Raw genomic sequence first — 57,671 nt, forward strand, 5'->3', positions numbered from 1 at the left:
CCAGATCGGCTTTGATCGGCTCTACGAGTACTGCGGTGATGACACGGTCATCCTGTTCCGAATGCACCACTTCATTCACGAGGAAATCCCGATTCCTGGGCAGTACAGGGACAAGTTCCTCAATTTCACGCACTTTGCTGACGGACTGAACCTGCTGCACGTCACTGACATTATGATCACTGACTACTCATCAATCATTTATGAGTTCTCGATGCTAGACCGCCCAATGCTCTTCTTCTCATATGACCGTGAAGTATACGAGGCTACCCGCGGCTTCCACAGGAACTACATCGAATCGGCCCCAGGCAAGGTCTGCGACACTTTTGATGACCTGATGACCGCACTCGAAACTCACGACTATGAGATTGAACGCGTCGAAAAGTTCCGCAAGGAGAACTTTGACAACATCGACCGTGGGTCAAGTGACAGGTTCATTGACTGGATCCTCCTCAAGCACCTAAAGCCACTCAACTAGTAGTAGATCCAACAGGGCGCTGCCGCCGCAACCACATAGCGAGGATGTCTCGAGATTCTCGTGGTGAGCGGCTGAAAACTTCATGTATTTGAGGCGTGATTGGGTAGCTCAGTACCCATCAGTACAACTGTCGTAGCGCGCTATGATGTACTGCAAACCAACCGCGGGCCGAGCCGGCGTGTCGATTTCGAATGTGAGACGTGAATAAGTGACCGCTTACAACATCCTGCTTTTGACCAACCGTGACTCTGACAACGTCGGTGATCAGCTTATTGAAGCCACCGTCATGTCATTGATTTCGGCTGCTATGGCGAATATTGGTGTCCGACCACGTGACTTCAAGATCAACTCCCGGGCCGCGGGGATCATTTCGAAGAAGTACATGAGCACTGGCGACGAGGCTCTGCTGGCAGATGCTCGCGATGCGATCCTTAAAGCTGACCTCATCATCTTTGGTGGCGCACCACTGTTCAACTACTCGTACCAGAACTTTTATCTCCGGACGATCCGCACGTTGGAACTCGCTCAGGAGTACGGCGTTCCCGTGATCTTCTCGAGCATTGGAGTTGAACCGTATTCCGACTCGAATCCAAAGAGTCAACGCCTCAAGCAGGCGTTGCACCTTCCAGTTGTCCGCCAGATTACAACGCGCGATGACATCGAAGCGGTCGAGCAGTACCTTGCCGGTACCCGGGTCCCACGATCTCTCGTCTCGGACCCTGCAGTCTTCACCGAGCAAGTGTTCGACGGTGTCGTGTCTGCTCGTAAAGAGAAGACCAACGGCGGTGGAAAGAAGACGATTGGCCTCGTGGTAACGAGGGCCGGGATCTTTGCGGACAACGGAATTGATTTTCCTGAGGCAAAGCAGCGTGAGTTCTGGCTCGATGTGATCGCGGAGCTCGAAGCCCGTGGAGATGACTACAGGTTGTTCACTACCGGTCACTTCACTGACGAAGTCTTCCTAGATTCACTTGTACGCGATCATGGAATCCCTACGAAGAAAGTCAAGTTTGCGGTTAACTCTCCAGAGGAGATGCTGAAGCAGTTGAATGACTGCGACGGCGTTATTGCATATCGCCTGCATGCAAGCATTGCTGCCTTCTCCTACAAGATTCCGGCTATCGGACTTTCTTGGAACTTTAAGGTGCCATACTTCTACGAAACTATGGGTTACGGTCAGCGCGCGCTCCCCGCCGAAAAGTGGAACGCAGCAACAGTGCTCGCTGCCCTCGACATCGCGATGGAAGAGGGAGTTGTCCACAATGATGAGTTCACCTTCTCTGTGTACGAAACCCTGTTCAATGGAATAAAGAGCGTGTTTGCGCCGCGGTCCAAGGCAAAGGTCTACACGATTGAGCAGCTCCGCGCGGAGATTCCGCGCTACCAGGGCACTACATATGCTCAATACACCGAAAAGATGCACCGAAAGTTGCGTCGCACCTACGAGTCGTACCAAAAGATTGCTCGTAAGGCGGCGGCACAGCCAGCACCCGCTGTGAAGAAGGATGCGAGCGCTAGCTCGGTGAAGCCACAAGCCAGTGAAGGCGCCGTGGCTAACGCTGTTACGGGAGCCCCCAAGGACGCGACTTCTGCATTGGATGTGAGGCTAGCGTCGGTTGAAAAGAGGCTTGTCGCAGCGGAACTACGAAACGCTTCGCTCGAAAAGCGCCAGGCATCGTTTGAACTGCGCCAAGAAGACACGGACAGGGCCATCAGGAAGTTGAAGAACATCCTGCCGATCCGGTTGTGGCACAAACTGCGTGGACACAAGTAAGTCGTCACCAGCACACTGTAACTAGTACCTCGCAGGAGATAGGTCTACTTGGAGACAATAAGCACCCTTCAGGAATATTCAGATGAGCGTGGCAACACGATTGAAGTTCATGGAGAAATATCGGACTTTCCCGTAAAAATTCAATTTCGAGGATCCAACAATCGTTTGATTGTTCAAGATACTTCGATGCTTCGTCGTCTGCACGTTTTCTTCCTCGGAGACAACAGCGTGGCAACGGTCGGAAAATTCACTCGCAATACCAACGCGAGTTGGACATTCACGTTGGGATACGATTCGGAAATTCGAATTGGAACGAACGTGAGCACCGCGAGCACATGTTCTGTGTTCGCTGCTGAGGGCGCGCAGGTGCGAATCGGAAATGACTGTATGATTGCTGCGGATTGTCGGATTCGAGCCGACGATGCGCACCCCATCTACGATATTGAGTCCGGTGCGAGGCTCAACCCCTCCCAGAACATTGTCCTGCGTGAACACGTGTGGCTCGCATATGGCGTCATGGTCATGCCCGGCGTAACGATTGGCCAAGGGACCGTAGTGGGGACATTGTCTGTTGTTACGAAGAGCCTGCCAAACAACGTTGTCGCAGTTGGGACCCCTGCTCGGGTAGTCCGACAGAACGTTGCGTGGGAGAGGACCGACATCAAGAAGACCAGGATTGAGCTCGACGAAGACGGCTTACCGCCTCGTCGGGAGAAGTACTGGAATCCGACCGTGGACAAGAATGGCCGTGCCGCCAAGTACGCTCGTAGCTCCAACTCGGCGCTAGACCGCCGAGTTGGCGAGCTTGAGCAAGATCTCGACCGTGCGTTGCGTGCGTTGGGGAAGTTGGAATCGCTGTGGCCGATTCGAGCGTGGGTTCGCTTGCGCAAGCGTTCCTGATTCGCCGCCAGTTCGCGTTCACTTTCGTATGCTGTACCGAAGCGGTTTCAATGTAGTGTCAATGGGCACTAGTTGAGTGGCGTCGTTGAAATGATGTTGCTGGAGCTTGCTTGGTTACAGAGTAGTATCGCTGTCGAACAGATACCTCCCAGCTTCATCACCGATAGGCGCACGCATGGTTTCGATAACCCATATCAGCATCAACAAGGATGTCGATGAGACCGTCGTCTCTGCTCTAATCAAGTTGCCGGGGTTCGAGGACCGCGCGTGGTTTCGAATTCCAGCAGGTCAGTTCCCGGATCACGAGGCAGCAGCCGACGCATTCTTCGTGCTTGGTTTGGTACTGGCTATGGGGACCGACGGCCGTCTCAGCATGGACGTCCGGGTCTCCAAACGCTTGATCTACAACGCGGACGCAATTCAGAGCATTATCGTAGGTTGGTACCCCAAACGGGTACGCAGAATCGATCACGTTGACGTCGCGGCACGGGACGTAGACAAACCCCTCATCCAAGGTAAGAAGATCTCGTGCTTCACGGGTGGAGTCGATTCCTTCGATACTTTGGTCCGCAACAGACACGACATTGATGCACTTCTCTACGTGCATGGATACGATGTGCCTTTGCACCGAACTGAGATTCGTGAAGCGACCTCGAAGCACCTGAAAGAGGTTGCCCAAGAAACGGGGATCGAGCTCCTTGAAGTATCTACGAATATTCGCGTTTTCCTCAACAGGGCCGCGACGTGGTCTGTCATTGCCCACGGGCCGGCGCTGGCTGCAGTAGGCCATTTGCTTTCAACTCGATTTGGAACGCTTGTCATTCCAGCGTCGCACACATTCGCTGATAAGTACGCGTGGGGCTCGCACCCCTTGCTTGACCATTTGTGGTCGAGTTATCGCTTGTCGGTCGTTCACGATGGAGCTGGATCAACACGTGTGCAAAAGACCCGCAGACTGGCGCAGGAGCCAACTGCTCGTGATCACCTGCGTGTTTGTTGGCAAAACACAGGAAAATACAACTGTGGAAGGTGCTCCAAGTGCGTGCGCACCATGATTGCGTTGGAACTCGCTGGTGTGCTTGCTGATTTCAAGACGTTTGATTCGCACATCAATCTTGACGATGTCCGCGAGCTCAAACTAACCAACATGAGCGGTCGCTCGTTTGTGAAGGAGAACCTTGACTTTGCGACGGAGCAAGGGCACCTGGAGATCAAAGAAGTTCTTCAGGCGGTCATCGATGAGTTCGATCAAAGCCGAGGTGCGGTTGCGCCACAGAATGTGGCCAACGGAGGGGCATCGGTCGCAACTGAGCAGTCTCAACTACGAGCGGTCGAAAAGCGCATCGCCGGACTCGAACGCAAGGTAGACAAACTAGAGCGCCTATGGCCAGTTCGAGCGTGGCGAAAACTCAGAGGGCGCAGTTAGGCCTACTCCGAGTGCTGGGCACCTAGAGAAGCCACGTCGCACGTCATGGGCAGCCTGCGCGCGTGGAGGGCTGTATGCCCAAGCCTAATGTGTCACCACATGGGTAGATCTGGTGGGAGATTACTTCCATTGCATGGACTTTTGTTGAATTTCAGGGAAGAAACCTAACGTACACTTGGGGTTGGTTTCTTGTTCACTTCAACCTGATATGTCCGCCTCAAATCGAAGGAAAGTCATGCAAGTTGTTATTCTCGCTGCTGGTCTTGGTACTCGACTTGGCAACCCCTTCCCAAAGGCACTGACGCCTTTAGTTGATGGTCGCACGATCATGGGGCAGCAACTCGAGAACATTCACTCGCGTCACAAAGATGCCCAAGTCTACATCGTGGTCGGGTTCAAGCTCGACATGATCCTTGAGGCGTTCCCGCACAATCTCTTTGTGTACAACGAGATGTTTGACTCGACGAACACGTCGAAGTCGCTGTTGAGGGCGCTTCGTTCGTCAGGTCCTGGAGGCGTGCTCTGGCTCAACGGTGACGTTGTGTTTGACCCACGTGTGCTCGACCGTGTCCAGGAATTCATCGAAAGTGACCAGTCGTTCGTCTGCGTGAACACAGCTTCAGTTGGTGACGAAGAGGTCAAGTACACGACGAACGAGGCCGGGCACATCAACGCTCTTTCCAAGCAGGTCACCGGAGCTTTTGGCGAAGCGGTGGGCATCAACTTTGTTGCGGGTAAGGACAAGGAAGCGCTCATCACTCGCCTCGCAGAGGTGGAGGATCAAGACTACTTTGAGCGTGGTATCGAAGTGTCAATCGAGAAGGACGGGCTAGTCGTCGTTCCCGTCGATATTTCAGATCTCTATGCGGTTGAAGTGGATTTCGCAGAGGACTTGGCTGCCGCCAACAGCAAACTCTTTGTCGGATAGTACTTTGGGCTAGAGCCTCCTTTGGAGAACGCGAAGCTCTGCCCCTCAAGTCGTAAGGATGCGTGAGAATGATTCAGTCCGAGAACTTGTTGGACGACCTGCTCTTGTCAGAGGGGCTCTCGACCTCTGAAGAGATTGAGGACTTCTGGCGAAAATCAGTCGGCGATAACCTTGCAGTCACGCGACTCTTTGACCGGTACTCTCAAAACGTTCCGGTTAATCCGCGGGTAATCTTCTACGAAGCTATGGCGGGTTCTCGAATGGGAGATAACCCGTACGCGATCTTTGAGTATCTTCGTAGTCACCCGGAGTACGGCGAGTTCGTACACGTCTGGTCCTTTGACAAGCACAGCACCATTCCGGAGAAGTACCGTGGGCTAAAGGACGTCGCATTCGCTGCCAAGGGAAGCGCGGCCTTTTCCTATTTTCTTGCGACCGCTGGTTACGTTGTGTGCAACGCCAACCTTCCGGGGTTTTACGCACCGCGCCCTGAGCAGAAGTACTTGAACACCTGGCACGGGATTCCGTACAAGAAGCTTGGGCGCGACTCGCCCAAGGCTAGATGGGGAGCTCCACGTAGCACCGCGAGCTTCTTGAAAGCAACGCACGTCATTACGACCTGCGAGTTCATGACTCAATCTGTCATTTCCGCGTACTCAATGGCTGGAACCTCGAACGCCATCATCGCTGAAACCGGCTACCCGCGAGTAGACATCACTGTGAACAAGGATGCCGACCGGATGCAGGAAATCCGGGAAACGGTGGGGCTTGCGGTGGCTGGTGCGGAAGCAGCCAAGCCAGTGGTGCTTTACGCCCCTACGTGGCGGGCAGAGGAAGGTGAAGATGTCGTCGACACAGATCAACTCGTCTCAGACTTGCGCGCGCTAGCTGCGCTCGACATCGTGGTTCTGTATCGAGGCCACCACCGGATGGACCGTATCATTCAGGACCAGACGGTTGGCGATGAACTGAGTGGGGTACTTATCCCGTCACATGACATCAGTTCTAACGAACTGTTGACAGTCGTCGACGTGCTCATCACAGACTACTCGAGTATCTTCTTTGACTTCTTGCCAACGGGCCGTCCGATCGTTCAGTATCTTTACGACTTCGATGAGTATGCAAGGACTAGGGGGCTGAACCTCACGATTGACGAGTTGCCCGGCTCGGTCGCCTTCACACGAGAAGACTTTGTTTCGGCTGTTGAAGAGGCTGCATCCCTCGTGCGTAACGCGGGTCCTGACTCTGACTGGAGCTCGAACCCACTGCAGGGGAGCAAGTACGCGATTGCTCAGCAGCGGTTCTGCTCGCATGAAGACGGCCATGCCTCGAAGAGGGCAGCGGACTTTCTGTTTGGGCGGACAGCACAGGAAGTTCCTGTGCGGGTCACTCGTGATGCGCGCCCGACAATTGTCTTTTGGGGTGGATGCCCCGGTGAAGAGACCCCCGCAGACGAGTTCTTCCACGAAGTGATCGCGTCGGGGAAGCATAAAGCTACCCAGACCACAATGCTGAGTGACCGCAGTGCCCACATGCCACGGGGCGCTGTAAAAGCAATCAAGGCGTTGCGTGGCGGGGTATCGACCATCGCGTACACGCCGGTTTCTCCTGCACTCCAGCCATCGGAGACCGAAGCCTACGCACAGTTTGTTGCGTGTGAGGACTTGGCTCCGGAACAAGTGATCGCGATGGTCCGAGCGGATGCAGATCTGCACCGGATCTTTGAGCGCGAGTACCGACGCAGGCTTGGCAGGAACTACTTCGATACAGTCGTTCTGGATAGTGGCCTCTCGAACTACGAGGTCGCTCTCGCATCGATGGCGGGGAAGTGTATCCCGCTGTCTGAGTTCACCAGGGCTAGGATTGCTCGTGAACCCAGATTCCGTCGATCCGCTGCGTTCAAGTGGGGTGCACCGCGAGTTCGACGCATTGCACGAAAACTTGCCCGTGCGCTGCCCGCGGGCATGCAGGACGTGCTCCGCGGCAGGAGATAGCCGGAGAGCTCAATGCAGACGAGGGGTGGCTCCCAGTTCAATGAACTGGGAGCCACCCCTCGTCTGCATTGAGTTGACTAACTAGCCGTTGTACAGGGCGATGGTTTCACGCATGCCGTCTAGGACCGAGTATTTGGCTTCCCAGCCGAGCTCGCGTAGACGAGTGCATTCAGGAACTAAGCCGCCCCGGTTCGAGCTCCACATAGCTTGACCATCAGGAATATCGAAAACGAGGTTTCCTGGCTCTTGACCTGCAGCCTCGAGCGTAAACTCTGCCAGTTGGCGGATGGAAATCATGTTTTGCTCAGCGGCAATGTTGTAGGTTCCGAGAACTTCAGTGTTTGGACGAGCCATGATCGTTAGCAGTGCGCTGGCAACATCGAGGCTATAGGTGTAGGTACGACGCATGGACCCGTCAGACTGCAGCACAATCTCTTGACCCGCGGCGGCCTTGCGAATGAACTGGTTTTGCACACGATCATCGGTAGCTGCGAACCCTGGGCCAAATGTGTGAGAGATTCGAGCGATGCTGGCTCGTCCACCATTCATACCTGTGTGGATCGCGCAGAGGTTTTCTGCCAGTCGCTTGGTTTCCGGGTAGATGGACCGCGGATTGAGGTTGTCGATCTTGCCTTGCATCTCCTCAGTTACGTGCAGGTCGGTTCCCTCGTCCTCGAGCGGGATATTCCCGTAGATCTCAAGGGTAGAGGCCATAACGAAGTGAGCATTCGCTGCTGAAGCAACCTCGAGAAGCTTGTTTGTTTGATTGACGTTTGCCTCTAGGACATCCATTATGTGGAGGTTGAAGTCATGTGGAGTCGCTGGGCTGGCCATATGTACGATGTGCGAGAACGATGTGCCTTGAACGACCAGTGGCTCGACATCATCAAAACTGATGAAGTGAATGGCTTTGGTTCTCAGGTCTTTGAAGGTCGCCTGCGCGCGTTCCTTGTTGCGCACAACCAAGTAGATTGCGCCTCCGCTGGCGGAGGTCAGCGCGTCAAGCGCCCACACGAAAGCCTGACCAACCAGACCCGTCCCCCCTGTGACGAGTACCGAGGTGCCCGAATCGAACTGCTCCCGGAGGGAGTCGGGGAGCGAATCTACGTGAGCTTGTGCGTAGTCGCGGAAGTTACTCAATTTCATTGCGGTAGTTCCCGTTTGGGTGCTTCGAGACAAGGTACTCGAACTGTTGGATGTCATTCTTTACTGTCAGCTTGATGTTGCCACGGATGCCAGCCACCAGGTGCAGGTCGTGTCCGTATGTGCGCGCCATGTGGGCGTGGTCGATAAATGTGCCCATTTCGCCTCGCTCAATGGACTGGCGGTGCAGTGCGAGTGCGGTATCCAGATTGAAGCACTGGGGGGCTTGCAGCACATACATTAGGTTACGGTCTGGAACATCGGCGACCATCTTGCCGTCCGGAGTGGTGATAGCTACGGTTTCGAACGCAGGGATAGATGTAATTGCGTTTCCGTGCTCGACCACGCCAGCTAGGCAGCGCTCGATCAGAGCGTCTGGGATGACTGGGCGAACTCCATCGGAGATCAAAGCGATCGTCTCACCGGTGTTTACACCAGCGGCCTCCGCAGCGACGAGCGCGCGGTAGGCAGACTCTTGGGCGCTCGCGCCACCTTCAGTGACCGTCTTGACCTTGGTATATCCGTATTGCTCAACGAGGTCCTCAGTGGCTTCGATCCAGTCCGGGTGGGTAGCCAAGTAGATCTCGTCGATGTGGGGATTCTGTTCAAAGCAGTCAAGGGTGTATGCAAGGATCTCCTTGCCGTTGACCTTGATGAACTGCTTGGGAATCTTGTCTGCGCGGCGCATCCTGCTCCCGACACCCCCGGCAAAGAGGGCGACGATTACGTGCTTTCCGGAAAACATGGGTCTCCTGAGAATCGGGAAATTAAAGCCTATTGGTTCACTGATGTCTAAGTGCGACAAGGGAGCAAGACAAAGTGACTTGCTCGTGCACGGTTGTTACTAGTATGTACGGTCAGGGTTGTTCTTGACGTCGATGACGGCGCCAGTCAGATCGGAGGCAAGGACCTCTAGTGAGGTCTCGGCTACTTGCTCCGCGGAGAGCAGAGTTCCGGGTGGTTCCTCACCGAAGGCTTTGCTACGCATTGGTGTCGCGGTGCGTTCTGGGTTGATGACATTGACCTTGATGTCGTGCGCGGACCATTCCTCAGAAAGCGCCTGGGTAAGGTTCACGACAGCGGCCTTTGTGGACGAGTAAAGCGAGTAGTTCTCTCGGCCACGGGTATAGCTTGACGAGGTGAAGAACAGTAGGTGACCCTTTGACTCTCGAAGGTAAGGGTATGCGGCTTTTGCAACGTTGATCGGAGCGAGGTAGTTCACTTCGATGGTTTCCATGACCTCGTCGTGGCTGGTCTCGCTCAAGCGGTTCATACGGAGCACACCGGCAGTCAGAACAATAGCGTCAATCGATCCAAATTCCTGGGCCGTCTTGCTCAGGGCCATGCCGATTGATTCGGCGTCCTGAACATGTAGTCCCGTGGTCGATCGGCCATGCGATGCAACGTTTGCTCCCGCGGCAGTGGCAAGCCTGCAAATCTCGGCGCCGATCCCGTATGAACCACCCAGCACGACTATTGTCTTACCGGTCAGGTCGGGTGCGGATTCTGAAGCGCCGTCGTCGTCCGAGAGAGAGACGGACGCTAGTTGGAAGAGCTTGTCAGCAATGTAAAGATCAACCGGATGGGTAACCTTGATGTTGTGCTCTGCGCCCTCCACGGTCTTGATTGGGACGTGTGGAAGGTACTTAAGCACAACTCCGCAGTCATCTGTTGCGGCGAAGCCAGGATCTGATTCCGCAAGCGCGTACGCCTCGCGGAGGACAGAGAGCTTAAAGGCCTGAGGGGTTTGCCCCCTGCGCAGGGTGGCTCGGTTGGGGATCGAACGGATTATTCCATCGTCATCGACCTCGACGATAGTGTCAGATGAAGGAATGACAACGTCGACCGCAGCGTAGGTTTCGAGTGCATCGACGCATGACTTGATGATCCGGTCCTCGAGGAGAGGACGGACGGCGTCGTGCAGGACGACATTGAGGTCATCCGGTCCGAGCGAGTCCAGAACGCGGCGAGTGGTTTCGTTCCTAGTTGCCCCACCCTCAAGGATCTTGGTGAGTTTGGAGAACTTGTTTCCCAGAAGGGTGTCCACGTGCTCTGACCAACCCGGCGTGATCATCACGACGACCTCGTCAATGTATGAGCTATTTTCGAAGATTGAGACAGTGTGTTCGAGGATGGTCTTGCCGGCAACCTTTACCATTTGCTTTGGCACGCTCAGGCCCAACCGGGCACCGACGCCCCCAGCGAGAATGACACCTACGGTTCGCAATTACATGGCCTTTCCACCGGGCGTTTAGCCTTGGAGCAAGTATTTTTCCAAAGTACACTCTACCGTTACCGGCCGGTCAACTTGTGCCGAAGGCAAGTGAAGTTGCAGGTACAAGCGGCGAGTTTGTGCTGATGGCGTGCTCGTTGTGGAGCGTTTGTGTGGGCGAGTTCGCCGTACAGTTTCGCGCAAATGCACGGAGGGGCGGGCACCATGAGTGGCGTCCGCCCCTCCGACGCGTGAAGGCGCTAGTCCTGAGACTATCCGTTAAGGGTTATGGAGTTGATCCAAGTACCCGGAATCGAACTCGAAGAACTCGACGAGGAGATCTTGCTGTTCTTCCCCTTGAGAATTGTTCGCCAGCCCATTACTGAACTGGTTCCAGAATCGCTACGTGTGACACTCTGGGTGGCTCCGCTAGCGGACTTGGCACGCAGCGTCTTGATCTGCCCGGACTCGTAACGGCTGATGATCTCAACCGATTCGATGTCGCTCAACGAGGAGAATGTCTTGCGTAGTTGGGCCTCGCTGACAACGTGCGTCCACGTGCCCGGAACTCCAGGTGCCTTTGCCGAGTATGGGTCAGCGACACTCTGCTCATAACTCAATACCCCTCCGGGGGTCACCCCGTTGGTCCACACGTCCTGAGAGTTGGCAGTGCGGCCACCGGAGTACGAGTAGTAGTGAGCGGACTTGACCACGGCGGAGCCGTTGTACAGGACCTGAGCCGATGTGTTGCTGCTCTTCGTTGCATTGACCGCGTTGACCCAGTACTCGCCATATGCGCCGTTCTCCTTGGTCCAGCCGCTGAAGTACTGGTCGGTGGTGGTGTCCACGACGTTGCAGTTGCATGAGGTCGACTTGGTGGTGCCCTTGCCGATCACGTAGGAGCGCGCGGCGATGGCCTGTGCCTGAAGGGCAGCGTTGCCGGAAACACCCCACGATGAAGGCATCTCCCCGAGACCGTACAGGTACTCTGTGTTGAGCCGCAGGTCATTGACTACGTTGATTTTGCCGCCCACAACGGTAACCGTGATTCGGCCGTGGCGGTACTTGCCCTGTGCGCCCGTCAGCGAAAGCACAGCGTCCGTTCCAGACGGGTCGTAGTAGGTGGTTCCACTCCAGTGCATGCGAATGGTGGAATCCGTTGCCGTAGTGATGGTGGTTCCAGCCGAGTTCTTCACTGTGGCCTTAACCAGCCCATTGCTTACGGTAAACGTGACCTTGTTTCCCGCTGCCAGACCATCAGTCTTGGCGATGGTCGCGCCCGCCGAGTTACGTAGCCGGAACTTTCCAGCAGAAATGCCGGCTGTGGTGCCGCTTGAGGTTGAAGCACCAGTGAGCTTGACCGAGACCACCTCCGGGGTAGTTGTCGTCTTCACGGTTGTGCCGGTGTAGTAGTAACTCAGAATCTTGGACGCGGAGTTGCCCTCACGTGCCATTTGGTATGCACCGTACTGCGGCATTCCCACACCGTGTCCAAAGCCCGAGCCTGTGAAAGTGAAACTACGCGTTGCGGGGATGACGGGTGGCGGCGTGGTCGACAGGTAGGCAGTGGTCACCCATCCGGTCTTTCCAGATGGGGCCTTGATGTTTACCCAGGTGAGGCCCCCGACTTCCTTCTTCACGCTAGAGATCGTGGTGACCTTGGTGCCATACGGCAGCTTCTCGACCACGGCATACGTGGTGCCCGCATCACTGCGCATGTTGAGCGCGGAGTCCTCGGACGTCACGTAGTAGGTAACAGGTGTGAACGTGCCGATCGGGTTAGTAGTGGAGAGGTAGCTATTGGCTACCCAACCGGTTTTACCCGAAGGTGCCTTGATGTTTACCCAGGTGAGGCCCCCGACTTCCTTTTTCACGCTAGAGATCGTGGTGACCTTGGTGCCGTGTGGCAGCTTCTCGACCACGGCATACGCGGTGCCCGCACCGCTGCGCATGTTGAGGGCGGAGCTTGCTGAGTCAACGTAGAAGGTCTGGGGAGTGAAGACGTTGACTGGGTTGGTCTTGGTCAGGTACTTGTTCACTACCCACCCGGTCTTTCCAGATGGCGCCTTGATGTTTACCCAGGTGTAACCGCCAGAGGACTTTGTTGTGGCGGAAACTGTGGTGACCTTGGTGCCGTGTGGCAGCTTCTCCACCACGGCATACGTGGTGCCCGCACCGCTACGCATGTTGAGCGGGGTGCTTGCCGAGTCTACGTAGTACGTGACAGGGGTGAACGACGGAGTTGAGGCTTGGATGCTCACCTTGACGGTGGGACTGACCTTGCCTGAGGAGGTGTGGCGCCAGCGCCACTCGCGCGTGTTCTTGGGCTTAACTGTGGCTGAAGCAGCACCGCTCTTGAGAGTCTTGGTTGTGTAGTTCTTCCACTTAGTCCCTGACTTGTACTGGAGCGCAACGCTTCCAGTCTTAGCTACTCCGGCGGAGAAGTAACTGGTCTTGAACGTGACGGAACTGCCCGGCTTGATTACCTTGCTCGACACCGTGTTGGTGAAGCCCGACTTCAGCTTCACACTGATGGAGGGGCTTTTGACCTTCATGTCTGTTGTGGCGAATCGGTAGACGCGATTCTTTGGTGGCCATACCGTGCTCTTGGTCGTTCCCGTGGAACTGATCGACACAGTTCGAGCTGTAGACCACTTGGTCCCATTCTTGTACTGGAGATAGAGCTTTCCAGACTTCTGCAGCTTCCCCGACTTGTAGTACTTGGTTGTGAGGGTGGAGGACTGGCCTTTGAGTACGGTTGTCTTGGATGCGCTTATAGAAACGGAGGTTGTGCCGGCTGCTTGTGCTTGCTCAGGCGCGCCAATTACTACCCCCACCGCGACCAGAGCAGATGCAAGAAAAACCGTCAATAGTTTCATGTATCGCATGCTCTCAGTATCTCAGGGTTGAACTCCCCATGATCTCGAATCTAGAAATATTGTTCGAGTTGTAATGAAAACAGGGGTGGTTTAGGAGGATTCCTCCTTGCGGGTCCAGAAAAGCCCAAGACCAGCAACGATGTGTGGCAATTCGGCCCGAATGGGGGTAAGAACTGCCAGCGGAATCACCTAGTTTTCAGGGTTGCTAATCCCCACGGGCAGTCGCTCGAGGCGCTCCCGGACATGGCTCGCACGGTCCAAGCGTTGCGATTCTAAAGAGGCCTCACGTCGTGCTCGTTCCGCTATGACACTCACAATGTAGTCTTCCGGGTGCACCGGGACAGGCGGGGCGGGCGCAACGTACTGCGACAGTTGCCGCATGTATTCTTCCCCTGTGCTCTGGCGCGACCCCGGGTGCATGGTTGCGGACCGAGCCAAAAACTGCCGCGCGGAGAGCGCGAGACCGTCGGGAAGTTTGCCGATCTCAGCGTTCGTAATCCAGTTCACGAGGTGGCTTGGAGGCGCGAGGTTAACCGGGGGCGTCTTGGGCACCCGCACGCGCACGGCGTAGGTGCCCGCAAGAAAGTCCCCGAGGCGCTTGCCCTTGTTGTTCAGGACTGCGGATCCAATCGCTACTACGCCAGAGGTCAGCCAGAGCTCGCCCACGCCAACGAGCGCACGGATAAAGGCTTGCCTCGAACCGACCGGGCCACCATCATCGCGAATGATTTGGATGCCCATGGCGTACTTGCCCAGCGAACGTCCCCGAGTCAGGGTCTCCACTGTGGCGGGCAGGATCACCAGGGCAAACACGACCGCCAGAATCGCGAACGCATCGCTGAACTGACTGAGAAAGATCGAATCGATAGGCAGATTTGCCACGATGATGAAGAGGACGACCAAGACGAGCACATCGATTGTGAATGCGAGGCCACGAGTCAGGAAAGACGCTGGTCGGGTGTCGAGGACAACGCCCTCACCAATGACGTGCTGTTCTTCCATGCTCATCCGTTCGTCCAGTGCGTGTCGCTGAATTCTTGCCCGCGGTCCTTCGGTCCCGCGGTCCTTCGGTCCCGCGGTCCTTCGGTCCCGCGGTCCTTCGGTCCCGCGGTCCTTCGGTCCCGCGGTCCTTCGGTCCCGCGGTCCTCCGGTCCCGCTATCCCATGAACCCGCGGTCTTTACCACGATCGATACCAACGAGTCCTGATCGCGAAACGCGCTCGCGACCCAGACCGCGAGCAGTTCCCGCAGTGCAAGTATGCATTCCCTTTGCCGTGTCTTGCCCCAAGCGTAGCGCGATGTGGGAAGGTAGGTGAGTGGATTTCGACGCGTTCTCCAAGGCCCACCGCGAAGAGTGGGACCGGCTCAACCAGCTCACGCGCACGCGCCGGCTAACCGGTGCCCAAGCGGATGAGCTGATTCGCCTCTACCACTCAACGGCAACGCACCTGTCGATGTTGCGCTCGAGCGCGCCAGATCCAGCATTGATCTCGGAGCTATCGCTCCTGTTGGTGCGGGCGCGGGCCAAGATCGTGGGTTCGCCCGATCCTCAGTGGTCAGTGGTGGGGAAGTTCTTCACAGTCTCGCTGCCGGCCGCCCTGTATCGGTGCCGCTGGTGGACCCACGGCGTGACCGCCGTGTGCCTGATCTTCGCCATTGCCATGGGCGTTTGGGTCGCCACGACCCCCGAGGGTATTGCGTCCATGGGGTCTGAGGCGGAGCGACTCGAGTATGTCAATAACGCCTTCGCCGAGTACTACGAGCCAGGCGCGGGGTTTGCCTCGATGGTGTGGACCAATAATGCGTGGATTGCGGCACAGTGCGTCGCCTTCGGGATAACCGGGATCTGGCCGGCTTTTGTCCTGACCAACAACGCGATCAGCGTGGGTGCGATCGGCGGGATGATGGAGTACCACGACGCACTCGGGACGTTCTTCGCGCTCATCCTGCCCCATGGATTCCTCGAGTTGACCTCAATCTTCGTGGCAGGTGGCGCGGGCCTCAAGCTGTTCTGGACCGTGGTCTCTCCTGGTCGTCGCCCGCGTTCCGTCGCGATCGCTCAGGAGGGCCGCGCATTGATGACCGTTGCGCTCGGTCTCGTTTTTGCCCTCGCCCTGTCCGGAGTGATCGAGGGGTTTGTGACTGGTTCACACATGTACTGGTGGCTCAAGATTGTGATCGGGGCGCTCGCGCTCGCAGCGTTCTGGACATACGTATATGTGCTCGGCCGCCGTGCAGTCGCCGCTGGCGAAACCGGTGACTTGTCCGCCGATCGCGCCGGCTACGGCCAGATTTACGCCTAGTTCCTAGGCTTCTTAACTACCTGATTAACGACGATACCCGCCACTTCCAGCACCACATTGAGTGGGCTGGAGGGCGGGTATTTCCGTGTGCCGGAGTCGAGCGCCGAGGACGCGAGTCACCGTACCCGCGCCGGGAAGTCTTCAGTGTGATCGAGCCACAACGTACCTAGCCGGACGGCGGGAACCTAGGACGTGGGTGAGCTTCTGAACTGCTGAAGACCTCGAAGTGTGACCCTAGAAAAGACTGACGAGCGCAGGAAGGAACAGCGTGCCCACGAGTGCACCGATCAGCACGATGGCAACGTTGCGTGCGAAACGCGCGTTGCGCTCGCCCGGGGTTGGGCCCTCGTCGGTAACTGCCGGACGCTTCGCCTTGGAAGGGACCATGCCTGGGGTGGTCGATGGGGAAGTGTTCTTCTTGGTGCTCACAATTGCCCTGCCGCTTTGAGGTCTAGATACTTATCGCTGAGTCGAGGTGCCAGGTCTGCCGGGAGTGCGCTCAAGACGACCACGCCGGAACCGGACAGCATAGCGGACGCAGCGTGATCGTCGAGAATTGCACGTTCTGCAGCAGCGGCGTCATACACGGACGTGGATGAATCGCGCTGCAGCGCGAGCTCAGCCACTTCCGGGTCGGCCACTGACGCAAGCACAACGAGGTGCGACTTGGTTAACGAACCAATAGACGTCAAGATTCCCACATCCGCAGAGGTGATATCAGAGTTAGTGAGGAACACAACCAGCGAGCGGCCGGAGATCTGGGTTCGAATGAGGGACGTGAGACCTGTCCAGTCTGCCTCGACCAGCACTGGTTCTACCGTGGACAGCGCTGAGGCAAACTCGCGCAGGACGTTGGAACGGTTGCTTGAGGACACGCGGGCACGCTGCACGCGGTCGTAGGCGATCAGCTCGACTCTGTCGCCGGCCTTGGAGGCGAGCGCACCTAACAGCAGCGCCGCCTCGATGTAGGAGCCCAACCGCGGCTCGTCGTTCACTCGGGGTGCCGAGGTGCGCGAGGTGTCCACCACGATGACGACCCTGCGGTCACGCTCTGGCCGCCACGTGCGCACGACGATCTCGCGGGAGCGCGCAGTGCCACGCCAGTCGATCGAGCGGACGTCATCCCCATCCACGTACTCGCGCAGCGAGTCGAACTCGGTACCCTCACCGCGGATGTTCACGGCGGATCCGCCGTCCAGTTCGCGCAACCGGGCAAGCCGCGAGGGCAGGTGTTTGCGGGCCCGGAACTCGGGGAGCACCCGCAGGGAAGAGGAGGCCCTAAACGTGAACTGACGCGCGCCAAGCCCCAGAGGGCCAAATAGGCGCACTGTGACGTGCTCGGCGGTGCGGGTGCCTCGACGCGTAGGCTTGAGCGAGACCAAGTAACGGCGAGCACCGCCCGGCCGTACGTTCACCTTCTGTACATTGTTGCGAGCACCCGCGGACGGCTGCCACGCATCGTGAATGACGCCTCGAGCACGCCGACGGCCACCATTTCGAACGATGAGCTCGGCCTGCACCTCCTCGGAGAGCCTGACCTGGAACGGTACGACCCGCTCGACGGTAAGCGCGCGCGGCGATGCCGCAAGCACGATATCCACGATGACGGCAAGGACCGCGAGGGCAATCCACGCCACGACCACGATCCACTCGCGCAACAGCAGGAGCGGTATGAGGCCAAGCAGGACCACAAGCGGGAGCTTGCGGCTCAGCGCGATGTTGAGGAACACGGGACGGCCCGATCAGCGCGGCACTGGCACGGAGTTGAGTACCGTGGCCAGGACGTTGTTCACTGTGACGCCCTCGAGTTCCGCCTCGGAGCGCAGCGCGATGCGGTGGCCGAGGGTTGAGTAGGCAAGCGCCTTGACGTCATCCGGGGTGACGAACGTGCGTCCGGAGAGCCACGCCCACGCCCGCGAAGTAGCGAGGAGCGCAGTAGCACCACGAGGGGAGGCGCCCATGAGGAGCGAGGGGGACTGCCTCGTAGCACGCACGATATCGATGATGTATGCGAGGACCTCCGAGGAAACCTGCACGCGGGCGACCTGCTCGCGTGCGGTGTCGAGGTCAGCGATGGATGCGACAGCGCCGATGCCGGCGCCCGCGAGGTTGCGTGGGTCAAAGCCCTGCGCGTGTCGGGAGAGGACCTCAAGTTCGACGTCGCGCTCCGGGAGGGGAAGCGTGACCTTGAGGAGGAAGCGGTCGAGCTGGGCCTCGGGAAGCTGGTAGGTGCCGGCGTGCTCGATTGGGTTCTGGGTTGCGATCACCATGAACGGGGTGGGGAGCTGGTGGGCGACGCCATCCACGGAAACTTGGCGTTCCTCCATGGCCTCGAGCAAAGCCGCTTGGGTCTTGGGTGGCGTGCGGTTGATCTCGTCCGCGAGCAGAAGGTTGGTAAACACAGGACCCTTCTTGAACGAGAACTCCTCCGACTTTGTGGAGTACATGAGAGAACCCGTGATATCGGACGGCATGAGGTCAGGCGTGAACTGGACGCGCTTGGTGTCCACCTCGAGCGATGCGGCGAGGGAACGCACAAGCAGTGTCTTTGCCACGCCGGGCACGCCTTCCAGCAGGACATGGCCTCGGCAGAGCAGAGCGATGAGCAGGGTGGTCACCGCGGAGTCCTGGCCAACCACGGCCTTGGCAACCTCGGAGCGAACCCTCATGAAGGCCTCGACGGCCGAAGTCTGGCTGACGTCCTGTGTCATACCGAAATCTCGCTTTCTAGTTTCTGCACTTGGAGTGCCAGAGCTGTGAGCTCACCGTCATCGGCGGGCGGTGGACCATAGAACAGGGTGTGAAGCTGTAGTTCCGAGCGGCCTGTCGCCCGAGCAGCGGCCGAGGTGAACGCCTCGGGAGTGGCGCTGGTAGGCAGGCCCAATCGTCGAGAAATTCGCGCTGCACTGCCCGCACGAAGTGCGGCCGCGGCGCGACCACGCGCGCCGGCCGAACGGTACAGGCGCGCGCGTCCAAGCGTGGACTCGGACGCCTTGACCACGACGGGCAGGTCCTCGCTCACCACTGGACCGAGCCTGCGCCCGAACGACAGCATGGCCGCAACCACAGCGGCCAGCGCGAGGGCGCCGATCATCATCACGAGGCTGGGGGTCGAGACTGCTCCCGAGTCGAGATCTGGGATGGGTTCAATCTCGGGGATGTACCAGACAAGGTCCCCCGCACCGCCGAGAAGGTGAATCGCTAGGGCCGCGTTCCCCTCCGTTGTGATCTTGGCGTTCGTCCACTGGTCGGTCGAGTCGATGAGCGTGAAGCTTTGTCCGTTCAGACCCGTGACCTGAACGAGGTGGTGCCCGATGGCAGCGGGGAAGCACAGCGTAGTGGCTGCCTCGCCTTCGGGCGCCGTGAACCCGGCCCCGTTTGAGGTGATAGTTCCCGCCGCAACCGCCGCAGGAAGCGAGCACTCGGCAGCAACGGGCGAATCGTCGAGGGGTGAACCGGTCTGCGTCAGGTTTGCCCCGGTGGCCTCGCTGATCGCAGCGACGAGCTCGCTGCGCGGATTAGCCGCAACGATGTTCGCGCCCGACTCGATTAGTTGTGTTGCGCGCTCGAGAGTGAGTCCCGGATCGTTTGCGATGAGCAGTGTGTCGGCGGGCCCAGTGGCGCGCAGAGCCTTGGTGAAGACATCCTCATACTGGACATCCACCCCGCGCGAGCCCAGTACCTGGGCGAGCGCGCGACCACCCGGAGAACCTGCATTATTGGGGGCAAAGCGAACGGATGACTGGTCCGGTGCAGCCAACGAGAACAAGTACGCGGTGGTCACGATGATGGCAACGATGAGGAGCGGAAACTGGATTGCTTTGCCGCGGCGTACCCAGTCCTGGGTGGCCGTGGAGTCTGCGGTCACGATGGTGGTGCTCATGGGCGTCCTACCTGCGATAGGGCGGTTGACTCGCCAGAATCGCCCACCATGGACTTTGGCGCGCGCGAGCTCTCCACCTTGTCTACGAGCGCGATCATGCGTGCGCAATCTTCCGCGCTCGCGGTCCCCGAGCCGTACTCAATCCCGTCAAAGAGGTTTGCCGCCCACGAGGTCTCGTTGCTTAGTGTGGGCCGTGCTGAGGCGATCTCTTTGGCAGCCTCCGAGGCAGTACGCCCGGGTGACAGCGAAATAACCACGTTCTCCTCCGCGCTCCGGATGACGCCACGGAAGCCGTCCACACACGCGGCGGCATAGTCGCGGCGTCCCGCGTGTGAACGTGCAAGGGCAAGGTAATCGTGAGCTGTCAGTGTTGGATCCAGCAGACTCACATCGCCAGACTTTTTGGCGCGAACGGACCGTCGAACTGGCCCCATGACGAGATACCCGATAACGCCGACAACGAGCAGGCCCACCACGACAAGCACGAGGAACCATGGGTTGAAGTCAGCACCGGAGAGTGAATCGAGCCATTCCGTGATGCGGCGCCAGATCCGGGAAAACCAGGACTCACGGTTGTTGTAGATCGGATTGCGCAACTCGCTCTCGAGCCACGTGCGCGCAGCATCCGCATCAGGGGTCAGCGGAGGAGCATCCAGACCTTGGTGGACACTCCAGCGGGCGTAATTCAGCACGGGATGCGGTTCTAGATGTTCTTGGCCGCGGCGTTTGCAAGCTCAATGTCCAGCGCCTCGCGGCGGATGCGGACGTCGATGTACAGCAACGTCATGACTGCAGAGAGGAACGAGGCAAGCAGAGTGCCGGAGATGATCTGCACGATCACGGTTCCCATGAGCGCCGGGAAACTCGTGGCGGCATCCATGCCGACCGCAATGCCCACGATCGCTCCAAGAACCCCGCTCACAAGGCTAACAACCACGTTGAGTGCCAGGCTGGTCAGCAGGTAGATCCCGAAGATGCGCCAGAAGCTGCCCTTGGACAGCTGCCAGGAGCGCTTGAGCGCCCCCATCACGCTGCGTTCTTCGAGGACGAGGGCCGAAGGCGCAAACATGAAGCGCACAACAAAGAGGAGTGACACCACGATCAACGCAATAAACAGCACAACGAGCAGAATTACTCCGAGCGCTTCGTTGAGGTTGATCGCAAACACCGCTAGGGCCATCAAGACGGTAAAGACAACGTAGAGCGCCAGCATCGGAAGAAGCGACACTCCGATCAGGGCGAGGATGCGTGGACGCACCTTTTCCCACACGGATGCGGCGTCGGTTGGACGGTTGATGACGAGCTGCCCGATGGCTACGACCACGAGCCCGGTCGCGATCGTAGCAGCGAGCGACGATGCGAGCGCCAGAAGCAGACCGAGGGACAACTCACCCATCGATCCTTCCGTGGACATGTCGAAAATCCCGCCCTGCATGAGGGTGTCGTCGAGCTGGCTTGTGATGTCCATGGCCCACTGCGATCTGTTGATCAGTGGTGCGATCAGATAACCGACGATTCCCGCAGTAAGGGTGGCTACGGCAACTACCGCTGCAACGAGTCCGATGAGCACCTTTGGTGCTCGGCGAACAGCGGCGAACGCTCCTTCAAAGATGTCGCCCATGGACAGCGGGCGAAGAGGGATGATCCCCGGCTTGTTGCTTGCCTGGTATCCGTTGAACCGCGGGGGAGTGCCGTTTCCATAGCGAGGAGCCGCTGGCTGCCCGTACTGCGGCTGCGCGGGCTGGCCGTACTGGGGCTGTGCTGGCTGGCCGTTCTGGCTTCCGGAAGGTGGGGCGTACTGCCCGTACTGCGGCTGTGCTGGCTGGCCGTTCTGGCTTCCGGCAGGTGGGGCGTACTGCCCGTACTGCGGCTGGGCTGGCTGTCCGTACTGCGGACCTGGAACGCCTCCGGGCGCGGCAAACCCGCCCGACGATGGTGTGGGCTGCCCGTACTGTGGTGCCCGTTCGTGGTCTACCGGCTGCTCAGAACCATCATTCTTCGGAGCGTCTGGCGTGGTCATGGCTGCGGTTCTCCGGATCTGTGTTCGTGGAAGTATGTGCCAAGTTTCTCAAAGAGTTGCAGATAAATCTCATACCGGCGCCCAAAAATGTCCAAAAGTATGGGAAATCGAGTGACGCTCCTAAAAAGGTGGACAGAAAAATGGCAAGATAGCGACATGACCCAACGTGTGCTGGTTGTTGACGACGATACTGCTCTTGCGGAAATGATCGGTATTGTCCTCGAGAGCGAAGGCTATGCCGTGTCGTTCTGTGCGAACGGTGACGAAGCCTTCAAGGTATTCCAAGAAACCGAGCCGGACCTCGTCCTCCTCGACCTTATGCTCCCGGGCAAGGACGGAACCGTGGTGTGCCGCGAGATCCGTTCCGAGTCCGGTGTTCCTATCATCATGCTCACTGCCAAGTCCGACACCGTTGATGTTGTCGCAGGACTTGAGGCCGGCGCCGACGATTATGTGCCCAAGCCATTCAAGCCCAAGGAGTTGGTGGCTCGCATCCGCGCACGCCTGCGCCGCATCGACGAGCCCGCCCAGGAGATCCTGCCGATCGGTGACCTCGCGATCGACGTCACGGGCCACAAGGTGTCCCGCGATGGTGTCCCTATTCCGCTCACTCCGCTCGAGTTCGATCTGCTCGTGGCCCTCGCCCGCGCACCGTGGCAGGTACTGTCCCGCGACGTGCTCCTTGAAAGGTCTGGGGTTACCGGCATGCTGCCGACACTCGACTGGTGAACGTGCACGTCCAGCGTCTACGCTCCAAGATCGAGCACGACCCGGAGAAGCCAGAGATCGTTCTGACCGTCCGCGGCGTCGGGTACAAGGCAGGCGTTCGTAAGGGATGAGTAACGGTGAGCAGGACGCTTCCCCCACCGTTCTCGCGCACGTAAAGAGCTTGGGGAAGGCCATCGCGCGGCCTTTCCGTTCGTCCGTTCAGTTCCGTGTCATGTTCACGGCGATAGCGATCGGGCTGGTCGCCCTGACTGCGCTTTCGGTCGGCCTTTCGGCTTCGATTCGTGATGGCCTGTTCTCCCAGCGCGTCGACGACATCCTCATCGAGTCCGAACGTTCGATCGCGCAATCTCAGACGATCCTGAACTCGTCGACCGCAACAACTGCCAGCCAGGTCCAGTCGACCCTGAACGATCTATTGCGCTCACTGCAGTCCTCCGGCACGTCCGGCCGGGAAGTCTTCTTGCGTCGTGCTCTGGACAATACGAGCTCGCTTCGCTTGCTTGATCAGTCCACCGCGCCTTCGCTGGAACCTCTTATTACCAACGAGATGCGGACTGACGTTGTCACGGTCACCAACCAGCAACACTGGCAGAGCGTCGAGATTCCGGGAGTGAACCCGCAGCCTGGACTCGTGGTTGGCTCAATCCTCGAGGTCCCCGTTGCGGGAAAGTTCGAGGTCTACTTTGTCTATGACCTCGCCGCGCAGCAGGAGACACTCCGATTCCTGCAGGGCATCGTCGGAATCGCGGGTCTCGCGCTCATCGGTGTGCTCGCTGCGATCACCTTTGCCGTGACGCGTCAGGTGGTGCGCCCGGTCAAGCAGGCCTCAATCGTTGCCGAGCGCATTGCGGATGGACACCTCGACGAACGCCTTGTGGTACATGGAGAGGACGAGGTGGCCAAACTCGCCGGATCGTTCAACGAGATGGCTTCCTCTCTTCAGATTCAGATCGACCAGCTCGCAGAACTTTCAGCAGTGCAGCGACGGTTCGTCTCGGACGTGTCCCACGAGCTGCGGACGCCACTCACCACGGTGCGCATGGCATCCGAGATGATCTACGAGAGCCGGGACGACTTCTCGCCGGTGATCAAGAGGTCCTCGGAACTCCTGCACACGCAGATCGACAGGTTCGAGGACCTACTTGCGGACCTCCTCGAGATCTCCCGGTTCGACGCGGGCGCCGCAGTCCTCGACGCGGAGGCCCGCAACCTCGCCGAGGTTATGACCGTGGTTATCGACAACTCGATGCCACTTGCCGAACGCAAGGGAGTATGGATCTCTGCCGACTTCGGCGAGAAAATGGGTCGAGCGGACTTCGATCCGATCCGCGTTGAACGCATCCTCCGCAACCTGTTGGTCAACGCAATTGAGCACGCTGAGGGTAACCCAGTCGAGATCCTTATTCGCACGGACGACGAGGCAGTGGCTGTTCTCGTGCGGGACCACGGAATCGGCATGGACAAGGAACAGGTCAACCGCGTGTTCGACCGCTTCTGGCGGGCGGACCCTGCCCGCGCACGCACCACGGGTGGTACCGGGCTCGGGCTGTCGATCGCACGGGAAGATGCTCACCTGCACGGTGGCTGGCTCGAGGTGTGGGCGCGACCCGGCTTCGGATCGTCATTCCGGCTCACGCTTCCCCGTCGCGCGGGAATCACGCTTACGAGCTCCCCGATCCCGATCGATCTGGGTCGAGAGCAGACGCCCACCGATCCCGTGCCAGGAACTCATTGGGACTCGCACGGGCCGTCGTCGGTTCCGGCGTTCGACCCGTCCCAACTCTCACACCCAACTGCACACCCAAAGAAGGACAGCAATCCAGACCAGCACGAAGCCGACCGGACTGGAGGACCAGATGCGTGAATCGTCGAAAATAAGGCACACGCTGGGACGCGCCGCTCTCGCCGTGGCTGTCCTTGTGGGAGCAACGGGCTGTGCCCAGATTCCAACGGAATCTGGCGTATCGGGCCGGCCCATCGGCGAGATTGACTCAGGCGATGTGTTCTTCAAGGCAACGGGCCCACGGGCGGGCGCAACGCCGCAGGAGATCGTGGACGGCTACATCTTTGCGCAGGCTGACCTTACCGATAACTGGCAGGTCGCCCGCGAGTTCATGACCGCAGAGGCCTCCGCTAAGTGGAACCCGAATCACGGGGTCTCCATCTACTCCGGAGACGTGGAACTCAAGGTGGCAGAGGCGCTGAGCGACTCCGCAGGTGAGGAATCTGCGGGCGGCGAATCCGAGTCAACTGAGTCCGAAGACAGCGAACCAACCGGTGAACCCGCGGGCGAGGGCGAGACGAGCGGAAGCGAGCGTCCAGTAGACCCAGCAAAGATCGACCCGGACGACTCGTCGATCGTGTCCGTGGTGATCTCAGGGAAGGCGAAGTCCTCGGGCTCCGTCGACTCGGTTGGCCACTTCACCGAAGCGTTGAGCGGAGCCAACTTCGACCAAACCTATGAGCTCGTCCGCGATGCACAGGGCGAATGGCGTGTTGACTCAGTGAGCGAGGGCATCATCATGTCCGTCTCCAACTTCCAATCGGTCTACCGTGCTGCCTCCGTCTACTTCCTAACCGCAGATCAGAAGTTCCTCGTGCCCGAGGTCCGGTGGGTGCCACGCGTGAAATCTGAGACCTACGCGGTCACTGCACTCCTTGCGGGCCCGTCGCCGTGGCTGCGGGACGCCGTGCACACCGCAATCCCGGAATCCACCCGACTCATGTATGACTCGGTTTCTACTGAAGCAGGCCAGGCAGTGGTGAACCTGTCGTCCGAGGTACTCAGCGCGCAGGCCACCCAACGGGCGCTCATTGTGAGCCAGCTCGAGGCCACCCTGACCAAACTTCCAGGGATTAGGAGCGTCCTCGTCGAATCGAACTCCATCGTTATGGAGAAGGACGTGGACCCGAACCTCATCAAGGACCCGATCCTCGCAACCTCGCCACTCGTGCTTGTGGACGACACGCTCAAACAACTCAACGGCAGGGTCGCGGACGAACTGCCGGGCGTTGGTTCTCTCTCCAAGTACCACCCCACCGCGCTCGCCCTCATGAACGACGTCGGCCAAGGAGTGTTCCTCGACGGGGAACAACTCATCCGAGAGATTCCGAATGCCAAGGACGAGACCGACGTCCTGCTCCAAGGCGCCAGCCTTGTTACCCCCTCAATCGATCGTTTTGGCTGGGTGTGGAGCGGGGAAAGCCGCCAGGTAGGCAAGTCCAACGGTGTGCTCTCGGTCGTAACTTCCCCTGACGAGAAGATTGAGGTCTCCGTGCCGTGGCTTTCGGGGCGTAGGGTCAACGCCTTGCGCGTATCGCACGACGGTGCGCGACTAGCAGTCATCTCGACCGATGGTTCGTCCCCACAAATCGACGTGGCAGGTATATCCCGGGACGACAAGAATCGGCCGGTAGGCGTGTCAGACCCCATTGCGGTGGGCGGCCAACTTGCCGGCGCGTCATTCCTGCAGTGGGTTGACGAATCGACCCTCGGCGTCATCGGGCATAGTGCAACCTCCGACGGCTCGGGCTTCTACTCGGTTCCACTCTCCGGCAAGAGCGAACTCATTGCTCCCGTTGAACAAGTGACCTCACTGGGAATCGGCCGGGGCCTGCGCTCAGTGTTTGTAAGCACAGAGGACGGACGGATCCTGACCAGAAGTTCCTCAGGCTCAACCTGGACCGAACTGGTGAATAACGCAACGCTTCCCACCTTCCCGGGTTAAGAGTCGCGGCGGTTGCTCTCAATCCTGAGAGAGTGTCGCCCGCAGGGGCAAACGTGATGCACAGGGAGCCTTGTGTTGCCGCTGTCCCCAGAAACGTGCCCCTACAAGGCGTTGCAGCATTCCCTGGTGCCGCGCGCAACTACTCTCGAGCGCATGTCAGCCCAGAGCAAGAAGCGCACCGCACCACGTGACAACCCGGCGATGGCGCACCGGCAGCACGGCCCTGCCCGAGCGATGGCCTACCTCCGTGCGCTCGCAATAGAGCTGTTTCGCTTGGTCCTACCACTGCATTGTGCAGGGTGCGATACGGCAAACCACGTGCTGTGCCCATCCTGCCGAGGTGAACTAGCGCCCAGGGTGTTTGTGGCGCTCGATGACCCACTCCTCGAAGTCTGGGCGGGGACGCTCTATGAGGGGTCAGTGCGAAACGCGGTCGCGCGCTGGAAGGACAGAGGGCGGGCAGACTGCACGCCCCACATCGCGCACGCAGCCTACCTCGCAGGCCACCAACTCACTCACTTCCTCTATGCACGAACACGCACACAGGAAACACACACCCACCCCGCCCGAACCGCAGCCGATGCTGAGATCGCGCGGGAATCGTCGAAAATCAAGACAATCACGCTGGTGCCGATGCCCTCACGACCCGCCAGCAGACGGGCCCGAGGATTCGTTCCTGGACACGTGGTTGCACATGGGCTTGGGCGCTCACTCGCCGAACACGGCTGGAACGTAACCATCGCAGACAACCTAGCGATGGCACGAACCAAGCAGGACAACGTCGGGTTGGGAGCCCGGGAACGGCGCGCAGGAGCCGCAGGCGCGCTCAATGCACCTGAACGGCTTCGAGTGCTCGTGGCCCAAAGTCGGGTCGTGCTCCTCGTCGATGACGTCGTAACAACGGGCTCAACGCTAGGGCAAGCGAAACGCGTTCTGAGGGTGCCATCTGGGACCTTAGCCGCTGGTTTTGCGCTCGCAGCGACCCCCTCGATCAAGTCACGGGCGAAACCTGGACCGAAACACCGTGATCAAGGTGACCGGGGACACAAAAGGATATAGTCTAAAAAACCAGATCCCACCGATGGCAGGAGGTGATAGGAACCGCGTTTGCTGCTTGAACGCTCACACCTAACGTCCGGCGCACTCAGCGCCCAACACATGCCAGGAGGCCCTCATGGAGATCGTAGTTGTTGGTCGGCACACCGAAGTCGCAGACCGTTTCCGCCGCCACGCAGAAGAGAAGCTCGAGAAGATCGAGCAATACTCCCCGACAGTGCGAAGGGTGGACGTGGAAGTAACCCACGAAAACAACCCAAGGCAAGCTAACGTCAGAGAACGCGTTGAAATAACCGTTCGAGATAAAGGACCAGTAGTGCGAGCTGAAGCATCAGCCGACGACCGGTTCGGTGCGTTGGATCTTGCTCTCGACAAACTGCAAGAACGCCTCCGCCGAGTACACGAACGGCGCAACTCTAAGCGCCGCGTACAGCGAAACTTCATTGAACCCGTAGATGTCCGAACCTTCGAGCAATCCCTCGCGGCCGAAAAGGTCGAGGAAACCGAAGAGGCACCTGTGCACCTGGTGAACCCGGGGGAAGTCGCGGAAACGCAAATGGGCGACTCGCCAGTGATGATCAGGCAGAAACTTCACTCGGCAGAGCCAATGTCGCTCGATGACGCAATCTACGAGATGGAAATTGTCGGACACGACTTCTTCCTCTTTGTGGACAAGGAATCGAAGCGCCCAGCTGTTGCCTACCGCCGCCACGGATGGACCTACGGAGTCGTCGAACTCAACACTCAATGTGGCTGTGAGGGAGACTGAAACGAGAGGGCTGTAACGCGGTAAGTGAACAAAACTAACCGCATTCCAAGCCAACTGGGCGAGGGCCGAAACCCCTAAAGGGTTCGGCCCTCGTCCTATGCCCATGGATTGTTCTACGTAGTAGCAGAGCAGGCAGCACATCGGCCTAGTTCGCCATGGGGGTTACTGACAACGTAAGATGGCCGGAAATTAGGCTTACGGCTTACCGTTTTGGTGCCAGGTGCCTGAAAAAACTAATACGATTGAGTGTTGAACACCTCGCCACGGTTGGCGAGCAATTAAAGCGCTCACATGGGAGTTCCGCGTGGCTAACATCCTCGAGAAGATTCTTCGCTTTGGTGAAGGAAAAATCCTCAAGAAACTTAACGGCATTGCTCAGCAGGTCAACGCACTTGAGGACCACTACAAGGCGTTCACTGATGAGGAACTGCGCGAGGAAACCGCTCGCTTCAAGGAAGACATCGCAGCGGGAACCTCACTAGACGAGATTCTTCCTCAGGCATTCGCCGTTGTCCGCGAGGCATCGTCACGAACCCTCGGACAGCGTCACTACGACGTACAGATCATGGGTGGTGCCGCGCTGCACCTCGGCAACATTGCTGAGATGAAGACCGGTGAAGGTAAGACACTCGTTGCAACCCTTCCGGCATACCTCAACGCGCTATCAGGCGACGGTGTGCACGTGGTTACCGTTAACGACTACCTCGCTGAGTACCAGAGTGAACTCATGGGACGTGTGTTCCGCTTCCTTGGCCTGAGCACGGGTGTCATCCTCTCCGGTCAGACCCCTGCAGAGCGCCGCGAGATGTACGCCGCCGACATCACGTACGGAACCAACAACGAGTTCGGCTTTGACTACCTCCGCGACAACATGACCTGGTCCACCGAGGACCTGGTACAGCGCGGACACAACTTTGCGATCGTGGATGAAGTTGACTCGATCCTCATCGACGAGGCCCGAACCCCTCTCATCATCTCCGGTCCCGCCGACGGCGACGTCAACAAGTGGTACGTCGAGTTCGCCAAGATCGCGCGCCGACTCACCCTAGATGAGGACTACGAGGCAGACGAAAAGAAGCGCACCGTTGGTGTTCTCGAGCCGGGCATCGCCAAGGTTGAGGACTACCTCGGAATCGAGAACCTCTACGAATCGCTCAACACGCCGCTCATCGGGTTCCTGAACAACGCCATCAAGGCCAAGGAGCTGTTTAAGCGCGACAAGGACTACGTCGTTCTCAAGGGCGAAGTCATGATCGTTGACGAGCACACGGGACGTATCCTCGCTGGCCGTCGTTACAACGAGGGCATGCACCAGGCGATCGAGGCCAAGGAAGGCGTCGAGATCAAGGCTGAGAACCAGACCCTCGCTACGATCACGCTGCAGAACTACTTCCGCCTGTACGGAAAGCTCTCCGGCATGACCGGTACCGCTGACACCGAGGCCGCAGAGTTCAACGACACCTACAACCTCGGCGTTGTGCCCATCCCAACCCACCGTCCCGTTCAGCGTGTGGACCAGTCCGACCTCATTTACAAGACTGAGGAAGGCAAGTTCCGCGCAGTTGTTGAAGACATCGTGGAACGTCACGCCAAGGGCCAGCCAATCCTCGTGGGAACCACGAGCGTTGAAAAGTCCGAGCTACTCTCTTCCCTTCTGAAGAAGCAGGGAGTCCCACACGAGGTCCTGAACGCAAAGCAGCACGCACGCGAGGCGTCCATCGTTGCGATGGCTGGCCGCAAGGGCGCAGTCACCGTGGCAACCAACATGGCCGGTCGTGGTACCGACATCATGCTTGGTGGAAACGCCGAGATCATTGCGCAGGACATGCTGCGTTCTAAAGGGCTTGACCCGATCGAATCGCCAGAAGAGTACGAGGCCGCATGGCCGGACGCACTCAGCGCCGCACGTCAGTCGGTGAAGGACGAGCACGATGAGGTCACGGCGCTCGGTGGGCTCTACGTCCTCGGAACTGAGCGTCACGAATCGCGCCGTATCGACAACCAGCTCCGTGGTCGTTCCGGACGTCAGGGTGACCCAGGCGAGTCCCGCTTCTACCTGTCGATGCAGGATGAACTGATGCGCCTATTCGGCTCGGGACTTGCAGAGCAGGTCATGACCCGCGCCGGCTTCCCGGACGACATGCCACTTGAGTCCAAGATGGTCACGCGTTCGATCGCGTCCGCGCAGAGCCAGGTTGAGAGCCGGAACCAGGAAATCCGCAAGAACGTCCTGAAGTACGACGACGTCATGTCCCGCCAGCGCACCGTTGTGTACGACGAGCGCCGTCGCGTTCTGGAGGGCGAGGACATGCAGGAGCAGATCCAGCACTTCCTCACCGACGTCATCACCGACTATGTCTCTTCCGCTACGGTCTCCCACAACCCTGACGAGTGGGACCTCGAGACGCTGTGGACCGCACTCAAGGCGATCTACCCAGTGTCATTCACCGTTGAGGAACTTGAAGACTCGGCCGGTGGCCGCGCCAATCTCAAGTCTGAGACTGTGCTCAACGAGGTCCTTTCCGATGCTCGTCTCGCGTACGAACGCCGCGAGGCAGAGCTAGGCGAGCCAAACCTGCGTGAACTTGAGCGCCGGATCGTCATGAGCGTGCTCGACCGCAAGTGGCGCGAGCACCTCTATGAGATGGACTACCTCAAGGAGGGCATTGGCCTGCGTGCAATGGCACAGCGTGATCCTCTCGTTGAGTACCAGCGCGAAGGCTACGACATGTTCCAGGCAATGCTCGGAGCGGTCAAGGAAGAGTCGGTAGCGTTCCTGTTCAACCTCCAGGTCAAGATCGAGCGCCAAGAGGTTGACGTGGATGGTGACGGAACTCCTGACGAGGAGCGCGAGGTTCTCGTGGCCAAGGGGCTTGAGGCACCAAAGGCACCAGGCAAGCTGAACTACTCATCGTCCGAGGACGAGGACGCAGCGGAAGAAGGTGCCGGCAACCGCGAAGAGCGCCGCGCCGCCAAGAAGGCTAACCGCCGTAAGTAGTCGGCTGGCAAGCTGTTCTCTTAGAACGCTAACCGCACAGCGAGGGGCCCAGTTCAATGAACCGGGCCCCTCGCTGTGTTCGGGCAGAGTGAAGTGGAGTAGTCGCGCTCAGAGGATCTGGAGAACGCAGATGCGCCAGCGTCCGCGGAACTCCTCGGCGCGTAGGGCGGCCGCACGAACGCGGTTGCCATCCTGCAAGAGAACGGTGCCCTCGGCGGCCACGGCACTTACGCGAACTACCCGAGCGCGCACGATGCGAGTTGGGACCCGGCGGAGTGCTGGTGTGTGAGCCCTGGGCTGTTGAGCCGACACCGCTGCGCGTTGTGTGGCGCGCGCAGGCGTCGAAGTGCGCCGCTTCCCGTTTGCGAGGTCAAGGGAAGTCTGGGCGCGCACCTGACTGTGGAAACTCTGGAAGACATCGGGGGAGAGAATGCCCGCGAGCTGCTGGACTGGTCGGTGTCCGTGTAGAGCCTCGATCGCTGCGTGCGCGGTTGCGCACATGACAGCAGTCGGGTCGGCTAGTTGTGTCGCGCGGGCGATGCGTTCGCGGGCTTCGCTGGGGTCGTTGGCCAGACGAAGGTTTGGATCTCCGGGCAAGCAGTTCAGGAGCGCTGGTGTTTCGAGTACTGCGGTCATGTCTCTCTCGATTCGGTGAGTGCCGGGCGTGCTCAGTGAATGGGTGCGGGGTGGGGGATTGGTACTTGGTCTTAGGCGTGTTTGCTGCGCTCGTCGTAAGTGTCAGGCAGTGGAGCTGGGGAGCGCCAGTGTGATTCCGGTAGGAAGGAAGTCGGGGTCGTCCCCGATGATGGAGCGGTTCGATTCATAGATCGCGGACCATGCGGTAGCGATCTCACTGTTCGTTGCACCCTGTGGGAGACGCGACTGGGCGATGCTCCACAGGGAGTCACCCGGCTGCACCGTGTATGCCTTTGCCCGCGTTGTGGGCTTCGGGCTGCGGGTCTCTTCCGTGGGCGTGCTTTCCATTTGATTGACCGTCTGGGTGGGCTTGCTGGGCTCTGCTTGCGCGCCGGCGGGTTGTGTCTGCGCTGATGCGGATACCGCACTGTTGGTCTGCGGCCGTTTGCCTGTGGGCTCAGGCGCGTTCGAGGAGTGTTCAGTGGAGAGGAAGCCTAGGCTCACGGGGGTGCCCTTGGCGAGGCTCTCCTGGTGAGGCGCATCGCCACGCACCGACGCAGGGGTATCTGTGGCAGCCATTCTGGCGGACGGGGCTGTGGCCTGAACTTGGGTGGGAGCCTTGTGGGTCTTAACAAAGCCGAGGTGCAGGGTGCTGGGCGATGCAAGGACGCCGATCTGCTGGCTTGCACCTACCGAGTCTGTGTTGTGGGCTGGTGCTGCACCTGCGGGTGCGATTCCTGCGACGATGGAGGCGCCCGCAATCGCGGCCACGAGGCTCTTCACCAGACGTGGCGCTAGGGCGTCGAAGGCCTTTCTCCATGGGTTCCGGCGGGCGCCGGAGTTGAAGTCTGCCACGAGGGCAAGCGTCAGGCATAGCGTCCACCATGCGCCGACGACGGCGCCAGCACCCATGATCATGAGCTCGACCCAGTTGGTCAGCGTCCGGGCAGTGACTGCGGTGTCGCTTGAGATGAGCGGCAGGAGGTGCAGGAATCTGCTGGTGAGTGCATAGGCGATTCCTGTGCACAACGCCCAGACCGCAACCAGTGCAAAACGGTTCCTAGTACCCATTCGACTAACCCCTTGAGCGATTTTGATGTTGTTTGATGTCGTTTGCTGTTCCTTGATAAAACTACAGCGCTCCGATTTTGTCTACAGTGAGTTCTGCATGTGAATACGCAACGACGCCACGAAGCAAGTGAACGGATAGAAATGGACCGCTGGGAACAGCTCTTGATGCATCTCGAATCGGAGTTTGCATTTCAAGACATGATGTCTAGATCGGCGGTGGCTACAGACCTCTCACGTGCAGAAATGTCCCGCATTGACGCGCGGCAGAGGCTCAAAGCAACGGCCGGGCAGATCGTGGAGATTCATCTCGCCAGCGGCAGCACACTCTCCGGACAGGTCGTCAACTGCCATCAGGAATGGCTACTTCTCACCATCGGTGCTCAGGGAATCATCGTTCCGCACGACGCAATGGTCGGAGTCAGTGGGCTTTCGGCAAAGGCACTTGCGGAACCTGACAAGGGGTCCGAGGATGCCGGGGCCCCTGCAAGGATGATCCTCTCCGCGCGCGAAGTAACGCTGAACTCCGCTCTGAGAGCGGTATCGCGGGGACGGGGAATCGTTAGGGTGCATGCCAAAGGGCACGAGTATCGCGGAAGGATCCAGCGAGTGGGCAAAGACCACGTAGACGTGCTGAGCGGCGGCGTAGGCGAATGGGAAGAACGAAGAAACACCCTTAGCTCGACGGTCTTGCTCAGTGGAGTTGACTACGTCGTGCTCGAGTAGCGAGGGGCAGGGGCTACTCCTCGAAGTGACCAGACTTGACCCGCTGACGAGTCTGCTCGTACATGCGCGAGATGTAGGCCTCGAGTTCAGCTGCCTCCACCCGCCACTGTCCACGGCCACCGACTTGGATGGCGGGGAGTTCTCCTGAGCGAACCAGCGCGTACGCCTGCGCGGACGAGATGTTCAGGGTCTCGGTGACGTCGGCAAGGGTAAGGAAACGTGGAGCCATGAGCCAATTCTTTCACGATCTGCCCGTGCGCAGAGTTATTCACAGATTTGGGTTTTGCACACACGGCCCGGCCGCTATGCGAAAACCTGTATGCACAGTTACTGACGGAGGGGATTGAGGTCATGTCAGGCCAAGCTACTTTGGCGCGTCCGGCGCCGCACACACCCGTGGAGCACGCGCCGCGTCTCCGAAAGCCAAGCATCAGGGATCCCAAGCTCATCATCGGCGTCCTACTCATCGCACTGTCCGTAATGGTGGGCTCATGGGCGGTCAATGACGCCAAGGGGCTGAGCGTGGCCTATGTTGCAGTGAAGCCGCTCATCCCGGGCCAACCGTTCACCTCCGAAGACGTGAAGGCTGTTGAGCTGAATCTGGCTGGGCAGTCCGGGCGGTACTTATCAGCTGCTCTCGAGCAGGGCGAGACCGCAATCGCCCTGCGTGCGATCGGCGAGAACGAGATCATCCCGCTCGACGCCATCACAAGCCAGGCCAACTCCGACACCCGAATCGTGGCACTACCCATCTCAGAGGACCTCTCCCAGTCGATCATCGTGGGATCCCAGGTCGACCTCTGGCACATCCCCAAGAGCGGACTAGTCGATGGCGGGAGCGAGCCCAAGGAAGTGGCGCGCGGCCTGTACGTGAGTGAGGTCCCCGGAAGCGAGGGTGCCTTCTCAGTGGGATCGGGAAAGATCGTTCACGTGGTTGTCCCCACCACTCAAGTCTCGGCCGTGCTGAGCGCTGTGAAGGAAGAGGGGTCCTTGACCCTCTTGAGCATTCCGGGCGGACTGAAGTGAGCTGGGACGAAGCCCTCCCGCAATGGCCCGGAGCCAACTTCGAGGGCTCGAACGTAGATGACCTAAGGCTCGACCAGTACGACGTCCGCGTGCTGACGGCAGTCGTTGGCCCCTCCGAGGGAGAGGTGGCCCGTGCCGTCAACGAGGCCGCAGGACTGACTCTTGCGCGACGCTGTGCGGACAGTGCAGAGCTCCTCGGCGCTGCCCAAGCGGGCCTGGGTGCGGTCGCGGTCATCTCCAGTGACCTCGTGGGCTTTGACCGCACGCTCATTGCCGATCTCGCACGTGAATCGGTGCGAGTTGTCGCAGTGAACGACCCGCTCGACCAGTTCTCGGCCGACCGGCTCGCCGCGCTCGGCGTCCAGCGCTCGGTGAGCCTCGGTGACATTGAGGAGCAACTTGCAACTGCGATCGAGGCTGTCCTGGGAAGGCACAACGATCTGTTCCCTGCGGGAATCGAACTCAGAAGGGAGGCCGCGGCAGGATCGTCGAGAATCAGTGCGGCGGGGGCAGCAAACGCGGCGACCCCGACCAAACGGGGCAACGTTATCGCCATCTGGGGGACGCACGGCGCTCCGGGGCGCTCGACCCTAGCGGCCGGGATCGCGTTCGCGCTAGCGGACGCGAGAGAGACAGACAAGCGGGGTCGTACGCGGCGCGGTGTGGGCCGCAAGAAGACGGAAACCGCGGGCCCGAGCACCGCAATGCGGGAGCGCGCCTCGGTTCTCCTCGTAGACGCGGACACATACGCGCCTAGCCAGACACAGGCCCTCGGGCTTTTGGAAGAATCTTCGGGACTCGCGATGGCCTGCCGCGCAGCGAGCATGGGCACCCTGGGTGCAGAAGCGTTGCAGCGTTCTACTGCCCAGATCACCGACACGGTCGGCCTTCTCACAGGGCTTCCACGGACCACACGATGGCCCGAACTGAGCGCAACCGCGATGCGGGACGTGCTCGACGCGTCCACCGCGCTGCACGACTGGGTGGTCGTAGACTGCGCGGCCTCGATCGAAGAGGACGAGCTAGCCGTGTTCGACACCCACGTCCCGTCCCGAAACGCGGCCACGCTCACCGCGCTCGACCGCGCAGACCTCGTTGTGGTCGTGGGAAAGGGCGACCCGCTGGGAGTCCGCAGGCTCGTGGGCCAACTGGAACTTCGTCGTGAACGCGAGAGCCTCGCCGAGACTCCGTACGTGGTGGTTGTGAACGCGGTTCCACACGGGCGGTCTGCGCAAGTGCGGCGGGCGGAGATCACCGATGCTTTGGCGAAGTACAGTGGCGAGTTAGGGCCAATCCTGATCGGCTACGATCCCGCAACAGCGGAAGCCGCCATGAATACGGGCGTCGCGGTCACAGAGGGAAAGGCCTCGGGCCTCTCGAGCGACTTTCGCTCGCTCGCCCAACTGATCTCGAACGGCTTTGGTTCCTGAACCGGCATGCCACCTTGGCCTGAAGGCCCCAAGTCACGCTTGTGCGCGGGAAGATGGCACACTTAAGACATGCGAATCTATGTTCCTGCCACCCTGAACGAGCTCGACACCGTGGCGGGATCGACCATCGACCTAGAGCCACGGCGTGCGCACACCGCGACCAAGGAACTCGTGGCGCAGTACGCGGCCGAGGACGTCACGGACATTGAAGAGGTCGAGTACGGTGCTCACCTTGCCGCCGCTGCGGACTCACTCATGCTCATTGCTGCCAACCCGGACGTCCCGTGGCTTCGGCTGATCATCTCGGTTGATGTCCCGGATGCGGCGGTTGGCCCAGCGGTCCCAGGTTCCGACGAGGAAGAGCTGTCCGCGTCCGCCGTTCAGATACTCGAACCACTTAAGGGCGTCGAGATCGCGTGCGTTCATGTGGATGAAGCAGAGGCCGCCGGCGACGTGCAGGGCATGTTTGAGGGGAAGGACGAAGCAATCGACTCGCTCTTCGAGCGCGAACTGCTGTGGTACGCAACCTCAGAGATTGCCGATATTCCGCGCTGACGCGGCTACTTCCTCACGAGAGGTTTTGACCGTGCTCCGGCTGCATGGCTCAGCCGCGCATGCCGTCACTCCCAGGCGTCGTCACCGGTTGCCGGCATGGTGGGCGTGAGTCGCTCAAGGATGTCCCTGTGCAGTAGGCCGTTACTTGCCACTGCGTTTGGCCCCCACGGGCCCTCGTAGTTGCCGTCCACGGACGTGAAGGTTCCTCCGGCCTCGGTCACGATCGCCACGAGCGCCGCCATGTCGTAGAGCTCGAGCTCGGGCTCCATCGCGGCGTCCACAGCCCCCTCAGCCACGAGCATGTAGGACCAGAAATCACCGTAGGCGCGTGAGCGCCAGACCTCGTCGGTCAGACTTAGGAACTGGTTGTAGAGGCCGAGGTCCTTCCAGCCGTTGAGTGACGCATAAGAAATCGAGGCGTCTTCGATGCGTGCGACTTTGGACACTGAAAGGCGAGTTGCGTTAGCGAGGGATCGCCCAGTCCAGGCTCCTGCGCCCTTGGCGGCCCACCAGCGACGGTTGAGTGCGGGGGCCGAAACGACTGACACGACGATGTCGTCGCCCTCCGCGAGTGCGATGAGCGTTGCCCACACGGGGACTCCGCGTACAAAGTTCTTGGTGCCATCGATGGGATCAATGATCCAGCGGCGCGAGGAATGGCCAGTGGTGCCGTACTCCTCGCCGACGATCGCGTCACGCGAGCGGGACCGAGAGAGCTGTGCGCGGATGACTTCCTCTACCGTACGGTCCGCGTCCGTTACCGGGGTGGTGTCTGGCTTGGACTCCACCTTGAGGTCGATCGCCTTGAACCGGGACATCGTAATGGAATCCACTTGGTCGGCGAGGATAAGGGCGAGGCGCAGGTCGTCGTCATAACGCGAAGAGGTCATGGCCTAAACATATCGTGAGCATCAAACATTCTTTGGCGCGGCCCGCCCACTGGTCCGCGGAAAATCGCGGCTACTCGGGGCGTGCCGCTAGGAGTCGCCGGAGCGACTCAATGCGTTTGATTCTCGACGATACTGTCAGGTCGTCTTCGTCGGTCTCGTTCTTCTGTGCTCGCTCGAGCCACTCGTCGAGCGCGCAGTCTGGCGCTGACTCCAGGTGCGTGCACCCGCGGGGGCAATCCTCGACGATTTCTTCGAGGTCCTCGAAAGCTGCGAGGACGCGGTCAAGGTCGATGTGAGCGAGCCCAAAGGAGCGGACACCGGGAGTGTCGATGACCCAGCCGGACTGCGCTTCTTTGGAGTCTGCAGGTGTGAACTGGGGGAGGCGCAGGGCCACAGCGGAGGTGGAGGTGTGGCGGCCACGGCCAGTTACGTCGTTGACCCGACCGGTTGCACGGAAGGCGTCCGGTACGAGGGCATTGACCAGCGTTGACTTGCCCACACCCGAGTGACCCACGAACACAGAGGTCTTGCCTGCGAGCTGTGTCCGCACGGCATCGAGGTCGTGGAGTTCAGAGGGCACGAAGTCCTCACTTGGTGCCTGCTCGGAGGCGAGCGACGTGACGAGGACCTTGACGCCCACGGGTTCGTAGAGGTTGCGTAGCTCCTCGGGGGAAGCCAGGTCGGCCTTGGTGAGGCACAGGACCGCCTCCATGCCGGCGTCATACGCCGCGACGACGCACCTATCGATCATGCGGGTACGGGGCTCAGGGTTGGCAAGGGCGGTGACGATGACCAACTGGTCTGCGTTGGCCACGATGATGCGCTCGTATGGGTCGGTGTCATCGGCTGTGCGACGCAGGACGGTGGCGCGTTCTGTGATGCGCACGATCCGGGAGAGGGTCCCCTCGTCGCCGGAGACGTCTCCGACCATGTCCACGCGGTCGCCGCACACGATGCGATCTCGAGAGAGTTCACGCGCCTTCATTGCCGTGATCGTGCGCTCGTCGGGACCGTCCTCATCCACCAGCACGGTGTATCGTCCGCGGTCCACGCCGGTGATAAAGCCGGGCACAGCATCTTTGTGGTCTGGGCGGTTCTTTGAGCGCGGGCGCGAATTTCGCTTTCCGGGCCGTGAAGAAAAGTCCGACTCGTCAAAGATTCGTGGCGTCATACTTCCTGTTTCGTTAAGTGTGCGGTTAGGCGTGCTGGTCGAGCATGGCCTGCCACATCGCGTCGAACCCTGGCAGGGTCTTGCCGGTCGTCGCAATGTTTTCCACGAGGACATCAGGTGTCCTCAGTCCAATGATCGCACCTGCGGTGGCCATTCGGTGATCGTGGTAGGTGTGGAACACGCCTCCATGCAGCGGGGCTGGCTCGATCTGCAGGCCGTCCTCGAGTTCGGTGACCTTGCCACCCAACGCGTTGATCTCGGCCGACAGTGCAGCCAAGCGGTCGGTTTCGTGACCGCGCAGGTGTGCGATTCCGGTGATTGTGGTGGGCGAGTCGGCGAGCGCCGCCAGTGCTGCAAAGGTCGGGGCGAGTTCACCCGCTGCCGAAAGGTCGAGGTCACCGGCACCGGTGATTGCACCCGTGCCGCTGATCGTGAGGACACCGTTTTCAAGCGAGGTCGTGGCACCCATGCGTTCAAAGATCCTAGGAGCAAGTGCGCCGGGCTGCGTGGTCTGGCTGGGCCAGGCTGGGATGTGCACTGTTCCTCCCGCCACGAGCGCCGCTGCCATGAACGGTGTGGCGTTGGAGAGATCAGGCTCGATATCTACATCCCGTGCACGGATCGGCGCAGGGGCAACGTACCACTGAGTGCGTGAAGGCTGTTCAACGTTGACAGAAGCCTCGCCCAGGACTTTGACGGTCATATCAACGTGCGGGAGCGATGGGAGGGAGACACCCTCGTGGGTGAGCCGCACACCCTGGTCAAATCGGCTCGAGGCAAGAAGTAGGCCCGATACGAATTGACTTGAGCCCGACGCATCCACGGTGATGTCTCCGCCGGGGACCTCGCCGCGCGCGTCGATTTCGAAGGGCAGGAAGCCATTCGAGAGGTCGTTGACGTTGACCCCCAGATCGCGCAGTCCGCTGATGATGGGGAGCATCGGGCGCACGCGGGCGCCCTCGTCACCATCGATGACGATGCGACCCACAACGAGCGATGCCACTGCGGGGATGAAGCGCATGACTGTGCCGGCCAGACCACAATCGATATGGACCTCGCCCACATCGGTGCCAACCGTCAGCGGAGTGACACGGTACTCACCCTTGTGCTCACCGGGTTCAATGATTGCCCCGAGCTGCCGCAGCGCGGCAATCATGAGGTCGGAGTCCCGTGACGCGAGAGTCCCACGCACCACGCTCGGTCCGTCGGCTAGAGCAGCTAACACGAGGTACCGGTTGGTCAGCGATTTTGACCCGGGAACCGGCACCAAGGCGTCCAAAGGTTCCGATCCCGCGAGGGGTGCTGGCCAGAGCGCAACGGAAGGAGTGGAGGTGAGTGCGTCAGTCATGCCACCAGCCTAGTAGATCGCCAGTGCCAGCAGCGGTGCGGTCTCGCGGAGCAGAACCGCGTGCCAAGAGGGCTACTCCGGACGGTCCATAACCACGCTCCACCACGCTCAGCCTCGCCGCCCCACCACGCACGAAGCGGCAGATACCGCTAGGCCTTGGTAGCGCTCGCGGCCGCGGCCACCTCGCGCCGTTCTGTTCGCGCCTTTTGGACTCGCCACGCCATGGAGGGCTGGCCTGCGGTGTCCGCCGCCACGAGTAGGGCGGCGCCGAGCGCACCCAGCTTGGACACGAACGGGCCAGAGACCTGCGGAGAACGAAGGTCCGCCACGGAGCGCGGAGCGCGCACGGCAACCTGAGGAACAGTGGACAGTGCGAGCAGGAGGCCCGCAGTGCGAGGCGTCTTCGACAGTGCGAGCGCGCCACCAAGCGCAACGGTAGCGGCACCCTGGAACTGGACTATGCGCTTGACGGTCTTGTCATCGAGTGGGTCCATGCCAATGAGGCCCGTTGCCTTGGCTAGGGGTTCGCGTGCGGCTTCGACGTGCTCGGAGGGGTGGCGTACAGCGTTGTAGCCGTCGTGGATGAACCACGTGGCAAGGAGTGGGCGGGCAACTTTGCGCAACATCATTCCAGTAACTCCAATGTTCGACGAGTCGTTTCTTACACAATAGTCGCCGCGTGCGAGGTGTACAGGGTGGATGCCGACGCGCCCCGGGCCAAATGGATACGACGTCACGAAATAAAGCGGACGACGGTGCGGTTGAACATGGTGTGACTTCCGCAATTTTGGACCGCTCGATCTCGCCACAGTTGACTACAGAACTGGGCATTGGTCGGTCCCACACCGTAGGCTCTATGGTGATGTCCACCGATGAGCTGAACCAGCACCCTGAGTCTGTCCTCGTGCCTGCCACGCGATCCAAAGACCATCCCATAGCGCAAGAGAACCCGGCGTCGAAAACGCCGGCAGCAGCGTTCGAGGATGACCTTGAGATTGAGCCCGGCGAGGCAGTGGTCCGCGCGCCCGAAAGCGAGACCGATGCAGAGCGCTCGCTCCGCTTCGAACGCGACGCGCTGGGCTACCTCGACCAGATGTATTCCGCGGCGATGCGCATGACGCGCAATCCCTCGGACGCCGAGGACCTACTCCAAGAGACGTTTGCAAAAGCGTTCGCAGCCTTCCACCAGTACCGCCCTGACACAAACCTCAAAGCGTGGCTCTACAGGATCCTCACCAACACCTACATCAACAGCTACCGCAAGAAGCAGCGCGAACCTCAACAGTCACACTCGGACGACATCGAGGACTGGCAGATCGCGCGCGCGGCGGAACACACTTCGACCGGGCTCAAGTCCGCAGAGGCGGAAGCGCTTGAGCGCCTTCCCGATTCGGACATCAAGCGTGCCCTGCAGGAACTGCCGGAGGACCGCCGCATTGCGGTGTACTTGGCGGACGTTGAGGGCTTCCCGTACAAGGAAATCGCCGAGATCATGGGTAGCCCGATTGGCACAGTGATGTCCCGCCTGCACCGAGGGCGAGCACAGCTGAGGGACAAGCTCCGCGACTACGCAGCCGACCGAGGCTTCTCCGAGAAAGACTCGAAATCCACCAGCACGACAGGTTCGGAAAAGGACGCACGATGACCGAGCACTCCCACTCCAACGACCACGGTCACGTACCCACAAGCAACGAGTGCGAGAACGTAGCCGAGCACATCTACGAGTATCTCGACTCCGAGATGACCGAGGCCGATGCGGCACGCATGCGCGCTCACGTAGCTGAATGCAGCCCGTGCCTTGCCGAGATGTCGATCGACGAGCTCATCCGCGGAGCACTCAAGCGTTCTTGCGCTGAGCAGGCACCGGAGGAACTACGCATTCGCATCCGCGCCCAGTTTACCTCGGTGCGCTACGAGGCCTGATCCGTCCGCGCCTAACGGCGCGCGGCTTCACCTCATTTTCGACGATCGAGTCGCGTTGCGTTCGCACATCTCAACCAGCCCGGCTGGGACCGTAGATGCTCCAGCGGCGCAGGTGAATCGTCGATAATGGGGACGATACACAGACAAAGCTGATGGGCCACACCCTCGGGTGTGGCCCATCAGTGCGTGTCAGGGGCGGGTCAGGATTGCGAAGCCGGAGGCGACGCCCGCGCTAGTGGGCTGGGTGTGCAGCAGGACCGCGGACTGCGCGGGCACGGCGATGTCGACGGTGGTGACGGTTCCATCGCACACGGTGCGGCCCGAGGACACCTCGGCGAACGAATCTGTAGACCTTTTCGCGCCGAGCCCAGCGGACTTGTGCGCGAGTTCTGGCGACCCGGTCGAAACCGTGTAGGTCAACTCGCCACCATCCTCGGCAACGCACGCAACCGAGAGTGAGAGCGTGCCGTCCTGCTCGACGAGCACGGGGCTGGGATTCTCAACCACTGTGCTCGACACCCAAGAACGGGCGATCTCCTGATCCGACCGCTGCGGCACGGCAAGTCCGTGAGGGGCAGAAGCGGACAGCGCTGATGGGGACGCGGCGTGGTCAGCCTCTGCCGAACATGACGTGAGGGTGCCAACGGCGAGGACGAGCGCAGCGGCAGCGAAGAGAGAGTGTGGGGGAGTGGGCGTGCCATAGAACTGAGCCTATCTGAAGTCCCGTGGAGAAAAAGAGAGAGCCACAGAACGAGGTTTCGTTCTGTGGCTCTTCGTCAAAACGCCGAACTCAGGTGTTTGGACGCTTGCCGTGGTTTGCGCCCTTACCGGCACGGCTGCGACGCTTACGACCGCGCTTGCTCATAGTGATCTCCTTTTATTGAAGGCATGCTCCCCAGTGGGATGAACCCGTAAACCGAGATGTCCTTGCGGAACAACGGCACTACCGTTCAACAGCTTTGGCTCACATGTTTACGCGTGTGCATAGACACACGCCCTCAACCATTTTTCCATAAAGCCCGCCAGCGAAGAAATGCACTGCCAAAGATCACACGCGCGAGCCACCGCCGGTAGGGAGCGATGCGGCATATTCTGGGACTTTCACACCACAGGTTGGTCAAGAAATCGGGCCGTGTGCCGATAATCCTGATGTGAACCAACGACAGTCAATTACCCCACTTCTCAAAGCACTCGCGGCGTCCGGCGGCTCGGACCTCCACGTCAAGGCGGGGTCTGCGCCGAGAGTTCGACTCGACGGCCGGCTGCGGCGACTGCAGGTTCCTGAACTCACGCCCGAGGACACCGTGAGCATGCTCTCCGAGGTCCTCCCGGAAAACCAACTTGTGCAGTTTGAACAGACGCACGAGGCGGACTTCGCGTTCCAACTCGAAGACACCGGTCGATTCCGCGTCAACGCATACCAAGCGCGCGGAACCGTTGGCATGGTCTTCCGCCAAGTGGCAGAAGGAGCAAAGACGCTCGCAGACCTCTCCCTGCCGGAGGTCATCGGCGAACTGGCGCTCGAACCGCGTGGCCTCGTGCTGGTCACGGGCCCAACAGGATCGGGAAAGAGTACGACTCTTGCGTCCATGGTTGACCTGGTCAACACACTGCGCGAGGTCAACATCGTGACGATCGAAGACCCGATCGAGATCCTGCACAGCGACAAGAAGGCGATCATCTCGCAGCGCGAGGTTCGACACGATACAGCCGACTTCAACACTGCTCTACGCGCGGCGATGCGCCAGGACCCCGACGTGATCATGGTCGGTGAGATGCGTGACCCGGAAACTGTCCGCGCTGCGCTCCAAGCGGGGGAGACCGGTCACCTCGTGTTCTCAACCCTGCACACCAACAACGCCGAGGAAACGATCAACCGAATCGTTGACTTCTTCCCTGCGGAGGAACAGCAGCAGATTCGCATGGCACTCGCGCAGCCCCTGCGCGGGATCGTGTCTCAGCGTCTCGTGCGCACCGCAGACGGCGCGGGACGATGCGCGGTCACGGAAGTCATGGTCAACACCGGGCGCACAGCAGAGGCGATCGTCAACCCGGGCGAGAACCCACCCATTACGGACCTCATCGCCGAGGGCGAGTACTACAAGATGCAGACGTTCGACCAGCATCTGTTCAAGCTCATCAGCGCAGGTAAGGTCGCCTACGCGGACGCGCTAAGCGCCTCTTCCAACCCGCAGGACCTCTCGGTGCAACTCCGCTCAGCTGGTATCGCGATCTAGGTCAAAAGCGACCACAGGAAGACGGGTGGGGCGCCGGAACAGACGTGAATCGTCGAGAATCCGGCCCCGAGCCCCAAGAATATGAGGGACTAAACGTCCTCAGGCAGGCCCAGCCAGGTGTGCCAGCCCGAGTGCAGCACCAACCAAGCCATCAGGCCGTATCCGGCCTGGCCTGGGAACGGGCCACGGTTCACCGCGAGGTCGGAGTTCCACTGCTCGTGGTCCACGAGCGGGGTAAACGTATCCACAAACGGCACGCGGCGTCGCTGGGCAACGTCCGCAAACGCCGCAGACAGTTCCTCGATCTCGCGAGCGCGGTGCGGAACTGTGGGTGGAGGCCCCACCACGAACGTCGAAATTCGCCGCTCATCCGCGATGTCGAGGATGTTCGCCAAGTTCAGGCGCGACCGCGCCACCGACAGGCCCGCAACAATGTCGTTGTGACCCAGCGAAATAACGAGACGCTGATCCACATCCGGAGCCGAAATGACGCGACGGTTGAACTCGTCCTCCCAGCGTGCAGACAGCCCCGTTGTGGTCTCGCCCGGAACAGACAGGGGCAGGAGAACGGTGGCGGCGTCCGTGCGGGTCCTTGCAACGACGCGTCCCAGCCAACCCAGCGCGCGGGCATCTCCCACTGTGGACAACAGTTCGTCACCAACCGCGCAGATACGAAGTTCGGATGCGCTCACGGGGTACTCCTCAAAGATGTGGACAAACAAGTCGGGTCACCACGGAAGCAATCCGTGGTGACCCGACACGTCACGATTAGCCAGCAGACAACTAAGTGTCAGTAGATCAGCGAGCCAGTGCCCGCTCGATCAGGCTGTTTTGCTCCTGCTTGTGCAGTTTAGCCGTACCAACCGCAGGAGATGCGGAGGCAGGCCGTGCAACTACGCCAACTGGGCGACCAAGGTCGCCTGGCAGGTGAGCTGCGAGGAACGGCCAGGCACCCTGGTTCTCCGGCTCATCCTGGACCCAGACAACCTCAGCGTCACCGAACGGAGCAAGCGCCTCGGCGATCTGGTCGGAAGCGAGCGGGTACAGCTGCTCGAGCCGGACGATCGCTACGTTCTTGACGTTGCTCTTCTCCGCCTGGGCGAGGAGGTCGTAGTAGACCTTGCCCGAGCAGAGGAGAACGCGGTCGATCCGGGTGCCCTGAGCCGCACGTGCCGCTGCAGCATCGTCGCCGATGATCTCGCGGAACGTACCCGAGGTGAACTCCTCAGGCGCCGACGCAGCGGCACGCAGACGAAGCATTGACTTGGGCGTCATGACAACGAGTGGACGGCGTGGTCGGATGTACGCCTGGCGGCGCAGCAGGTGGAAGTAGTTTGCAGGCGAGCTCGGGTGTGCGATCGTCATGTTGTTCTCAGCGCACAGTTGCAGGAAGCGCTCGATGCGGGCGGACGAGTGGTCCGGACCTTGGCCCTCGTAACCGTGAGGCAGGAGCATGACCACGGACGAGTGCTGCGACCACTTCTGCTCAGCGGAGGAAATGAACTCATCGATGACGGTCTGAGCGCCGTTGATGAAGTCACCGAACTGGGCTTCCCATAGCACGAGAGCGTCTGGACGCTCAACCGAGTAGCCGTACTCGAAGCCGAGGCAGGCGTACTCAGAGAGCGAGGAGTCGTAGACCCAGAACTTGGCCTGGTCGGCCGAGAGGTACAGCAGCGGAGTCCACTCGGCACCCGTGTTGCGGTCGTGCAGCACGGCGTGGCGCTGGACGAACGTGCCGCGGCGAGAGTCCTGGCCGGCGAGGCGGACCGGTGTCCCCTCCATGAGGAGCGAACCGAACGCGATGAGCTCCGCGTAGCCCCAGTCGATGCCACCCTCGGCGGACATGTGGTGGCGCTTCTCCAAGAGCTGTTGAAGTTTGGGGTGCACAGTGAACCCTGCGGGTGGGTTGAGGTGTGCGTCCCCGATACGGTCGAGCATGAACTGCGGAACCGCGGTCTGCCAACCCACCATCGTGCCGGCGTCTTCGCGCTGCGACTCCGGCCGCTCCAGGCCTGCAACGGCCTCAGAATCGGTTGGAGGCATGAAGCCACCGTCACGGGTCTCAGTGAACGCGCGCTCGAGCTGTGCCTGGTAGTCCTGAAGGACTTCCTCAGCCTCAGCAACAGAGATATCGCCGCGAGATACAAGCGTCTCAGTGAACAACGTACGAACCGAGCGCTTTTGCTCGATCAGGTTGTACATCATTGGCTGGGTCATCGATGGGTCATCGCCCTCGTTGTGGCCGCGGCGGCGGTAGCAGACCATGTCGATGATGACGTCGCGGTTGAACTCTTCGCGGTACTCAAACGCGAGTCGAGCAACGCGGACGACAGCCTCTGGGTCGTCTCCGTTCACGTGGAAGATCGGAGTCTGGTAACCCTTGGCAATGTCGGTTGAGTAGAAGGTCGAACGGGAGTTCGCGGGACCGGTAGTGAATCCGACCTGGTTATTGATGATCACGTGGATCGTTCCACCCGTGCGGTAACCTCGCAGCTGGGACAGGTTCAAGGTCTCCATGACGACACCCTGGCCCGCGAATGCGGCGTCACCGTGAATCAGGATCGGCATGACGGAGAAGCCATCTCCACCTAGGTCGATGCGGTCCTGCTTGGCGCGGACGATTCCCTCAAGCACGGGGTCGACTGCCTCGAGGTGCGATGGGTTAGCAGCGAGCGAGACCTTGGTGGTGGCGCCACTCTCGGCGGTGAAGACACCCTCAGTGCCCAGGTGGTACTTGACATCACCGGAGCCCTGGTAGGTGCGCTGGTCGAGGTTGCCCTCGAACTCGGCAAAGATCTGGCCGTAGCTCTTGCCTGCGATGTTCGCGAGCACGTTCAGTCGGCCACGGTGAGCCATGCCGATGGCCACCTCGTCGAGGTTCGCCTCCGCGGCACCTGTCAGGATCGCGTCGAGAAGAGGAATGACCGACTCGCCGCCCTCGAGCGAGAAGCGCTTCTGGCCCACGAACTTGGTCTGGAGGAAGGTTTCAAACGCCTCTGCGGAGTTCAGGCGGCGGAGGATGCGCAGCTGCTCTTCGCGCGGGGTGCGCTCGTAGCCGGCCTCGAGGCGTTCCTGCAGCCACTTGCGCTGAGCGCGGTCGGCGATGTGCATGTACTCAACGCCCACGGTGCGGCAGTACGAGTCGCGCAGCAGACCAAGGATCTCGCGCAGGGTCGCCTTTGGCTTGCCGCCGAACCCGCGGGTTGGGAACGTGCGGTCGAGATCCCAGAACGTCAGCCCGTGGGTCTGGATGTCGAGGTCAGTGTGCTTGCGCTGGCGGTATGCGAGTGGGTCGGTCTCCGCCATGAAGTGACCGCGCGAGCGGTAGGCGTGGATGAGTTCAGCGATGCGTGCTGGCTTCTCGGCCTCGGTGTCTGCGTCAACCGTGTTGTCGCGGACCCAACGGACTGGCTCGTAAGGGATACGCAGCGCAGCAAATACGCGGTCGTAGAAGTCATCCAGTCCGAGGAGCTTGTTGTTAATGATGCGCAGGAAGTCACCCGACTGGGCGCCCTGAATGATGCGGTGGTCGTAAGTCGAGGTAAGCGTCAGGACCTTGGAGATGCCCATCTTGGCGAGTTGCTCGGTGGACGCGCCAGCGAACTCCGCTGGGTAGTCCATCGCGCCAACACCAATGATGGCACCCTGTCCCTTCATGAGGCGTGGGACGGAGTGGACCGTGCCGATTGTGCCTGGGTTGGTCAGCGATACGGTGACGCCCTGGAAGTCTGAGACCTCGAGCTTGCCGGCGCGTGCCTTGCGAACGACGGCCTCGTACGCGGCCACGAACTCTGCAAAGTCCATGGTGTCGGCCTTCTTGATGGCAGGCACGAGGAGCTGACGGGTTCCGTCTGGCTTCTGGATGTCGATTGCCAGGCCGAGGTTGACGTGCGCGGGGGTGAGCATTGCGGGCTTGCCCTCGGACTCGAGGTAGCCGGCGTTCATTGCTGGCATTTCTCGGAGTGCTTCGACGAGTGCAAAGCCAATGATGTGCGTGAACGAGACCTTGCCACCGCGGGTGCGCACGAGGTGGTTGTTAATCACGATGCGGTTGTCGACCATAAGTTTGGCCGGGATGGCACGAACCGAGGTGGCGGTAGGCACCTCGAGGCTCGACTCCATGTTCTTGATGAGGCGCGCAGCTGGGCCGCGAAGCTTCTCGACGTTGTCTGGGGTGTCGTCGTCGGATGCTGCTGCCGTCCGTACACCCTGATCGGCGTAGGGAGCGGTCGCTGGCTGTGCTGTTGCAACTGGACGCTCTGACTGCTCGGCAGCCGCAGCGTGCGCAGCGACGGTTGCTGCCTGTGCTGCTGCCTGAGCGCCCGCCTGAGAAAGGTTGTTGACGGGGAGCGGGGTTTCTGGTGAATCGGTCATAGTCACGCGTGGGGCCTTTGGTGCATTGGTTGGAACTGGCGAGGTGGCTGGTGCCGAGTCGGCGGGCGCAGGAGTAGAGCTGCTGGCTTCCCTGCCCTGGGGTGCTCCTACGGAGGGGGTGTAGTCCTTGAAGAACTCCCACCAAGCCGGGTCAACGGAGTTCTTGTCTTCGAGGTACTGATCGTAGAGCTCGTCGACAAGCCATTCGTTGGCGCCGAAGGCTGCACCGTCCGTGCCGATCGACTTTGAGTCAGCATTGGAGGTCACTGAGGGATCGCCCACTTTCGCATTGTTTGCCCGCCGTCATCATGGCGGCTATCACTCTAAGGTTAGGGCCTAAAGGCCTATGTGTGTGGACAAGTTCGTCACGTTTGAAGACCCGGCGAAGGGTCTTTCGCGGGTGAAGAGCGGACGGGTAAAACCTAGGTAATGTGCGCCCGGCCTACGGGTAAAGTCAGGGGTGTTTTTCGCCGCGGTCAGTATAGTTTTGCCAGCCTTGCGGCAAACCGGGCGCCCGAACCGGGGGTCCTACTGCCTGTTCGCTTGCAGCGAAATCCGTGTGGTGTGATCGAGGGCAAGGCCGAGGGTCCGATCACTCACGGCACTCAGCCAAGTGGACGCGGCGCGAGAAAGTTCTGTGAACGACATGCGGACCGCGGTCACGACCTCACATAGGAGCGGTGGCAGTGGACCGAATGGCTGGGCCCAAGACCGAGCGTGTTTAGCCGATATCGCGGCCGAGAACAGTCGCGCGCCCAATGATGGCGAAGAGCGCCGCGTAGCCGAGGAGCGCCGCGACACCACCCCACATCGGCAGGAGTGTCCCCGTGCTCATGGCGGAGTACAGGGAACCGCCTGCAATGGCATCGCCGGCAGAGCCCGGTAGGAACTTGGCCACATTCTCACCCCACGAGGTCGTTGCGAGGGTGATCCGAGCGATCGGTTCGATGAACTGCGTGAAGACCAAGAGCGTGACGATTGCTGCGACCTGATTGGTGAGTAGCGCGCCAAGCGCCACGCCCACCACAAGCCAAACGGTCAGGGCGAGCACCGAGCGGGCGATGATCTCCCATGTGTGGCCATGCCCGAGAAGAGGGTCTAGGTTGTTCAGCTTTAAGATCGCAGCCCCAGCTAGAACAGAAGCGGCGGTTCCCACCAAGCCGTAAATGAACCCCATGGGAAGCGCCGAGACCATCTTTGCCAGCAAGACCTTGGTGCGGTTAGGGGTGGCCAGGAAGGTCGGTGAGATCGTCTTGTGTCGAAACTCGCCGGCAAAGGCGAGCACACCGATCAGAGCCGGGAAGGCGTAGCCCAAGGAAGCGGCCGTGGTGTAGACGAGCTCAGGCACCCTAGACGGATCCATGGGTGGCCCCGACTGGCTGGGGGACATCGTGTAGCTGAATGCTAGTCCTCCTGCGGTCATTCCCATATATACAGCCATGATGATCAGCAGAACCCACCACAGGCGAGTGGACGTGAACTTGCGGTACTCGGATACGAGCAGGGCGGTCATGCGCGTGCCTCCGTGGTGTGAGTTGGGCCGTGGGGATCGCCAGATTGTGCGGCAGTACCTTCCGGTCCCACGGCGTCCGCTTCCGATGCGTTCTTGTCGCTCGGCGCAGTCAGCCTCAGGAAGGACTCCTCGAGAGGCTCGGTCAGATCGGCGAGCTCGTGGATTTCCAAGCCCGCAGCAAAAGCTGCCGTGCCCACAGAGGTGAGGGACTCGTCGTAAATCACGAACGCACCATCCTCCTGCGTGACCTGCCAGCCCGAGCGGGCCGCCAGTTCGGCGGCCGCAGTGACCTGAGGGGAGCGCAGACGAACCCGAGGGCGCGCGAACTGGTGGAGTTCAGCGATGGGAGCGGCGAAGCGAAGGGTGCCCTCAGCGATGATGACTACGTCATCAACAGACTGCTGGACCTCGGACAGGATGTGGCTGGACACGAGGACTGTTTTTCCCGATGCGGCCAGGTGGCGCAGGAACTCGCGCAGCCACCGGATGCCCTGCGGGTCGAGCCCATTTGCGGGCTCATCGAGGACCAGATATTCGGGGTCTCCGAGCAGTGCGGATGCGAGCGCAAGGCGCTGAGTCATGCCGAGCGAAAACTCGCCAACACGCTTTGTGGCGGCGCTGCTGAGCCCGACGAGTGCAAGGAGCTCGGCGATCCAGGCGTCGCTGGCACCAGTGAGTGGAGCGTAGGCGCGGAGGTGATCGCGCGCCGTTCGGCCCGGGTGGAAGCTCGAGGCGTCGAGAGCGGCGCCGACCGTGCGCGATGGGTGCTTGAGGTCGGCGTAGCGGGTGTTCCCGAACGTTGCAGTGCCCGCCGTGGGCTTGCTCAGCCCAAGGAGCATGCGTAGGGTCGTGGTCTTTCCGCTCCCGTTCGGCCCGAGGAACCCAGTCACGCGTCCGGGGGCGACCGTGAAGGAGAGGTCGTTGACAGCAGTGAGGGTCCCGAAGCGCTTGGTCAGGTGCGAAAAGCGGATCTCTTCGTGCGCAGGTGTGTTCTGACTCATACCCTTAGCCTACTGTTATAGATTCCCTATAACAAGTAGATCAGCGGTGGGTGCTGGAACCGCTAGTTCTGCGGTAACCAAGCGGAACTACACCGAGAGGTATTACTGAGAGGCCACATCATCTGTACTCAGCACGGCGTGTGACTGCGGTAGGCGAATCTGGATTCGTGCACCGTGGAGCGCATCCAGAGCGCGCACAGTCCCGCCGTGCAGGTCCACAGCCCAGCGCACGATCGCGAGGCCAATGCCCGTGCCGCCAGAGGTGGGGTGGTTGACGATCGTCGCGTTGGCGCCGCCGCGCGCAAAGCGTTGGAAGATCTTCTCGCGGTCTTCCTTGCGGATACCGGGGCCCTCATCAAGGAACTCAAGGACAACCTCGGTGCCCTCCTGCCGCGCAGTCACCGTGACCGAACCGCCATAGGGGGAGTGGCGAATGGAGTTCTGCACCAGGTTGGTCACGATCTGACGCAGCCGCTCCGGGTCTGAGTGAAGTTCGAGTTCCGCCGGCTGGACGTCAACAACGAAGTCGATGTTCTTTCCGGCGTCCAGCATGGTCAGCGATCCCACGGCGTCGTCAAGGAAATCCATGAGCGGAATCGGTACGATTTTGAGCTCCGCGGCTCCGGCCTCAATCCGGGACAGGTCAAGCAAGTACGAGATCAGGCGGGACAAGCGTTCCGTCTGGACCAAAGCCGTATTCAGGGTTGCAGGGGTCGGCTCGACTACGCCATCCACAAGGTTCTCGAGTTGCGCGTGCAGCGCGGCAACCGGCGTCCGCAGCTCGTGCGAGACGTTCGCGATCACATCTCGGCGAATCTGGTCAGCGTGGGCGATCTCCGCGGACATCGAATTAAAGGCCTCGGCCAGCTGCCCGACCTCGTCCCGCGACGTGGCCCTGACCTGCTGGGAATAGTCGCCGGCTGCCATTGCCCGGACCGCGGCCGTCATCTCTCGCAGGGGAGACGTGATGCCACGGGAGATGAGCAGCGTGAACGCGAGTGAAAACGAGATCGCCAGTGGGAACGTCTTGGTCGGTCCCAGTCCGGAGCGCAGACCCAGCCACGTAATAAACGCAGCGAGTGTCACTGAAACCACCACAATGATGGATAGTTTCGCCTTCATCGACCGCATGCGATCTAGCGGACGCATGTCGGGTAGCGAGGGGGTGTGGATCCGCTTTCCGGAACCGGGGGCGTCCGTCATTGAGCTGGCGGCTCAAACGCGTAACCGACACCGTGCACGGTGCGGATGAGGTCCGCACCAAGCTTCCGGCGCAGTGCCTTGATGTGGGAGTCCACGGTGCGCGTGCCACTCGCGTCGACCCAATCCCAGACCTCCGCAAGGAGGTGCTCACGGGTCTGCACGGTCTTGGGTGAACTTGCGAGCATGACCAGGAGTTCAAACTCCGTGGGGGTCAGGTGGATCTCTTCCTCGCCGCGGTGCACTCGCCGCTGGGCGCGGTCAATGACCACGTCGCCCACGGTGATCAACGCGTCGGCGCCACTCGTGTTCGAGGCCTGTGCTGCGCGGTCGACACGGCGCAGGAGCGCCTTGAGTCGCGCAACGAGCTCGCGCATGGAGAACGGCTTGGTCATGTAATCGTCCGCTCCGACACCGAGACCAATGAGCATGTCGGTCTCGTCATCGCGTGCGGTCAGCATGAGCACTGGGACGGGGTTTTCCGCTTGGATGCGACGGCAGACTTCAAGGCCATCGATACCGGGAAGCATCACGTCGAGAACAACGACGTCCGGCTTGATGCGGTTTGCCGCCTCGACCCCGCTGAGGCCGTCCCGAGCAACCTCGGTGCGCCAGCCCTCAGAAGTAAGTCGTTGAGCGATCGCCGTTGCGATCGCTGGCTCGTCTTCGACAATGAGGATTGTGGCCCCCATGCCCGGACGCGTGGAAGCGTCATTGTGCGCGTTTTGGTAACTCATACTTCAAACTTTGGCACAACTAGAATGGAAAGTGCTTGATATTCGCTGAAAATTAACTGTGAAGGCTTAAGGCCCGGTGTGAGGACAAGGCGTGAATCCCCTAAAATGAGAGCCACTATGACACCTGTTGATCTGCCTCGACATATTGGTTCCCGGGTTGCGGCCGCGCCGCGTCCGCTCGTTTGTCTGGACGCCGAGGCGTCCATGAGGGGAACCATGCTTTGGAGTGCGATGCCCCGTGGATGATTGGTTACTCATCGCCTTTGGCGTATTTCTCACGATCGGTACCGCGATCTTCGTGTCCGCCGAGTTCGCGCTCGTCACGATCGATCCCGCAACTGCGGGCGAGGGCGCGGAAGCTGACAGTAAGAGGCGCGACGGGTGGCGCACGCGGAGCCTCAAGCACTCCCTCAAGCACCTTTCCACTGAACTCTCGTCGAGCCAGGTTGGAATCACATTAACGACGATTTTGCTTGGCTACACTACTCAGCCCGCGTTGGTGCGGGTGCTGAGTTCCGCCCTGGGCGACACCACGCTGACGAAGGCCACGGCCGGAGTCTTGGCCGGTGTCTTGGCATTCATAGTGGTCAACCTCTTCTCAATGTTGTTTGGAGAGTTGATCCCCAAGAACTTTGCGCTGAGCGCTCCGATGGCTACTGCCCGGCTGGTAGTGCCTCTGCAACGGATCTTCACGGTGTTGGCCAAGCCGATCGTCCTAGCCCTCAACGGCTCCGCAAATGCGATCCTGCACAAAATGGGAATCGAGCCCAAGGAGGAGCTTTCCGGCGCCCGTTCCTCCACGGAGCTTGCTTTCCTCGTCCAACGGTCAGCGGAGCAGGGCACGTTGGACTCATCGGTTGCGCAGCTCATCACCAACGCGGTTGAGTTCAACGAACTGACAGCGGTGGACGTCATGACTGACCGCATGAGGATGGCGGTGGTGTCTCGCGAGGACACTGCCCAGGACGTAGTGCACCTCGCCAGATCCACGGGGCACTCTCGCTTCCCTGTCATTGGTGATTCTCGAGACGAGGTCATCGGGCTTGTTCACCTGCGCAAGGCAATTGCCGTGCCGTACGAGAAGCGTTCATCTGTGCCGGCCATGGCATTCATGGACGACGCGCCGCAGATCCCGGAGACGCTTCAACTGGGGCCACTGCTCGTGGAGCTTCGCGGCCTCGGCATGCAGATGGCCATCGTGGTCGATGAGTACGGAGGGACCTCCGGTGTTGTCACCCTCGAAGATGTGGTTGAGGAACTCGTTGGGGACGTTGCGGATGAACACGATGCCCGGCGCTCGGGTGTCCTCCTGGCCTCAGACGGCTCCTGGGGGGTGCCCGGCCTGCTACGTCCAGACGAGCTTGAGGAACGGACCGGGATTTCACTACCCGAAGGCCCTGAGTACGAGACGCTCGGTGGCCTAGTTATGAAGGAGCTCGGGCAGGTACCCAAGATTGGTGACAGCGTGCGAATCGAGAATGCCCTCGGCGACCGTGCCGTGGTGCTTATGGTCGAGGTGATGGACGGACGCCGTGTCGAGCGTGTCCGAGTCCGATTGGTGGCCGAGTGATGAGTACTGGGGCAGCAATCGTCATTGCAGTTCTTCTGCTCGCAGGCAATGGGTTCTTTGTTGCGGCAGAGTTCTCGATCCTGTCTGCGCGCAGGTCTTCGATAGAACCACTTGCCTCCGCAGGTGACCGCCGGGCAAAAACTGTCTTGTGGGCGATGGAGCACGTGTCCCTCATGCTTGCTGCCTGCCAGTTGGGGGTCACCATCTGCTCTGTCAGCCTTGGCGTCGTCGCAGAACCTGCCGTTGCGCGCCTCATCGCGCCGTTGCTTGATGTCATCAATGTGCCGCACGCTCTGGTGCACCCCATCGCGTTCGTGGTTGCTCTCGTGATTGTTGTGTACTTGCACGTTGTTGTCGGTGAAATGGTCCCGAAGAACGTTTCCGTCTCCAGCCCGGAGAAGTCGGTTCTACTCTTCGGCCCGCCCCTTGTGGTCTTTGGACGCCTAGTTAAGCCGATCATCGTCACCCTCAACTGGTTGGCCAACCACGCAGTGCGGCTTGCCGGAGTTGATCCTAAGGACGAGGTTTCGAGTGCGTTCACGGCGCAGGAAGTACAGTCGATCCTTGAACACTCGCAAGCTGAAGGCATGCTTGCGGACGAACAGGGTCTGCTCAGCGGTGCACTTGAGTTTTCTGCAAAGACTGCCGAGGAGGTCATGATCGCCAATGACGACTTGATTACCCTCCCACTCGGCTTCACGCCCAGTGACCTCGAAGCGCTCGTGGCAAAGACTGGATTCAGTCGTTTCCCGGTGCGCGACGAGCGCGGTGATGTGATTGGCTACGTCCACCTTAAGGATGTCCTCCACGCGCACGGAGAGCAGCGCGACCAGCCACTTGCCCGGTACCGTTACCGCAACCTTGCGGTGAGCCGTGATAGCGACGAAGCCGAGGAGGCGCTCGTGGCGATGCAGCACTCGGGAGCGCACCTCTCACGGGTCCTCAAGGATGGTAAGACGGTAGGAGTTGTGTTCCTTGAAGACATTATCGAGGAGCTGGTGGGGGAGGTCAGGGACTCCATGCAGCGCACCCAAAGGCTGTAACGCTTGAGGAGCCCACTCGCTAGCGCTCGAAATATGATTCTCGCCACGTCGATGGCTTGATGATTGGGGTGTCGAGCCATTGACCTCGCAAAACGCCAGTCAATGCCCTCGGAATCCGAGCTGCAGGATCTCCCGCGTGTCGCAGGGATTTCGCACGTGGGAAGGGGTGAAAATCCCCATGTAAAAGTCCATGTGCGGGGCTTGGTTTCACCCGCCAATTTGGCTATGCTGGCACAAGCGTTTATTCCAAGATTTCCACACATGAGCGGATGCTGCGCCCTGTTGGACTCGAGTTCGGGTGCATACGGGTTGGTGGACTTTGGCCCGTAGCGGGTCAAGTGCCAAGTAGTGGTTCGTGAAAGTTGAAACACGTGAGCCGCCTGTGAGCGTGTGCGGTGGACAACTTGGTGAGTTCAGTCCGTCTTCAACTGCACTCGCGCAACCTGGACAGAGTTAGTTAAGGAGTGCCCGTGGATCAGCCACGCCCGGCTTCAGCCTTGCCTACTCGTCGCTCGCTTCGAGAGCACGAGGGCAGCGGCCAAGCAACCGGTCTGGCGACCCCTCCCGCACGTTCCCTGGACTTTGCTTCCGAGAATGGACTCGGGCAAAATGAGCCAGCTACGCGTGTGAACCCCATCGCGGCTCCAGTGACCAAGAACCTGGTTGACGCCCTGCCAACGCGCCGCAGTTCTCGCGCGATGACCAATGCAAACGTCGGCACACCGGTTCCCCCTCCATTGGGTACCGCCCTTCCTGTCCACACGTCGGTTAATCCTCGCGTGCCCGCCGCAGCAAGCATGCAGGCAACGACCAGCCCACATTCGTCGGGCGCTGGACTCACTCGCGCACAACTACGTGAACTGGCCCGTGGAAACGAGCCGACACCTACCGTAATTCCAAGCCCGGCCTCTACCAAGACCACGGCCAACCCCGAACCTTCCGGTGAGCACGTCCACGCACATCGCGTACTGTCATCGGCTGCAGCGGTCCCTCCGATCAATGCACCAGCGCATGTTTCGGACGTGCAAGCACCCGCCGCGGCGCAGGAACAGGTCGCCCCTGTGGCGCGAGAGGTCGAACAACACCTCGCGCCGGTACCTGTACCTCGTCCCGCTCAAGTTCCTGCGGCGGTCGAGCCATCGACTAACACGATGGACGTACTCGCTGAGGTCGAAGCCGTCATGGCACAGGTCGAAGCACGAATTGCAGCAGCAGGAACAATCCATGATGACGAGGCCGGACCGCTCGTCCTGCACGCTGGCCGAGAAGAGCCGGTGGACACCCTCGCTCCTCGCTGCCCTGAACACGACGTCATGCCGGTCGAGCCGCTCAACGTGATTCCCGGGACGTCCGTAGTGCTTCCAAGCGAATCCTCGGCAACCAACATCTCATTCGCAGCCTCGCCTTCCTCCTCCGTGTCCTACTCTGGCAACGACCCAGATGGGTCCACATTCAGTGAGTCTGCGTTTGCTGAACTGGTTGCTGAGCACAACTCCACGTCAGTCCCGGGGGCTGGCGCCTCCACGACTGCGTCCACCAAGAGCGGTTGGGCCCCACGCCTCGCCGTACTCGGATCGATCGGTCTGGCCACCGTCGCAGTTCCGATCCTCGCGGGCGGTGCTGACATTGAAGGACCCGCCGCTGCAGAACAGAACCTTGTTGAGGTGGCGCCACAGGGACCTTCCGCGATTGACTTGGTGGGTGGAACCAAGAAGGCGGCACCCATTCCTGCCGAGGTTGCGCAGAGCGTGAGTGAGGAAGAACGTACCTACCTGACGGCCTCCCGTACAGAAGAGCGAGAAGTGCTCCGCGGCTGCGACAGCAGCAAGCTCGTCACGGGATCGAACGGTGGGCTCAAGGAGAGTGAACTCTGCCAGGTTGTTGACGGTGAGCTCCTGCAGCCAGAGGCTGCGGTTGCGTTTACTGCTCTCAACGAGGCGTACACGGAGCGTTTCGGGCACTCGATGTGCCTCGTTGACGGATATCGCAACCTAGAATCTCAG

Annotated in this window: 46 protein-coding genes and 2 pseudogenes (1 of these 48 only partly in view); 22 read left to right on the forward strand and 26 right to left on the reverse strand. The window is 60.3% G+C overall.

Translation table 11 applies throughout. From position 1 onward, the window contains the following. The 6 genes from HGSM_RS12245 to HGSM_RS12270 all read left to right on the forward strand — a co-directional run. The coding region (locus HGSM_RS12245) for a CDP-glycerol glycerophosphotransferase family protein (protein WP_195891387.1) at positions 1 to 475 on the forward strand (475 nt) is incomplete at its 5' end. A 208-nt stretch (positions 476 to 683) separates the two neighbouring features. Next, entirely contained in the window at positions 684 to 2,249 is a 1,566-nt protein-coding gene (locus HGSM_RS12250; RefSeq protein ID WP_019149057.1) for a polysaccharide pyruvyl transferase family protein, read from the forward strand. 318 nt (positions 2,250 to 2,567) lie between these two features. Beyond that, the gene (locus HGSM_RS15020; protein ID WP_195891388.1) at positions 2,568 to 3,149 is read left to right on the forward strand and encodes an acyltransferase; all 582 of its coding nucleotides are present in this window, start codon (positions 2,568 to 2,570) and stop codon (positions 3,147 to 3,149) included. A 175-nt stretch (positions 3,150 to 3,324) separates the two neighbouring features. After that, complete coding sequence (locus HGSM_RS13925) at positions 3,325 to 4,575, forward strand: hypothetical protein (protein WP_019149059.1); 1,251 nt, start codon at positions 3,325 to 3,327, stop codon at positions 4,573 to 4,575. Between the two features lie 235 nt (positions 4,576 to 4,810). Continuing rightward, positions 4,811 to 5,503 (forward strand): phosphocholine cytidylyltransferase family protein, encoded by a 693-nt coding sequence (locus tag HGSM_RS12265; RefSeq protein WP_019149060.1) that lies wholly within the window; start codon positions 4,811 to 4,813, stop codon positions 5,501 to 5,503. A 68-nt stretch (positions 5,504 to 5,571) separates the two neighbouring features. Beyond that, entirely contained in the window at positions 5,572 to 7,497 is a 1,926-nt protein-coding gene (locus HGSM_RS12270) for a CDP-glycerol glycerophosphotransferase family protein (protein WP_019149061.1), read from the forward strand. Between the two features lie 81 nt (positions 7,498 to 7,578). Here the strand turns inward: HGSM_RS12270 and HGSM_RS12275 are convergent, their stop codons facing one another. The 5 genes from HGSM_RS12275 to HGSM_RS12295 all read right to left on the reverse strand — a co-directional run bounded on the left by HGSM_RS12275 (position 7,579) and on the right by HGSM_RS12295 (position 14,733). Beyond that, entirely contained in the window at positions 7,579 to 8,643 is a 1,065-nt protein-coding gene (locus HGSM_RS12275; RefSeq protein WP_195891389.1) for an NAD-dependent epimerase/dehydratase family protein, read from the reverse strand. Further along, positions 8,630 to 9,385 (reverse strand): IspD/TarI family cytidylyltransferase, encoded by a 756-nt coding sequence (locus HGSM_RS12280; RefSeq protein ID WP_019149063.1) that lies wholly within the window; start codon positions 9,383 to 9,385, stop codon positions 8,630 to 8,632. The genes HGSM_RS12275 and HGSM_RS12280 overlap by 14 nt, the downstream gene beginning before the upstream one ends. A 99-nt stretch (positions 9,386 to 9,484) precedes the next feature. Then, the gene (locus HGSM_RS12285; protein WP_019149064.1) at positions 9,485 to 10,867 is read right to left on the reverse strand and encodes a bifunctional cytidylyltransferase/SDR family oxidoreductase; all 1,383 of its coding nucleotides are present in this window, start codon (positions 10,865 to 10,867) and stop codon (positions 9,485 to 9,487) included. A 257-nt stretch (positions 10,868 to 11,124) separates the two neighbouring features. Beyond that, entirely contained in the window at positions 11,125 to 13,731 is a 2,607-nt protein-coding gene (locus HGSM_RS12290; protein WP_195891390.1) for an SH3 domain-containing protein, read from the reverse strand. Positions 13,732 to 13,920: 189 nt separating this feature from the next. Next, positions 13,921 to 14,733, reverse strand: a complete 813-nt coding sequence (locus HGSM_RS12295; protein ID WP_019149066.1) for an RDD family protein — start codon at positions 14,731 to 14,733, stop codon at positions 13,921 to 13,923. 314 nt (positions 14,734 to 15,047) lie between these two features. Here HGSM_RS12295 and HGSM_RS12300 point away from each other — a divergent pair, with 314 nt between their 5' ends. Next, entirely contained in the window at positions 15,048 to 16,034 is a 987-nt protein-coding gene (locus HGSM_RS12300; RefSeq protein WP_019149067.1) for a stage II sporulation protein M, read from the forward strand. 234 nt (positions 16,035 to 16,268) lie between these two features. On the opposite strand, the gene HGSM_RS12305 is transcribed toward HGSM_RS12300, so the two are convergent. From HGSM_RS12305 to HGSM_RS12330, 6 genes are read right to left on the reverse strand one after another with little or no spacing between them, the layout of a single operon-like run. Continuing rightward, on the reverse strand, positions 16,269 to 16,463 hold the full coding sequence (locus HGSM_RS12305) for a hypothetical protein (RefSeq protein ID WP_019149068.1): 195 nt from the start codon (positions 16,461 to 16,463) through the stop codon (positions 16,269 to 16,271). Next, positions 16,460 to 17,764, reverse strand: coding sequence for a DUF58 domain-containing protein (locus HGSM_RS12310; protein WP_019149069.1), 1,305 nt, complete (start codon positions 17,762 to 17,764; stop codon positions 16,460 to 16,462). Before HGSM_RS12310 ends, HGSM_RS12305 begins: the two co-directional genes overlap by 4 nt. Positions 17,765 to 17,776: 12 nt before the next feature. After that, positions 17,777 to 18,745: an AAA family ATPase gene (locus HGSM_RS12315; RefSeq protein ID WP_019149070.1), complete on the reverse strand. Its 969-nt coding sequence runs from the start codon at positions 18,743 to 18,745 to the stop codon at positions 17,777 to 17,779. Beyond that, complete coding sequence (locus HGSM_RS13930; protein ID WP_019149071.1) at positions 18,742 to 19,917, reverse strand: DUF4350 domain-containing protein; 1,176 nt, start codon at positions 19,915 to 19,917, stop codon at positions 18,742 to 18,744. The genes HGSM_RS12315 and HGSM_RS13930 overlap by 4 nt, the downstream gene beginning before the upstream one ends. Next, the gene (locus HGSM_RS12325) at positions 19,914 to 20,609 is read right to left on the reverse strand and encodes a DUF4129 domain-containing protein (protein ID WP_019149072.1); all 696 of its coding nucleotides are present in this window, start codon (positions 20,607 to 20,609) and stop codon (positions 19,914 to 19,916) included. Before HGSM_RS12325 ends, HGSM_RS13930 begins: the two co-directional genes overlap by 4 nt. 11 nt (positions 20,610 to 20,620) lie before the next feature. Continuing rightward, positions 20,621 to 21,937, reverse strand: coding sequence for a glycerophosphoryl diester phosphodiesterase membrane domain-containing protein (locus tag HGSM_RS12330; protein WP_019149073.1), 1,317 nt, complete (start codon positions 21,935 to 21,937; stop codon positions 20,621 to 20,623). 156 nt (positions 21,938 to 22,093) lie between these two features. On the opposite strand from HGSM_RS12330, the pseudogene mtrA reads away from it, so the two are divergent. The 5 genes and pseudogenes from mtrA to secA form a co-directional block, all read left to right on the forward strand. Beyond that, positions 22,094 to 22,776: pseudogene (gene mtrA, locus HGSM_RS12335) on the forward strand (MtrAB system response regulator MtrA). Next, complete coding sequence (mtrB, locus tag HGSM_RS12340) at positions 22,773 to 24,530, forward strand: MtrAB system histidine kinase MtrB (protein ID WP_019149075.1); 1,758 nt, start codon at positions 22,773 to 22,775, stop codon at positions 24,528 to 24,530. The pseudogene mtrA and the gene mtrB overlap by 4 nt, the downstream one beginning before the upstream one ends. Then, on the forward strand, positions 24,523 to 26,394 hold the full coding sequence (locus tag HGSM_RS12345; protein WP_019149076.1) for an LpqB family beta-propeller domain-containing protein: 1,872 nt from the start codon (positions 24,523 to 24,525) through the stop codon (positions 26,392 to 26,394). Before mtrB ends, HGSM_RS12345 begins: the two co-directional genes overlap by 8 nt. Before the next feature lie 1,174 nt (positions 26,395 to 27,568). Beyond that, the gene (gene hpf / locus HGSM_RS12350) at positions 27,569 to 28,219 is read left to right on the forward strand and encodes a ribosome hibernation-promoting factor, HPF/YfiA family (RefSeq protein WP_019149077.1); all 651 of its coding nucleotides are present in this window, start codon (positions 27,569 to 27,571) and stop codon (positions 28,217 to 28,219) included. A 304-nt stretch (positions 28,220 to 28,523) separates the two neighbouring features. Next, positions 28,524 to 31,014: pseudogene (secA, locus tag HGSM_RS12355) on the forward strand (preprotein translocase subunit SecA); the annotation flags it as partial. A 311-nt stretch (positions 31,015 to 31,325) separates the two neighbouring features. On the opposite strand, the gene HGSM_RS12360 reads toward secA, so the two are convergent. Continuing rightward, positions 31,326 to 31,853 (reverse strand): Rv3235 family protein, encoded by a 528-nt coding sequence (locus HGSM_RS12360; protein WP_019149079.1) that lies wholly within the window; start codon positions 31,851 to 31,853, stop codon positions 31,326 to 31,328. Between the two features lie 102 nt (positions 31,854 to 31,955). Then, the gene (locus HGSM_RS12365; RefSeq protein ID WP_019149080.1) at positions 31,956 to 32,924 is read right to left on the reverse strand and encodes a LysM peptidoglycan-binding domain-containing protein; all 969 of its coding nucleotides are present in this window, start codon (positions 32,922 to 32,924) and stop codon (positions 31,956 to 31,958) included. A gap of 243 nt (positions 32,925 to 33,167) precedes the next feature. On the opposite strand from HGSM_RS12365, the gene HGSM_RS12370 reads away from it, so the two are divergent. Beyond that, complete coding sequence (locus tag HGSM_RS12370) at positions 33,168 to 33,647, forward strand: hypothetical protein (RefSeq protein WP_154646347.1); 480 nt, start codon at positions 33,168 to 33,170, stop codon at positions 33,645 to 33,647. Between the two features lie 13 nt (positions 33,648 to 33,660). Here the strand turns inward: HGSM_RS12370 and HGSM_RS12375 are convergent, their stop codons facing one another. Further along, the gene (locus HGSM_RS12375) at positions 33,661 to 33,876 is read right to left on the reverse strand and encodes a helix-turn-helix domain-containing protein (RefSeq protein WP_019149082.1); all 216 of its coding nucleotides are present in this window, start codon (positions 33,874 to 33,876) and stop codon (positions 33,661 to 33,663) included. 122 nt (positions 33,877 to 33,998) lie between these two features. Between HGSM_RS12375 and HGSM_RS12380 the strand changes: the two genes are divergently transcribed. From HGSM_RS12380 to HGSM_RS12390, 3 genes are all read left to right on the forward strand, one after another. Continuing rightward, positions 33,999 to 34,673 (forward strand): hypothetical protein, encoded by a 675-nt coding sequence (locus tag HGSM_RS12380; protein ID WP_019149083.1) that lies wholly within the window; start codon positions 33,999 to 34,001, stop codon positions 34,671 to 34,673. Then, the gene (locus HGSM_RS12385) at positions 34,670 to 36,103 is read left to right on the forward strand and encodes an AAA family ATPase (protein WP_019149084.1); all 1,434 of its coding nucleotides are present in this window, start codon (positions 34,670 to 34,672) and stop codon (positions 36,101 to 36,103) included. Before HGSM_RS12380 ends, HGSM_RS12385 begins: the two co-directional genes overlap by 4 nt. A gap of 69 nt (positions 36,104 to 36,172) precedes the next feature. Further along, a complete protein-coding gene (locus HGSM_RS12390; RefSeq protein WP_019149085.1) occupies positions 36,173 to 36,658 on the forward strand; it encodes a DUF6912 family protein in 486 nt (161 codons plus the stop codon). Positions 36,659 to 36,723: 65 nt separating this feature from the next. Here HGSM_RS12390 and HGSM_RS12395 read toward each other — a convergent pair whose 3' ends face one another. The 4 genes from HGSM_RS12395 to HGSM_RS12410 all read right to left on the reverse strand — a co-directional run bounded on the left by HGSM_RS12395 (position 36,724) and on the right by HGSM_RS12410 (position 40,696). Continuing rightward, positions 36,724 to 37,548, reverse strand: a complete 825-nt coding sequence (locus tag HGSM_RS12395) for an inositol monophosphatase family protein (protein WP_019149086.1) — start codon at positions 37,546 to 37,548, stop codon at positions 36,724 to 36,726. A 70-nt stretch (positions 37,549 to 37,618) separates the two neighbouring features. Continuing rightward, on the reverse strand, positions 37,619 to 38,719 hold the full coding sequence (rsgA, locus tag HGSM_RS12400) for a ribosome small subunit-dependent GTPase A (protein WP_019149087.1): 1,101 nt from the start codon (positions 38,717 to 38,719) through the stop codon (positions 37,619 to 37,621). A 25-nt stretch (positions 38,720 to 38,744) separates the two neighbouring features. Further along, entirely contained in the window at positions 38,745 to 40,067 is a 1,323-nt protein-coding gene (gene aroA, locus HGSM_RS12405) for a 3-phosphoshikimate 1-carboxyvinyltransferase (RefSeq protein ID WP_019149088.1), read from the reverse strand. Positions 40,068 to 40,216: 149 nt separating this feature from the next. After that, the gene (locus tag HGSM_RS12410; protein ID WP_019149089.1) at positions 40,217 to 40,696 is read right to left on the reverse strand and encodes a hypothetical protein; all 480 of its coding nucleotides are present in this window, start codon (positions 40,694 to 40,696) and stop codon (positions 40,217 to 40,219) included. A gap of 233 nt (positions 40,697 to 40,929) precedes the next feature. Here HGSM_RS12410 and HGSM_RS12415 point away from each other — a divergent pair, with 233 nt between their 5' ends. Beyond that, positions 40,930 to 41,712 carry a sigma-70 family RNA polymerase sigma factor gene (locus HGSM_RS12415; protein WP_081581480.1) on the forward strand — a complete coding sequence of 261 codons (783 nt, stop codon included), beginning with the start codon at positions 40,930 to 40,932 and terminating at the stop codon, positions 41,710 to 41,712. Further along, a complete protein-coding gene (rsrA, locus tag HGSM_RS12420; RefSeq protein ID WP_019149091.1) occupies positions 41,709 to 41,990 on the forward strand; it encodes a mycothiol system anti-sigma-R factor in 282 nt (93 codons plus the stop codon). The genes HGSM_RS12415 and rsrA overlap by 4 nt, the downstream gene beginning before the upstream one ends. A 189-nt stretch (positions 41,991 to 42,179) precedes the next feature. Here the strand turns inward: rsrA and HGSM_RS12425 are convergent, their stop codons facing one another. Both HGSM_RS12425 and HGSM_RS15090 read right to left on the reverse strand, forming a co-directional pair. Continuing rightward, positions 42,180 to 42,509 (reverse strand): hypothetical protein, encoded by a 330-nt coding sequence (locus HGSM_RS12425; RefSeq protein ID WP_154896396.1) that lies wholly within the window; start codon positions 42,507 to 42,509, stop codon positions 42,180 to 42,182. 271 nt (positions 42,510 to 42,780) lie between these two features. Continuing rightward, positions 42,781 to 42,855, reverse strand: coding sequence for a 50S ribosomal protein bL37 (locus HGSM_RS15090; protein ID WP_376780662.1), 75 nt, complete (start codon positions 42,853 to 42,855; stop codon positions 42,781 to 42,783). 286 nt (positions 42,856 to 43,141) lie between these two features. Here HGSM_RS15090 and HGSM_RS12430 point away from each other — a divergent pair, with 286 nt between their 5' ends. Then, positions 43,142 to 44,227: a type IV pilus twitching motility protein PilT gene (locus HGSM_RS12430; protein WP_019149093.1), complete on the forward strand. Its 1,086-nt coding sequence runs from the start codon at positions 43,142 to 43,144 to the stop codon at positions 44,225 to 44,227. Positions 44,228 to 44,316: 89 nt separating this feature from the next. Here HGSM_RS12430 and HGSM_RS12435 read toward each other — a convergent pair whose 3' ends face one another. The 6 genes from HGSM_RS12435 to HGSM_RS12460 form a co-directional block, all read right to left on the reverse strand. After that, positions 44,317 to 44,919 carry a GDSL-type esterase/lipase family protein gene (locus HGSM_RS12435; protein WP_040595269.1) on the reverse strand — a complete coding sequence of 201 codons (603 nt, stop codon included), beginning with the start codon at positions 44,917 to 44,919 and terminating at the stop codon, positions 44,317 to 44,319. 106 nt (positions 44,920 to 45,025) lie between these two features. Continuing rightward, positions 45,026 to 48,886, reverse strand: a complete 3,861-nt coding sequence (locus HGSM_RS12440) for a multifunctional oxoglutarate decarboxylase/oxoglutarate dehydrogenase thiamine pyrophosphate-binding subunit/dihydrolipoyllysine-residue succinyltransferase subunit (protein ID WP_040595154.1) — start codon at positions 48,884 to 48,886, stop codon at positions 45,026 to 45,028. 439 nt (positions 48,887 to 49,325) lie between these two features. Then, a complete protein-coding gene (locus tag HGSM_RS12445; RefSeq protein WP_019149096.1) occupies positions 49,326 to 50,117 on the reverse strand; it encodes an ABC transporter permease in 792 nt (263 codons plus the stop codon). Continuing rightward, complete coding sequence (locus HGSM_RS12450; RefSeq protein WP_019149097.1) at positions 50,114 to 51,118, reverse strand: ABC transporter ATP-binding protein; 1,005 nt, start codon at positions 51,116 to 51,118, stop codon at positions 50,114 to 50,116. Before HGSM_RS12450 ends, HGSM_RS12445 begins: the two co-directional genes overlap by 4 nt. 102 nt (positions 51,119 to 51,220) lie before the next feature. Next, positions 51,221 to 52,240, reverse strand: a complete 1,020-nt coding sequence (locus tag HGSM_RS12455; protein ID WP_230197549.1) for a HAMP domain-containing sensor histidine kinase — start codon at positions 52,238 to 52,240, stop codon at positions 51,221 to 51,223. Between the two features lie 77 nt (positions 52,241 to 52,317). Continuing rightward, positions 52,318 to 53,055 (reverse strand): response regulator transcription factor, encoded by a 738-nt coding sequence (locus HGSM_RS12460; protein ID WP_019149099.1) that lies wholly within the window; start codon positions 53,053 to 53,055, stop codon positions 52,318 to 52,320. Positions 53,056 to 53,293: 238 nt separating this feature from the next. On the opposite strand from HGSM_RS12460, the gene HGSM_RS12465 reads away from it, so the two are divergent. From HGSM_RS12465 to HGSM_RS13935, 3 genes are all read left to right on the forward strand, one after another. Then, a complete protein-coding gene (locus HGSM_RS12465; RefSeq protein WP_019149100.1) occupies positions 53,294 to 54,625 on the forward strand; it encodes a hemolysin family protein in 1,332 nt (443 codons plus the stop codon). Further along, the gene (locus HGSM_RS12470; RefSeq protein WP_019149101.1) at positions 54,625 to 55,668 is read left to right on the forward strand and encodes a hemolysin family protein; all 1,044 of its coding nucleotides are present in this window, start codon (positions 54,625 to 54,627) and stop codon (positions 55,666 to 55,668) included. Before HGSM_RS12465 ends, HGSM_RS12470 begins: the two co-directional genes overlap by 1 nt. Before the next feature lie 470 nt (positions 55,669 to 56,138). After that, a protein-coding gene (locus tag HGSM_RS13935) for a D-alanyl-D-alanine carboxypeptidase family protein (RefSeq protein ID WP_051009870.1) crosses the window boundary here: on the forward strand, positions 56,139 to 57,671 show its 5' portion. The gene runs 228 nt beyond the window's last position; only the first 1,533 of its 1,761 coding nucleotides appear in the window; the start codon lies at positions 56,139 to 56,141; its stop codon lies off the right edge, out of view.

Source organism: Timonella senegalensis JC301 (genome assembly GCF_000312125.1).
Classification (GTDB): Bacteria; Actinomycetota; Actinomycetes; order Actinomycetales; family Cellulomonadaceae; genus Timonella; species Timonella senegalensis.

Bases quoted from the DNA above. Each gene is read 5' to 3' on its own strand.
- HGSM_RS12315 (WP_019149070.1), bottom strand. From the start codon at position 18,745: ATGACACAGGACGTCAGCCAGACTTCGGCCGTCGAGGCCTTCATGAGG.
- rsrA (WP_019149091.1), top strand. From the start codon at position 41,709: ATGACCGAGCACTCCCACTCCAACGACCACGGTCACGTACCCACAAGC.
- aroA (WP_019149088.1), bottom strand. From the start codon at position 40,067: ATGACTGACGCACTCACCTCCACTCCTTCCGTTGCGCTCTGGCCAGCA.
- HGSM_RS12360 (WP_019149079.1), bottom strand. From the start codon at position 31,853: ATGACCGCAGTACTCGAAACACCAGCGCTCCTGAACTGCTTGCCCGGA.
- HGSM_RS13930 (WP_019149071.1), bottom strand. From the start codon at position 19,917: ATGAGCACCACCATCGTGACCGCAGACTCCACGGCCACCCAGGACTGG.
- HGSM_RS12445 (WP_019149096.1), bottom strand. From the start codon at position 50,117: ATGACCGCCCTGCTCGTATCCGAGTACCGCAAGTTCACGTCCACTCGC.
- HGSM_RS12345 (WP_019149076.1), top strand. From the start codon at position 24,523: ATGCGTGAATCGTCGAAAATAAGGCACACGCTGGGACGCGCCGCTCTC.
- HGSM_RS12415 (WP_081581480.1), top strand. From the start codon at position 40,930: ATGTCCACCGATGAGCTGAACCAGCACCCTGAGTCTGTCCTCGTGCCT.
- HGSM_RS12295 (WP_019149066.1), bottom strand. From the start codon at position 14,733: ATGGAAGAACAGCACGTCATTGGTGAGGGCGTTGTCCTCGACACCCGA.
- HGSM_RS13925 (WP_019149059.1), top strand. From the start codon at position 3,325: ATGGTTTCGATAACCCATATCAGCATCAACAAGGATGTCGATGAGACC.
- HGSM_RS12280 (WP_019149063.1), bottom strand. From the start codon at position 9,385: ATGTTTTCCGGAAAGCACGTAATCGTCGCCCTCTTTGCCGGGGGTGTC.
- HGSM_RS12390 (WP_019149085.1), top strand. From the start codon at position 36,173: ATGCGAATCTATGTTCCTGCCACCCTGAACGAGCTCGACACCGTGGCG.
- HGSM_RS12370 (WP_154646347.1), top strand. From the start codon at position 33,168: ATGTCCCGCATTGACGCGCGGCAGAGGCTCAAAGCAACGGCCGGGCAG.
- HGSM_RS12290 (WP_195891390.1), bottom strand. From the start codon at position 13,731: ATGAAACTATTGACGGTTTTTCTTGCATCTGCTCTGGTCGCGGTGGGG.
- HGSM_RS12380 (WP_019149083.1), top strand. From the start codon at position 33,999: ATGTCAGGCCAAGCTACTTTGGCGCGTCCGGCGCCGCACACACCCGTG.
- HGSM_RS12450 (WP_019149097.1), bottom strand. From the start codon at position 51,118: ATGAGTCAGAACACACCTGCGCACGAAGAGATCCGCTTTTCGCACCTG.
- HGSM_RS12410 (WP_019149089.1), bottom strand. From the start codon at position 40,696: ATGATGTTGCGCAAAGTTGCCCGCCCACTCCTTGCCACGTGGTTCATC.
- HGSM_RS12330 (WP_019149073.1), bottom strand. From the start codon at position 21,937: ATGACCACGCCAGACGCTCCGAAGAATGATGGTTCTGAGCAGCCGGTA.
- HGSM_RS12270 (WP_019149061.1), top strand. From the start codon at position 5,572: ATGATTCAGTCCGAGAACTTGTTGGACGACCTGCTCTTGTCAGAGGGG.
- HGSM_RS12395 (WP_019149086.1), bottom strand. From the start codon at position 37,548: ATGACCTCTTCGCGTTATGACGACGACCTGCGCCTCGCCCTTATCCTC.
- HGSM_RS12275 (WP_195891389.1), bottom strand. From the start codon at position 8,643: ATGAAATTGAGTAACTTCCGCGACTACGCACAAGCTCACGTAGATTCG.
- HGSM_RS12375 (WP_019149082.1), bottom strand. From the start codon at position 33,876: ATGGCTCCACGTTTCCTTACCCTTGCCGACGTCACCGAGACCCTGAAC.
- hpf (WP_019149077.1), top strand. From the start codon at position 27,569: ATGGAGATCGTAGTTGTTGGTCGGCACACCGAAGTCGCAGACCGTTTC.
- HGSM_RS12460 (WP_019149099.1), bottom strand. From the start codon at position 53,055: ATGAGTTACCAAAACGCGCACAATGACGCTTCCACGCGTCCGGGCATG.
- rsgA (WP_019149087.1), bottom strand. From the start codon at position 38,719: ATGACGCCACGAATCTTTGACGAGTCGGACTTTTCTTCACGGCCCGGA.
- HGSM_RS12470 (WP_019149101.1), top strand. From the start codon at position 54,625: ATGAGTACTGGGGCAGCAATCGTCATTGCAGTTCTTCTGCTCGCAGGC.
- HGSM_RS12455 (WP_230197549.1), bottom strand. From the start codon at position 52,240: ATGAAGGCGAAACTATCCATCATTGTGGTGGTTTCAGTGACACTCGCT.
- HGSM_RS12265 (WP_019149060.1), top strand. From the start codon at position 4,811: ATGCAAGTTGTTATTCTCGCTGCTGGTCTTGGTACTCGACTTGGCAAC.
- HGSM_RS12365 (WP_019149080.1), bottom strand. From the start codon at position 32,924: ATGGGTACTAGGAACCGTTTTGCACTGGTTGCGGTCTGGGCGTTGTGC.
- mtrB (WP_019149075.1), top strand. From the start codon at position 22,773: ATGAGTAACGGTGAGCAGGACGCTTCCCCCACCGTTCTCGCGCACGTA.